The sequence below is a fragment of the Castellaniella sp. genome (assembly GCF_049671645.1).
GTDB lineage: Bacteria > Pseudomonadota > Gammaproteobacteria > Burkholderiales > Burkholderiaceae_B > Castellaniella.
In genome coordinates this window covers 1-57025 of record NZ_JBATVG010000022.1, presented here as the reverse complement: position 1 = coordinate 57025, position 57025 = coordinate 1, and the positions used below count along the sequence as shown (strand labels likewise).

At 64.7% G+C, this 57025-nt stretch carries 52 protein-coding genes and 1 tRNA gene (1 of these 53 cut by a window edge); 15 read left to right on the top strand and 38 right to left on the bottom strand.

Translation table 11 applies throughout. From position 1 onward, the window contains the following. Window positions 1–1442 carry the 3' portion of an LTA synthase family protein gene (locus WBG56_RS10710; protein WP_424268094.1) on the top strand. The gene continues 451 nt to the left of window position 1, outside the view, so only the last 1442 of its 1893 coding nucleotides appear in the window; its start codon lies beyond the left edge, outside the window; it ends in the stop codon at window positions 1440–1442. 66 nt (window positions 1443–1508) lie between these two features. Here WBG56_RS10710 and WBG56_RS10705 read toward each other — a convergent pair whose 3' ends face one another. The 3 genes from WBG56_RS10705 to WBG56_RS10695 form a co-directional block, all read right to left on the bottom strand. Further along, window positions 1509–2171: a hypothetical protein gene (locus WBG56_RS10705; protein WP_424268092.1), complete on the bottom strand. Its 663-nt coding sequence runs from the start codon at window positions 2169–2171 to the stop codon at window positions 1509–1511. Between the two features lie 41 nt (window positions 2172–2212). Beyond that, on the bottom strand, window positions 2213–2584 hold the full coding sequence (locus WBG56_RS10700; RefSeq protein WP_424268090.1) for a hypothetical protein: 372 nt from the start codon (window positions 2582–2584) through the stop codon (window positions 2213–2215). A gap of 270 nt (window positions 2585–2854) precedes the next feature. Then, entirely contained in the window at window positions 2855–3949 is a 1095-nt protein-coding gene (locus tag WBG56_RS10695) for a helix-turn-helix transcriptional regulator (protein ID WP_424268088.1), read from the bottom strand. A gap of 128 nt (window positions 3950–4077) precedes the next feature. Between WBG56_RS10695 and WBG56_RS10690 the strand changes: the two genes are divergently transcribed. After that, a tRNA-Pro gene (locus tag WBG56_RS10690) sits at window positions 4078–4154 on the top strand. Between the two features lie 135 nt (window positions 4155–4289). On the opposite strand, the gene WBG56_RS10685 is transcribed toward WBG56_RS10690, so the two are convergent. Beyond that, window positions 4290–5012: a GntR family transcriptional regulator gene (locus WBG56_RS10685; RefSeq protein ID WP_424268086.1), complete on the bottom strand. Its 723-nt coding sequence runs from the start codon at window positions 5010–5012 to the stop codon at window positions 4290–4292. A gap of 120 nt (window positions 5013–5132) precedes the next feature. Between WBG56_RS10685 and WBG56_RS10680 the strand changes: the two genes are divergently transcribed. The 7 genes from WBG56_RS10680 (at window position 5133) to WBG56_RS10650 (ending at window position 12618) form a co-directional block, all read left to right on the top strand. Beyond that, window positions 5133–6065, top strand: a complete 933-nt coding sequence (locus WBG56_RS10680; protein WP_424268084.1) for a 3-keto-5-aminohexanoate cleavage protein — start codon at window positions 5133–5135, stop codon at window positions 6063–6065. Window positions 6066–6094: 29 nt separating this feature from the next. Continuing rightward, window positions 6095–7438 carry an aspartate aminotransferase family protein gene (locus WBG56_RS10675; protein ID WP_424268082.1) on the top strand — a complete coding sequence of 448 codons (1344 nt, stop codon included), beginning with the start codon at window positions 6095–6097 and terminating at the stop codon, window positions 7436–7438. Window positions 7439–7475: 37 nt separating this feature from the next. Further along, window positions 7476–8699, top strand: coding sequence for an ABC transporter permease (locus WBG56_RS10670; RefSeq protein WP_424268080.1), 1224 nt, complete (start codon window positions 7476–7478; stop codon window positions 8697–8699). A 111-nt stretch (window positions 8700–8810) separates the two neighbouring features. Beyond that, complete coding sequence (locus tag WBG56_RS10665) at window positions 8811–9848, top strand: ABC transporter substrate-binding protein (protein ID WP_424268078.1); 1038 nt, start codon at window positions 8811–8813, stop codon at window positions 9846–9848. A gap of 112 nt (window positions 9849–9960) precedes the next feature. Beyond that, window positions 9961–11136, top strand: a complete 1176-nt coding sequence (locus tag WBG56_RS10660) for an ABC transporter ATP-binding protein (RefSeq protein ID WP_424268076.1) — start codon at window positions 9961–9963, stop codon at window positions 11134–11136. Beyond that, entirely contained in the window at window positions 11133–11951 is an 819-nt protein-coding gene (locus WBG56_RS10655; protein ID WP_424268074.1) for an ABC transporter permease, read from the top strand. Before WBG56_RS10660 ends, WBG56_RS10655 begins: the two co-directional genes overlap by 4 nt. Window positions 11952–12207: 256 nt before the next feature. Then, entirely contained in the window at window positions 12208–12618 is a 411-nt protein-coding gene (locus WBG56_RS10650) for a DoxX family protein (RefSeq protein WP_424268072.1), read from the top strand. Window positions 12619–12685: 67 nt separating this feature from the next. On the opposite strand, the gene WBG56_RS10645 is transcribed toward WBG56_RS10650, so the two are convergent. From WBG56_RS10645 to ppk1, 8 genes are all read right to left on the bottom strand, one after another. Then, window positions 12686–14059, bottom strand: a complete 1374-nt coding sequence (locus WBG56_RS10645) for a sensor histidine kinase (protein ID WP_424268070.1) — start codon at window positions 14057–14059, stop codon at window positions 12686–12688. Then, window positions 14056–14724, bottom strand: coding sequence for a response regulator transcription factor (locus WBG56_RS10640; RefSeq protein WP_424268068.1), 669 nt, complete (start codon window positions 14722–14724; stop codon window positions 14056–14058). The genes WBG56_RS10645 and WBG56_RS10640 overlap by 4 nt, the downstream gene beginning before the upstream one ends. Next, window positions 14721–15092 carry a PepSY domain-containing protein gene (locus tag WBG56_RS10635; RefSeq protein WP_424268066.1) on the bottom strand — a complete coding sequence of 124 codons (372 nt, stop codon included), beginning with the start codon at window positions 15090–15092 and terminating at the stop codon, window positions 14721–14723. Before WBG56_RS10635 ends, WBG56_RS10640 begins: the two co-directional genes overlap by 4 nt. 162 nt (window positions 15093–15254) lie before the next feature. Then, on the bottom strand, window positions 15255–16037 hold the full coding sequence (gene pstB, locus WBG56_RS10630) for a phosphate ABC transporter ATP-binding protein PstB (protein ID WP_424268064.1): 783 nt from the start codon (window positions 16035–16037) through the stop codon (window positions 15255–15257). 16 nt (window positions 16038–16053) lie between these two features. After that, window positions 16054–16914, bottom strand: a complete 861-nt coding sequence (pstA, locus tag WBG56_RS10625; protein WP_424268062.1) for a phosphate ABC transporter permease PstA — start codon at window positions 16912–16914, stop codon at window positions 16054–16056. Between the two features lie 7 nt (window positions 16915–16921). Continuing rightward, window positions 16922–17863 (bottom strand): phosphate ABC transporter permease subunit PstC, encoded by a 942-nt coding sequence (gene pstC, locus WBG56_RS10620; protein ID WP_424268060.1) that lies wholly within the window; start codon window positions 17861–17863, stop codon window positions 16922–16924. A 174-nt stretch (window positions 17864–18037) separates the two neighbouring features. After that, a complete protein-coding gene (pstS, locus tag WBG56_RS10615; protein ID WP_424268058.1) occupies window positions 18038–19081 on the bottom strand; it encodes a phosphate ABC transporter substrate-binding protein PstS in 1044 nt (347 codons plus the stop codon). A gap of 91 nt (window positions 19082–19172) precedes the next feature. Next, window positions 19173–21242, bottom strand: coding sequence for a polyphosphate kinase 1 (gene ppk1, locus WBG56_RS10610; protein ID WP_424268056.1), 2070 nt, complete (start codon window positions 21240–21242; stop codon window positions 19173–19175). A 67-nt stretch (window positions 21243–21309) separates the two neighbouring features. Between ppk1 and WBG56_RS10605 the strand changes: the two genes are divergently transcribed. Continuing rightward, the gene (locus WBG56_RS10605; RefSeq protein ID WP_424268054.1) at window positions 21310–22803 is read left to right on the top strand and encodes an exopolyphosphatase; all 1494 of its coding nucleotides are present in this window, start codon (window positions 21310–21312) and stop codon (window positions 22801–22803) included. 57 nt (window positions 22804–22860) lie between these two features. Here the strand turns inward: WBG56_RS10605 and WBG56_RS10600 are convergent, their stop codons facing one another. The 5 genes from WBG56_RS10600 to WBG56_RS10580 all read right to left on the bottom strand — a co-directional run bounded on the left by WBG56_RS10600 (window position 22861) and on the right by WBG56_RS10580 (window position 28627). Next, window positions 22861–23646 (bottom strand): GNAT family N-acetyltransferase, encoded by a 786-nt coding sequence (locus tag WBG56_RS10600; protein WP_424268052.1) that lies wholly within the window; start codon window positions 23644–23646, stop codon window positions 22861–22863. 73 nt (window positions 23647–23719) lie between these two features. Next, window positions 23720–25060, bottom strand: coding sequence for a phosphoglucosamine mutase (gene glmM, locus WBG56_RS10595; protein ID WP_424268050.1), 1341 nt, complete (start codon window positions 25058–25060; stop codon window positions 23720–23722). After that, the gene (folP, locus tag WBG56_RS10590) at window positions 25057–25911 is read right to left on the bottom strand and encodes a dihydropteroate synthase (RefSeq protein ID WP_424268048.1); all 855 of its coding nucleotides are present in this window, start codon (window positions 25909–25911) and stop codon (window positions 25057–25059) included. Before folP ends, glmM begins: the two co-directional genes overlap by 4 nt. Window positions 25912–25932: 21 nt before the next feature. Next, window positions 25933–27843, bottom strand: coding sequence for an ATP-dependent zinc metalloprotease FtsH (gene ftsH, locus WBG56_RS10585; RefSeq protein ID WP_424268046.1), 1911 nt, complete (start codon window positions 27841–27843; stop codon window positions 25933–25935). A 130-nt stretch (window positions 27844–27973) separates the two neighbouring features. Further along, the gene (locus tag WBG56_RS10580) at window positions 27974–28627 is read right to left on the bottom strand and encodes an RlmE family RNA methyltransferase (RefSeq protein WP_424268044.1); all 654 of its coding nucleotides are present in this window, start codon (window positions 28625–28627) and stop codon (window positions 27974–27976) included. Between the two features lie 17 nt (window positions 28628–28644). On the opposite strand from WBG56_RS10580, the gene WBG56_RS10575 reads away from it, so the two are divergent. Next, window positions 28645–29265: a YhbY family RNA-binding protein gene (locus tag WBG56_RS10575; protein ID WP_424268042.1), complete on the top strand. Its 621-nt coding sequence runs from the start codon at window positions 28645–28647 to the stop codon at window positions 29263–29265. Window positions 29266–29360: 95 nt separating this feature from the next. On the opposite strand, the gene greA is transcribed toward WBG56_RS10575, so the two are convergent. From greA to WBG56_RS10550, 5 genes are all read right to left on the bottom strand, one after another. Beyond that, the gene (gene greA / locus WBG56_RS10570) at window positions 29361–29837 is read right to left on the bottom strand and encodes a transcription elongation factor GreA (protein ID WP_424268040.1); all 477 of its coding nucleotides are present in this window, start codon (window positions 29835–29837) and stop codon (window positions 29361–29363) included. A 327-nt stretch (window positions 29838–30164) separates the two neighbouring features. Further along, window positions 30165–31319, bottom strand: coding sequence for an ABC transporter substrate-binding protein (locus tag WBG56_RS10565; protein WP_424268218.1), 1155 nt, complete (start codon window positions 31317–31319; stop codon window positions 30165–30167). Between the two features lie 50 nt (window positions 31320–31369). Then, window positions 31370–32542, bottom strand: a complete 1173-nt coding sequence (gene pobA / locus WBG56_RS10560; RefSeq protein ID WP_424268038.1) for a 4-hydroxybenzoate 3-monooxygenase — start codon at window positions 32540–32542, stop codon at window positions 31370–31372. Window positions 32543–32571: 29 nt separating this feature from the next. Continuing rightward, window positions 32572–33408, bottom strand: coding sequence for a class III extradiol dioxygenase family protein (locus WBG56_RS10555; protein ID WP_424268036.1), 837 nt, complete (start codon window positions 33406–33408; stop codon window positions 32572–32574). A gap of 2 nt (window positions 33409–33410) precedes the next feature. Then, the gene (locus tag WBG56_RS10550; protein WP_424268034.1) at window positions 33411–33767 is read right to left on the bottom strand and encodes a protocatechuate 3,4-dioxygenase; all 357 of its coding nucleotides are present in this window, start codon (window positions 33765–33767) and stop codon (window positions 33411–33413) included. A 143-nt stretch (window positions 33768–33910) separates the two neighbouring features. On the opposite strand from WBG56_RS10550, the gene WBG56_RS10545 reads away from it, so the two are divergent. Further along, complete coding sequence (locus WBG56_RS10545) at window positions 33911–34798, top strand: helix-turn-helix domain-containing protein (protein ID WP_424268032.1); 888 nt, start codon at window positions 33911–33913, stop codon at window positions 34796–34798. Between the two features lie 232 nt (window positions 34799–35030). On the opposite strand, the gene WBG56_RS10540 is transcribed toward WBG56_RS10545, so the two are convergent. The 10 genes from WBG56_RS10540 to WBG56_RS10495 form a co-directional block, all read right to left on the bottom strand. Beyond that, on the bottom strand, window positions 35031–36347 hold the full coding sequence (locus tag WBG56_RS10540) for a solute carrier family 23 protein (RefSeq protein ID WP_424268030.1): 1317 nt from the start codon (window positions 36345–36347) through the stop codon (window positions 35031–35033). Between the two features lie 125 nt (window positions 36348–36472). Next, window positions 36473–37336 (bottom strand): sugar phosphate isomerase/epimerase family protein, encoded by an 864-nt coding sequence (locus WBG56_RS10535; RefSeq protein WP_424268028.1) that lies wholly within the window; start codon window positions 37334–37336, stop codon window positions 36473–36475. Window positions 37337–37347: 11 nt separating this feature from the next. Continuing rightward, entirely contained in the window at window positions 37348–38538 is a 1191-nt protein-coding gene (locus tag WBG56_RS10530; protein WP_424268026.1) for a dihydrodipicolinate synthase family protein, read from the bottom strand. A 9-nt stretch (window positions 38539–38547) separates the two neighbouring features. Further along, on the bottom strand, window positions 38548–39717 hold the full coding sequence (locus WBG56_RS10525) for a Gfo/Idh/MocA family protein (RefSeq protein WP_424268024.1): 1170 nt from the start codon (window positions 39715–39717) through the stop codon (window positions 38548–38550). Window positions 39718–39741: 24 nt separating this feature from the next. Then, the gene (locus tag WBG56_RS10520) at window positions 39742–41169 is read right to left on the bottom strand and encodes a hypothetical protein (RefSeq protein WP_424268022.1); all 1428 of its coding nucleotides are present in this window, start codon (window positions 41167–41169) and stop codon (window positions 39742–39744) included. A 30-nt stretch (window positions 41170–41199) separates the two neighbouring features. After that, window positions 41200–41979, bottom strand: coding sequence for an ABC transporter ATP-binding protein (locus WBG56_RS10515; protein ID WP_424268020.1), 780 nt, complete (start codon window positions 41977–41979; stop codon window positions 41200–41202). A gap of 20 nt (window positions 41980–41999) precedes the next feature. Further along, window positions 42000–43010 (bottom strand): ABC transporter substrate-binding protein, encoded by a 1011-nt coding sequence (locus WBG56_RS10510; protein ID WP_424268018.1) that lies wholly within the window; start codon window positions 43008–43010, stop codon window positions 42000–42002. A 63-nt stretch (window positions 43011–43073) separates the two neighbouring features. Beyond that, a complete protein-coding gene (locus WBG56_RS10505) occupies window positions 43074–43838 on the bottom strand; it encodes an ABC transporter permease (protein ID WP_424268016.1) in 765 nt (254 codons plus the stop codon). 114 nt (window positions 43839–43952) lie between these two features. Then, a complete protein-coding gene (locus WBG56_RS10500; RefSeq protein WP_424268014.1) occupies window positions 43953–44666 on the bottom strand; it encodes a TetR family transcriptional regulator in 714 nt (237 codons plus the stop codon). Between the two features lie 53 nt (window positions 44667–44719). Continuing rightward, a complete protein-coding gene (locus WBG56_RS10495; RefSeq protein WP_424268012.1) occupies window positions 44720–45646 on the bottom strand; it encodes a LysR family transcriptional regulator in 927 nt (308 codons plus the stop codon). Between the two features lie 139 nt (window positions 45647–45785). On the opposite strand from WBG56_RS10495, the gene WBG56_RS10490 reads away from it, so the two are divergent. Further along, a complete protein-coding gene (locus tag WBG56_RS10490; protein ID WP_424268010.1) occupies window positions 45786–46493 on the top strand; it encodes a pirin family protein in 708 nt (235 codons plus the stop codon). A 105-nt stretch (window positions 46494–46598) separates the two neighbouring features. After that, on the top strand, window positions 46599–46994 hold the full coding sequence (locus WBG56_RS10485; protein ID WP_424268008.1) for a DoxX family protein: 396 nt from the start codon (window positions 46599–46601) through the stop codon (window positions 46992–46994). 125 nt (window positions 46995–47119) lie between these two features. On the opposite strand, the gene WBG56_RS10480 is transcribed toward WBG56_RS10485, so the two are convergent. Genes WBG56_RS10480 through carA form a run of 3 tightly spaced genes read right to left on the bottom strand, consistent with a single transcriptional unit; the run spans window position 47120 to window position 52406 of the window. Next, window positions 47120–47974, bottom strand: a complete 855-nt coding sequence (locus WBG56_RS10480; protein ID WP_424268006.1) for an SDR family oxidoreductase — start codon at window positions 47972–47974, stop codon at window positions 47120–47122. A gap of 6 nt (window positions 47975–47980) precedes the next feature. Then, the gene (gene carB / locus WBG56_RS10475; protein ID WP_424268004.1) at window positions 47981–51220 is read right to left on the bottom strand and encodes a carbamoyl-phosphate synthase large subunit; all 3240 of its coding nucleotides are present in this window, start codon (window positions 51218–51220) and stop codon (window positions 47981–47983) included. A 16-nt stretch (window positions 51221–51236) separates the two neighbouring features. Next, window positions 51237–52406, bottom strand: a complete 1170-nt coding sequence (carA, locus tag WBG56_RS10470; RefSeq protein WP_424268002.1) for a glutamine-hydrolyzing carbamoyl-phosphate synthase small subunit — start codon at window positions 52404–52406, stop codon at window positions 51237–51239. Between the two features lie 146 nt (window positions 52407–52552). Between carA and tal the strand changes: the two genes are divergently transcribed. After that, window positions 52553–53506, top strand: coding sequence for a transaldolase (gene tal / locus WBG56_RS10465; protein WP_424268000.1), 954 nt, complete (start codon window positions 52553–52555; stop codon window positions 53504–53506). Between the two features lie 238 nt (window positions 53507–53744). Here tal and WBG56_RS10460 read toward each other — a convergent pair whose 3' ends face one another. The 3 genes from WBG56_RS10460 to WBG56_RS10450 all read right to left on the bottom strand — a co-directional run bounded on the left by WBG56_RS10460 (window position 53745) and on the right by WBG56_RS10450 (window position 56479). Then, on the bottom strand, window positions 53745–54536 hold the full coding sequence (locus tag WBG56_RS10460; RefSeq protein WP_424267998.1) for an ABC transporter permease: 792 nt from the start codon (window positions 54534–54536) through the stop codon (window positions 53745–53747). Window positions 54537–54597: 61 nt separating this feature from the next. Next, a complete protein-coding gene (locus WBG56_RS10455) occupies window positions 54598–55440 on the bottom strand; it encodes an ABC transporter ATP-binding protein (RefSeq protein WP_424267996.1) in 843 nt (280 codons plus the stop codon). Beyond that, window positions 55433–56479: an ABC transporter substrate-binding protein gene (locus tag WBG56_RS10450; RefSeq protein ID WP_424267994.1), complete on the bottom strand. Its 1047-nt coding sequence runs from the start codon at window positions 56477–56479 to the stop codon at window positions 55433–55435. Before WBG56_RS10450 ends, WBG56_RS10455 begins: the two co-directional genes overlap by 8 nt. Between the last annotated feature and the right edge of the window lie 546 nt (window positions 56480–57025).

The window sequence follows — 57025 nt, the reverse complement described above, 5'->3', positions numbered from 1 at the left end:
AGGCGCAGCCGCATCCTCTGCCCGCCTGGCCCTGGCGCCTGGGCATGACGCTGCTGATCGCCGCAGCCATCGTGCTGGCCATCCGCGGCACCCTGGGACACCGCCCCATCAACCCGGCCTCGGTCGCCTGGTGCGGCGACAGCCTGCTGAACACCCTGCCCCTGAATTCCCTGTACAACGTGCTGTTCGCCCTGTACGCCATCAAGAACGAACGATCCGCCGCCGACGTGTACGGCGACCTGCCGGACCAGGAACTGCAGGCCATCATCCGCGAGCAGGCCGGCATTGCGCCCGGCCCGCCGGACATCCCCACCCTGCACCACCAGCCCGCCAGTCAACGACCGCCGCGCCCGCGCAACCTGGTGCTGATCGTGCAGGAAAGCCTGGGCGCGCAATACGTGGGCAATCTGGGTGGCGCGGGGCTCACCCCCTGCCTGGACGCGCTGGCCGCCACCGGCTGGAATTTCACCCGCGCCTACGCCACCGGGACGCGATCCGTGCGCGGCCTGGAGGCCGTCACCGCCGGATTTCCTCCCACGCTGTCGGACGCCGCCCTGCGCCTGACCGACGCCCAAAGCCGTTTCTTCACGCTGGCACAGTTGCTGCGCCGGCATGGCTACCGTTCGCGTTTCATCTACGGGGGAGAAGCGCACTTCGACAACATGAAGAGCTTCTTCCTGGGCAACGGCTTCGACGAACTGCACGATCTGCCGACCTTCGAATCCCCGGCCTTCGTCGGCACCTGGGGCGCCAGCGACGAGGACATGTTCGACAAGCTGCACACCTTGCTGTCGCAGGACGCGGATCAGCCCACGCTGCACCTGGCCTTTTCCGTGACCAACCACACGCCCTGGGAATACCCGGCCGGCCGCATCGCGGTCGAAGGCAACCCGGCCACGGTGCAGAACACCGTGCGCTATGCCGACTGGGCCATCGGCCAATTCTTCGAGAAGGCGCGCGGCAGCGCCTACTGGGAGAACACCGTATTCCTGATCGTGGCGGATCACGATGCCCGCGTGGGCGGCGCGCAGCGCATTCCGCTGCGCCATTTCCACATCCCCGCGCTGATCGTCGGCGCGGGCGTCGAGCCGCGCCGCGACGAACGCATCATCAGCCAGATCGACCTGCCTCCCACCTTGCTGTCACTGATCGGGATCAGCGATGCCCACCCCATGATCGGCCACGACCTGAACGATCCCGGCACCGGAGGGCGCGCCATGATGCAGTACGAGGACCACTACGGCTACCTGCGCGGCGACATGCTGGCTGTGCTGGAACCGGACCAGGCCCCGCATTTCTTCCGCTATGCCGCCCCGGACGGCTACACGGCGCTGCCCCCCGACCCGGACTTGGCGCGAATCGCCCTGGCACACGCGCTGTGGCCCACCTGGGCCTACCGCCATCGGGCGCACACGCTGCCGGAACTGCGGCTGCCGGGATAGAGCTATCGCCCTATAGGAAGAATGCCCTCGAGGCCGAGAGCCGCACTGTTTTTGCAGTGAGCCGATTCATTCTCTGATGCCACAGTCACCCAGCCCAGGGCAATAAGACCTTCCCCGGGACCGTCGCTGTCCACCACTGGAGGACGCGGCCTGGCGAGCGGATGAACTTCTCTGGTTGGCGGAGTGGGTCTGGATGAGCTGCTGCATCGACTGCATGAGGGCCGAAGCGTCGGGCGGCGGGGGCGCGGCAACCCGGGAATAGTCAGGCTGCAGATTGCCGGACTGCACGGACTCGCTCACCAGCGCATCGATTTGCGCCTGTATCTGCGCCTGCTTGTCTTCCGCCTGACGCGATGCGTCACGGCTTTCGCACACTTTGCAGCTGAAGACTTCCACCTGCTCGGGGCGGATGGCTTTTTTGGCGACGCCCAGCAAGCGGTCTTCAGCGTATTTGCCGTCCGTCAGCAGGGTCATATGCGGCGTGCTGTCGATGTAGTATTCCACTTTCGCGCAATAAGGCGCATTGGCGCGCACACGCAAATCGGCGCCGAACAGCTTGGTGCCGGGCGACTTGGTCGGAATGATTTCCATGGTCGCCTGGCAGCTTGCGACAACTTTTCTGCAATCGCAAGGCCAGTCCTGGGCATAGGCAGCACCGCCCGATCCTGCGGCCAGACCCAGCATCAGCAGGCCTTGGGCCGCTCTGTTCTTGAACATGCGCTTCATCATGATTTCAACGCTCCGAGGATGAGGCTGATAGGTCTATACGGCTAACACTGCTTCAGGTCGCGGATCTTGTTGATGAGATCAGCCCTGTTCTGGTAGGCTTCGCCGTCCACCGCCAGCTTTTCCCGGTCGTGCGAACGGGACTGATCGATCTGATCCTGCTGCTGGACGATATCCGCCCGCCCCATGCCGGCGGCCAGCCCCGATGTCACCGCGCCGAGGAAGTCCATGAAGCCAAACCCCTGCGCATCTTTCGCATGCTCCACCCTGGCATCCAGCGCCGTCTGTTCTTGTTGCAGTTCCTGGCAGTCGAGCTGAGCATAGGTATGGGTCTCTCGCAGTTGCGGCAAATTCGTGCAGGCCGCTACGGCCACCATGCCCATCGCCATGATCGGAAGTCGATAGAGTCCACGCATACCCGGTCTTCCCTGAAAATATTCTGTTCGTTGTGTGAGTGACGCCCACCCGACAGGCGTCGAGGATGGATGGGCCCGGCACACCCCAAGCCGAACCATGGCCCGGGCATGTCCACACGCATGGTAGGGGCGACGACGTTCCGCCGCCTCCCCAAAACAGGGGAGCGCGGGGGTTTTCCCTAGCAATGAAATACGCGCCCGATGGCGGGGCCGGGACCCGGCGCATCCACCAGGGCGCTCACGTCAGAGCGCGCGCATCCCGCGCCGCGCTCAATCCGGCGGCGCGTCCACCAGGGCCAGTTCCGTCAGCAGCCGCGCCAGGTCATGCTGCCTGTGCACGTGCGTCTTGCGAAAAATGGCCTTGATGTGCGTACGCACCGTCGCTTCTCCGACCGACCGCAAGCCGGCGATTTCCTGCGGCGTGCGCCCCTGCGCCATGAGTCCGGCCACCCGCGCCTCGGCCGCGCTCAGGCCGAAGACCTGCCGCAGCAGCGCCTGCGCGGGTGCCCTGGGCCGGGTCGGCCAGATCACCAGCAACGCCGCCCCCGCGCGCACGGCGGGCGGATCATCGCCCTCGCCCACGGGGATCGCCACGCAGGCGGTGCCTGCATGGTCCGCGTCGAACGACAGGCGCACCGACGCGAGCCGCGATGGCGACCCCGGTCCGCCCAGGGCCTGCCGGACGATGCCGAGCAGCGCCTGTCTGTCCCGCCCCGCACCCTCGACAAAGAGCCGGCCCCCGGGGCCGGACAACCAGGCTTCCGCAGCGCGATTGGCCTGCCGCGCGCGTCCCGCCCCGTCGACCAGCATGACGGGGAAATTCAAGGCATCCAGCGCAGTCCGCCTCCAGGCATGCGCCTGCTGCAGACCGCGCAGTTTCTGACGCACCGCCAGAACCCGTCCCACGCTGCCGTGCACGGCCGACACCACAGCGACCGCGCCGGCGTCGAAGGCCGGCTCGCCCACCTGTTTGTGGATGGACAGGTAGTGGGTCGTCCCTTCCTCCGTATCGACCCGGTGCCCCATCATGTGCGCCAGCCCGTGAGGCCGCATGAACTCCTGATAAAAAGGGCTGCGCCTGATGAAACCATGCCCCAGCACGTCCCAATCCAGATAGGTCTCGCCATCGCCGGACAGCACATCTATCTCATTCCAGGGGTTGAGCGCCCGGAAATCGGCTTCATAATCCGCCAGGAGCCGGGGGGACAGTTCGACCGGCTCCGTGACATGGAACTGCCCCGTGCCCTTGTCGCGGCTCATCACGGCCAGATAGGACGCGCCTGCCAGCGCGGCCACCTGCATCAAGGCCGCATTCCAGGCGTTTTCGGACATCACACCCGCCAGCAGGGCTCGTTCAACCGTCAATAACTGCTCCGGCGTCATCGCGTCACCCTCTCTATTTTCAGGTCATGCTCCCCGGTCGGATGCGGCTACTGTACCGCGATCCGACGCCCGGGAGCCGGCGAGGGCCCATGTTAGAATTCGCAGTTCGTCGGGGCGTAGCGCAGCCTGGTAGCGCATCTGCTTTGGGAGCAGAGGGTCGCATGTTCGAATCATGTCGCCCCGACCACATCGACCAGACGCTGCGCCCCTATCGCAGCGCGTGTCGACCCATTCAGCCCGAAGCCCGCGGGAACACACTTCGTCCCGGGGCTGAAAGCCCGCCCCATGCCTCCGGCATCGGGCCGGAGGGCGAAACCGCTTCCTACGGATGTCCCTGCCCGGCCGCCACGGCGGATACGTCCGCCTGCGCGTATCGCCTGGCCATGATGTACTGATAGGCGCTCTGGATGTCCTGCCACAGGGCCTCGCGCGCGCCGACCGCATCTCCGGCCTCCAGGGCGTCGATCATGTGCGTGTGGTGGCCCACCGCAGTGCGGGCGCGGGTCCGCTCCGATCCCTCCCTCAGGTCGTAGTTCAGGATCGGCCCGATGCGCAGCCACAGGATCTCGATGAGCTTGATGAGCATAGGCATGCGCACGGCCTCGTATAGCTGGAAATGCAGGGACTTGTTCAACAGGATGGTCTTGGCCAGGCTATCTCCCCCCTCCTCCATGCACCGCGACAGCGCCTCGTTCAGGTCGCGCAGGCTGCGGATCAGCGCCGGCGCGGCAAGGCCGGTCGCCAGCTCCACCGCATAGCCTTCTATGTGCAGCCGGATCCGCGTGATTTCGTCGAACTGCTCCGCCGTCATGATCGGCACGCGCACCGCCCGGTTCGGCGCCACCTCCAGCGCCTGGTCGGCCACGAGCTGATAGACGGCTTCGCGCACGGGCATCATGCTGACCCCCATGGCCTCGGCCATGGAGCGCAGCGACAAGGACTCCCCCGGCTGCAGCTGACCGCTCAGCAGCAGCTCCTTGATCTGGCTCAGCACATTCGCGCCCAAGGTCTCGGCCCGGTGCGCCGGTTTGAGTGAGATGGTCATTATGTTCTTCTCTTTCGGCATTAGGGTAACCACTATCTGTGATCTGTGATCACAATAATCTACAGTGACGCTTGAGTTCGTACTGTACGTCAACTACTTCTGGTGCAACCAAGGAAAGACATGGCAGGCAAGAGAAAAACTATTATCACCTGTGCGGTCACAGGCGCCATTCACACCCCCAGCATGTCGCCCCACCTGCCGGTGAGCGCCGACGACATCGCCGAGGCAGCCATCGGCGCGGCGCAGGCTGGCGCGGCCATTCTGCACTTGCACGCACGCCACCCCGAGGACGGCAGGCCGTCGCAGGAACCCGAACACTTCCTGCCGTTCCTGCAGAAGATCAAGGCGGCGACCGACGCCGTCATCAACATCACGACCGGCGGCAGCCCTCACATGAGCGTCGCCGACCGCATGCGCCCTGCCCTGCACTTCAAGCCCGAGCTGGCCTCCCTGAACATGGGCTCGATGAACTTCGGCCTGTTCCCCATGCTGGATCGCTTCAAGTCTTTCCAGCACGAATGGGAACGCAAGCACCTCGAGAACAGCCGCAACCTCATTTTCAGGAATACCTACGAGGACATCGAGGCGATCCTGCGCAGCGGGGCCGAGAACGGCACCCGCTTCGAGTTCGAATGCTATGACATCGGCCACCTCTACAACCTGGCGCACTTCATGGATCGCGGCCTCATCCAGGGCCCGCCCTTCATCCAGTCGGTGTTCGGGATCCTCGGCGGCATCGGGCCCGATCCCGAAGACCTGATGCACATGCGCCGGACGGCTGATCGGCTGTTCGGCGATCATTACCAATGGTCGATCCTGGGCGCGGGACGCAACCAGATCTCGTTGGCCACCATCGGGGCGGCCATGGGATCCAACGTGCGGGTGGGTCTCGAAGACTCGCTCTGGATCGGCCCCGGGATTCTGGCCCCGTCCAATGCCGAACAGGTGGCCCGTATGCGCACCATACTCGAGGCACTCAATTTGGAAGTCGCGACACCCGATGAGGCCCGATCGATGCTGCAGCTCAAGGGCGGCAGCCAGATCGGTTTCTGATTCTTTTTCGTGAAAGAGGCGCAAACGCCATGAATACAAGATTGTCCGATGCCGGGGCATCCTCCCGGGTGAACCTGTCGGCGACGCCGAACCTGCCTTATGCGGCGCGGGCCAAAGGGGTCTTCATCTACGACGAGGACGGCAATGATTATCTGGACGGTTCCGCGGGGCCCATGGCCGTGTCGCTGGGCCATGGACTGCCGGACATCCTGGATGTCATGCGGGAACAGGCAAACGAAATATGCTTCGCCTACCGGACGCAGTTCAACAGCCGCAGCAAGGAAGCGCTGATCGAAGCTCTGATCGGCCTTGCGCCCGAGGGCTTCGACTGGGCCTTTCTGGTCAATAGCGGATCCGAGGGCACGGAACTGGCCCTGCGCTCGGCCATTCACTACTGGGCCTTCAAGGGCAAGCCCGCCAAAGTCGACGTGCTGGGACAGAGCATCAGCTATCACGGCATGACCATGGGCTCCCTGTCCATGTCGGGCCACGCCAGCCGCCGCAAGGACTACGGCAGCCTGCTGCATGAATTCGCCCTCGGGGTGACGCCGTATTCCTTCCGCGCCACGCAAAAGACGGATGCCGAGTACCTGCGCGAGGTCCTGTCCAGCTGGGAGCGTGTGCTCGCCGAAAAAGCCGACACCATCGCCGGCATCATCGTCGAGCCCGTCGTGGGCGCGGCCGGCGGCGCGCTGACGCCTCCCGACGGCTATCTGTCGGGGCTGAGGGCGCTCTGCGACAAATACGACGTCCTCCTGATCGCCGACGAGGTCATCACGGGCCTGGGCAGGACGGGCACGTGGTTCGGCTGCGAACACGACGGCGTGACCCCGGACATGATCGTCACAGCAAAGGGGATGAGCTCCGGCTACACGCCGATGGGGGCGGTCCTCTATCACAACCGGGTGTCGGAGACCTTCCGCGACGTGCAGCCCCAGGGCCACACCTTCAGCGGCAATCCGCTCAGCTCCGCCGTCTGCCTGGCCGTCGTGCGCCACATGCAGCGCACCGACATACTGGAGAACGTGCGGGCCAGGGGCGCGCAGCTCAAGGCGGGCCTGGAGCGGCTGTCCCGCGCGTACCCCTGGATGGCCGACGTCCGGGGCCGGGGGCTGCTGTGGGGCTTTGAACTGCTGGCCGATCCCGTGCGACACACGCCGCTGGCGACGGAACTCGACGCCAGCAGGAAATTCGCCGGCCACTGCTTCAATTCGAAGCTCATCGTCTATCCCGCCGGCGTGGCCCCCTACAACAACGCAGCCATCATATCGCCGCCCCTGAACATCACGGAAAAAGAAGTCGACATCCTGCTGGAACGCCTCGAGGCCGGAATGCGCGGCTTCTCGAAAGAACTGGGGCTGCAGAGCCCGTAACTCCGCCCGGTGACGGGCACAGAGACGAACCCAGAGCATGATGAACACGACCGGCAACAGGCAAACCGTCAAGAAAGAGTACAAACGGGACAAGAGGAGAAAGGCCATCGGCGCCGCACTGCTCATGTTGCCGGCCGTCGCCTTCGTCTGCGTCACGTTCCTGTCGGCGATCGCGTTCTTCCTGTTCAAGAGCGTCGATAACAGCGTCGTGCCGGAAACCTTGCCCGGCACGACAGCCGCCATCGGCAGCTGGTCCGGCCACGACACACCCGGCGAGGAAGTCTACGCGGCGCTGTTCGAGGACCTCAGGCAGGCGAAAGGCAGCCAGGACCTGTTCGTCCTCTCCAGGCGCCTGAACTACCAGCATCCGGGGCTGATGTCCCTGATCAACAAGACTGCGCGCAAGCTTCCCAAGGGCGACGTCCAATCCTACAGAGAGACCCTGGTGGGCATCGACGCCCAATGGGGCCGACCGGATGTCTGGAAGCTGATCCGCCGGGAGTCCTCCACACTGACCTCGTTCTTCCTGCGCAGCACGATCGGGATGACCGGGACGAAGTACGGAGATGTCAGCGATTCGGGCGGCAGCGCCTATTCGAGCACACTGCTGCGAACGTTCCTGATCTCCGGCATCGTGACTGCGGTGTGCCTCGCGCTCGGGTATCCGCTGGCGTACCTGCTGGCGAGCGCGAAGGGCGGGATGCTGCGCCTGGTGCTGCTGGGCCTGGTGCTGACGCCCTTCTGGACTTCCCTGCTGGTGCGCACCCTGGCCTGGATCGTCATATTCGCGAAGGACGGGATCGCCAATGCTGTCCTGACCCAGCTCGGCTTCATCACCGAGCCCATCTCGATGTTGTATACCCGGGGCGCGCTGTATGTCGGGATGGTGCAGATCCTCCTGCCGTTCATGGTGCTGTCCATCTATTCGGTCATGCGGGGAATATCGCCCATCTATACGCGAGCGGCGCTGTCCCTGGGCGCGAACCCGTTATATGCGTTCTACACGGTGTACCTGCCGCAAACCATGCCGGGCGTGGGCGCGGGCATTGTCCTGGTCGGGGTGCTGGCCCTCGGGTTCTACATCACGCCGATGTTCCTGGGCGGCCCCCACGACCAGATGGTGAGCTATTACATCGCGTATTTCACGGATCAAAACGCCAACTGGGGGATGGCCGCATCCTTGGGGGTATGGCTGCTTGCATTCACCTTAGTGGCATTCGCACTGGTCAACAAGTTCGTGGGAGTGAACAAGGCCAGATGACAACCCGTCGCACTGTCGGCGAAAGCGCGAGAGGAGGGCTGTAGAAGCATGGCAATGAGAATGTCCTGGCATTGAACCGAATATTGAACGATTACGAATGGGGTAGACATCATGATTGGTACAAAAGCAGCGTTGTCCACTGTGGCGCTGATGGTCGCCGGGCTGTCGATACAGACCCAGGCCGCCGAACTCAATGTTTCATCGTACGGGGGGGCCGACGCGGCCGCCTACCGCGCCGCCTACTGGGTACCGTTCGAAGCGCAGACGGGCACCAAGGTCAACGAGAGCCTGTCCGACGGGTCCATCGGCAAGGTGCGGTCGCAGGTCGCAAGCGGCCACGTGGTCTGGGACGTCGCGCAGACGGACCTCGGCAACATGACGATCGGCTGCAACGAGGGCCTTTTCGAGAAGGTCGATCTCACCGGCCTGCCGGTGAACGATCTGCTGCCCAACGCCGTATCGGAATGCGGCATCGCGTCCGAATTCGCGGGGACCGTGCTGACCTACAACGCGAATGCGGTCAAGGAAGGGCCCAAGTCCTGGAAGGAGTTCTGGGACACCCAGGCGTTCCCCGGCAAACGGTGCCTGCGCAAGCATCCCGAAACGCTGATCTCCGCCTTGCTGGCCGATGGCGCCAGCCGGGACGAGATCTACAAACTGCTGGACACCGACGAGGGGGTGAAGAGGGCCTTCCGCAAGTTGGGCGAGCTCAAGGGCGACATCGTCTGGTGGGAATCCGGCACGCAGCAGATCCAGAATCTGCTGTCGGGCGAATGCGCCATCGGCAGCACCTGGAACGGACGCGCGGCGGACGCCAACGCGGCCGGCAACAACCTCAAACTGGTCTGGGAGGCAGGGTACTACCTGCAATGGGACAGCTGGACCATCCTGAAGAACAGCCCGAACAAGGAAGCTGCCAAGGCGTACCTGAAGTTCGCGCTTGATCCGGCGCGGCAGGCCGAATTCATGAAGCACATCACCTATGGCGTGGCCAATGAAAAGGCGTACGCGCTGGTTCCGACGTCCCTGAGCGACCAGATGCCGACCACGAAGGAACACCTGAAGTACGCCGTGGCGTCGGATGCCGAATTCTGGCTCCGCAACGGGGACGAATTGAATGCGACGTTCCAGGATTGGGTTTCGCATTGAGTCCCGATGTATTCCGTAATTCTCCGATGCACGGGCGGGCCGCCGCGCGGTGGCCCGCCCGGCACGGATCAGCCCCCCTCGGTCGGGCGGCGCAACGATTGAAAGGGCAGTCATGGATGATGGTTTGAATCCGTACGGCAATGGTTCGGCAGCGGCGAAACAAGACATACTGGTCCAGTTCAGGAATGTCTCGAAGACCTATGATGGGAACGATCTGGCCGTCCGCAATCTGGATCTGGATGTCCGCAAGGGGGAATTCCTGACCTTGCTCGGCCCGTCCGGATCCGGAAAAACGACCACGCTGATGATGCTGGCCGGATTCGAGTCGCCCTCCGACGGATCGATCTGGCTGTCGGGCAACCGCATCGACACGCTCCCCCCCCACCGTAGGGGAATCGGGGTCGTCTTCCAGCAGTACGCCTTGTTTCCGCACATGACGGTAGCGGAAAACGTCGCCTATCCGCTGCTGTGCCGCAAGGCGCCCAAACACGAAATCCGCGACAAGGTGCAGAATGCCCTCGAGCTCGTCCAGCTGGCCGATTTCGCCAAGCGCAAGCCCAGCCAGCTCTCGGGCGGCCAGCAGCAGCGCGTCGCCCTGAGCCGGGCGCTGGTGTTCGAGCCTTCCATCGTCCTGATGGACGAGCCCCTCGGGGCCCTGGATCGCAAGCTGCGCGAGACCCTGCAGATCGAGATCCGGCGCATCCACCAGGAATTGAAGGTGACGATCGTGTACGTCACGCACGATCAGAACGAAGCGCTCACGATGTCCGACCGGATCGCCGTGTACCGGAACGGCGAGATCAGCCAGATCGATACGCCTGATGAAATCTACGGCAATCCGCGGGACTCCTACGTGGCGACCTTCGTGGGCGAGAGCAACCTGCTGCCGGGCGTAGTCACGGATACAGGCGGCGACCACACCGTCCAGGTGGCGCTGGATGCCGGCGCCCCTGCGGAAGCCGTCGCATCGGGCGGCGCCGCCTTGCTGGCGGGACAGCGCATCGCGGCGTCCGTGCGGCCGGAAAATGTCCGGGCCTGCGCGTCCCTGGACGATTTGCCGGACACCTGCCCGGCCGGACTCAATCGCCTCGAAGGGACGGTGGCCGACATCATGTTCCTGGGCGAGCAGTACCGCTTGAACGTCTCTCTGTCCGACGGGCAGGCTTTCATCGTCAAGCTGCCGATCAGCGAGGCGTCCAGGTTCGCCGTCGGACACCCGATCGTCGTGTATTGGGACAGGTCCGATCTGAGGATCCTGGAAGTGGTATCGGCCGGGGGCGACACATGAAGCTCGCGCAAAACGATGCCTGGATTTTCGCGTTTCGGGCGCTCTGCGCCCTCATCCTGCTGTTCCTGCTGCTGCCCCTGGTCGTGATCGTCCCGCTATCGTTCAGCCCGGACAAGTTCTTCTCGTTTCCGCCCAGCAGCTTTTCCCTGAAGTGGTACGCGAACATATTCACCAGCGAGCGGTGGCTGCGGGCCGGCCTGAACAGCCTGCTTATCTCGGTGTGCGCCACAGTCATCGCCACCTGCCTGGGCACGCTGGCAAGCGCCGGCCTGGCGAAATACCGGTCGAAGGCGAGCAACCTCGTGCTGGGACTGCTGCTCCTGCCCATGCTGGTGCCGATCGTCATCACCGGGGTGGGCATCTTTTTTCTCGACGCCTATCTCGGGATCGCCGGCACCTACGCGAGCATCATCATCGCCCAGGCGCTGGTCGGACTGCCGTTCGTCGTGCTGACCGTCACCGCAACCCTGCAGGGGTTCGACCACACGCTGATCCGGGCGGCGCTGAGCCTGGGGGCGAGCCCGGCCAAGGCGTTCGTCTCCATTCTCGTTCCCATCATCATGCCCGGCGTGCTCGCCGGCGCCCTCTTCGCATTCGCCATTTCCTTCGATGAAATCGTGATCACGCTGTTCCTGGTCAGCCCGGGCAAGGAAACGATACCGGTGCAGATTTTCTCCGGCATCCGGGACAGCATCAATCCGGAGATCACGGCCATCGCCTCACTACTGCTGCTGATCTCCATCCTGATGATGGCGCTTGCGGGGCTCCTGCTGCGCGGCAGGGGCAAACTGAACTCTCCCGTCCGGGACGCATAGCCGCGCCTTGACGCCTCGGGCGAGCCGACCCGGGCATCCGCATGCGAAGCGACTCCACCCCGGTGGCGCCTTTACCATCTCTTGCAAGATCCCATGCCTCAAAGCGGATTTCCCGGTAAACTGCCCCTCTAACCGCCATGGGCGCCACGTCCGAACGGCAAGGTCAAGCACCCGGCGCCCGTGGAATTTCTGTTTTCGGAGCACAGGGCCGCATGTCCGAATCATGCCGCCCCGATCACCCTGAAAGGATTCCTCAATGTCTTCCTCTTCCACCGACGATCTGGGCAAACTGATCCTGCGCCTGGCGCTGGGCATCCTGGTCCTGCTGCATGGCTTGGCGAAACTGGACGGCGGGGTCGGCTGGATCGTCGGCATGCTGGATGCCCGCGGCATGCCCGGCTTCATCGCCTACGGCGTGTACATCGGCGAGGTCGTCGCCCCTGTGCTGCTGATCCTGGGGCTGTGGACGCGCGTCGGCGGCCTGATCGTCACCCTGAACATGCTGTTCGCCTTCAGCCTGGTCCACATGAACGACTTGTTCGTCATCGGCAAAAGCGGCGGCTGGTCGCTGGAACTGCAGGGCATGTATCTGCTCGGCGGCATCGCCGTGGCGCTGCTGGGCGCCGGGGCCTACAGCCTGGGCGGGCGCAACGGCCGCTGGAACTAAGCCGCCGCCCCGCATGACCGCTGCCCGCTTCGGCGGGCAGTTTCACGTCCGGCGGTCCCGCGCCCCGTCACGCGGCCGGCAGCGTGATCACCACACAGGCGCCGCCCAGTTCCCCTTTCCGGATCAAGGCCCAGCCGCCATACAGATCCGCAAGATCCCGCACGATCCCCAGGCCCAGGCCGGAACCCGGGGTGCGCTCGTCGGCGCGCTTGCCGCGCTCAAACACCGCTTCAGCCCGCTCCGGACTCAGCCCCGGGCCATCGTCCTCCACCAGGATTTCGAGTTCGCCATCCCGGCGATGGGCGCTCACACGCACGCGCCGGCATGCCCATTTGCCCGCGTTATCCAGCACATTTCCCAGCATTTCCTGAAAGTCCTGCGACTCGCCGCGAAAGGCCAGGCTCGCATCGACTCCCTGCAGTTCATAGCTCAGATGACGCTCGGCATGCACACGCTCCATCACCCGCACCAAGCCTTGCAACAAAGGCAAAATGGGACTGCGCAGGCCGGCCATGCGCACAGCGGCCGCCGCCCTCGCATGGGCCAGGTGATAATCGACCTGCCGGCGGGCCGCATCGACCTGCTCGGCAACCAGGCGCGGCAATGCAGGATCCCCCGCAGCAGCCGCATTGGCCATGACCGCCAGCGGCGTCTTCAAGGCATGGGCCAGGTTTCCGGCTTGCTGGCGGGCCCGTTCCAGGCCCTGGGCATTGCGCTGCAGGACCTGATTGAAATCCTTGACCAGGGGCTGGACTTCCGTGGGGAACGCCCCATGGATCTGCGCAGCGCGGCCCTCGCGCACATCCGCCAGGCGGCGACGCAGGCGGGTCAAGGGCCGCAGACCATAAGATACCTGCACCCACGCCGCCACCAGCATGCCCAGCACCAGCACGCCCAGCGCAAGGCCCAGCGTGCGGTTGAAACGGCTGATGGGTTCGGCCCATAGAGCCTGGTCGGCCGCCACGGACAACACCAGATCGTCAAAAGGCCCTTCAGCCGGTTCGACCTCGCGCGCCCTCACGCGCAGCTCGGCGCCTCCGGGGCCCATGGCTGTCGCGGGCAGATCCTGGCCCGCCTGCAGACCGGGGTAGGCGTCCGGCAAGCGGGCGTCCCACAAGGACCGGGAGCGCAGCAACTGGGCGGGCAAGCCATTCTGGGCGGGCACGCTGATCTGCCAATACAGGCCGGAAAACGGATGACTGAAGCGGGGATCGCTGGGAAACGAAGACAGGGATACTTCGCCTTTCGCGCTGACCTGCAGCACCGCCGTCAACTGATCCAGGTGGATGTTCAATTCGGACTGCAGCTGCGCCAGGATATGCTGGCGAAACAACTGCTGGATACCCCACCCGGCCACCGCCACGCTGAGCAGCGCCCAGGCCAGCACCCCCGCCAGCAGGCGCAGGCGCAGCGAGCGGTAGCGCGCCCGCAACCGCCTCATGACGCGGGAGCCGCGTCCAGCCGGTAGCCCAGGCCGCGCACCGTCTGGATCAGTTCGGCGGGAATCTTGCGCCGCAAGCGGGCGATGAAGACTTCGATCGTGTTGGAATCCCGGTCAAAATCCTGGGCATAGATGTGTTCCACCAGTTGACTGCGGGACACGACTTCGCCCTGGTGCATCATCAGATACGCCAGCACCCGGTATTCGTGGCTGGTCAGCTCCAGCGGCGCGTCGTCGAGCAGCAGGCGCGACTGACGCGTGTCGAGCAGCAGCGGCCCGCAGCGGATGTCCGAACTGGCATGGCCGCCCGCCCGGCGCAGCAGCGCCCGCACCCGCGCCTGCAGTTCTTCCAGATGGAATGGCTTGGTCAGGTAGTCATCGGCCCCGGCGTCGATGCCGGCGACCTTGTCGTGCCAGTTGTCGCGAGCGGTCAGGATCAGCACCGGCACCTGTCGGCCGGATTCACGCCAGGTCCGCAGCACCGACAGGCCGTCGCGCCCCGGCAAGCCCAGGTCCAGCACCACCAGATCATAGGGTTCGGCCAGGCCCTGGTGCTGGGCGTCCGGACCATCCGCGGCGACATCCACCACGTAGCCGGCGGATTCCAGAGCGGCTTTCAGCTGCGAGGCCAGCAGCGGTTCGTCTTCGGCCACCAACAGTCTCATCGATGGGTTCCTTGGGCATGCGCGGGACGGCGACCCACCCATAATACCTGCCCGGACCGGGCATCGACTTTGATTTTGACCAAACGTCCTTGATCCTGCAGGATCTTGAGTTCGTAAATCCAGCGCCCCCGGCACGGCGATCCGCCTGCGCAATCGCCCTGGCCGGATTCTTCCTCGAACTCGACCTTCAGGACCTGGCCGGGATAGTCCTTGGCCACGCGGTCCAGCACGTCCTGCAGCGGCAGGACCTGGCCGGCCGCCTGCAGGCGCTCGGCCTTTTCACGATCACGATCATGGTCGTGGGCCTGCGCGCCCGTGGCCCAGATTCCCAGCGCCAGGGCGCCGGCCAACACGCTGCGACGCTGCATGGCGAGACTCCATTTGGATTCGATGCAGGCAGGATAGCCGGGACAGGATGAATGCCGGGTGAATGAGGTCTCAAGCCGTGGCAGCCCTCCACCTCGCGCCTTGCAAGGCGCTCGGATTCGATAGGCTGAGAATGGTCCGCAGGGACCATTCTCAGTCCGATCTCATCCAAATCTACCCGTAATGTAGTCTTCGGTTTCCTTGCGGGCGGGCTTGACGAAGATCTGGTCGGTGGGGCCGAATTCCATCATTTCACCCAGGTACATGTAGGCGGTGTAATCCGAACAGCGGGCGGCCTGCTGCATATTGTGCGTCACGATGACGACGGTGTAGTCGTCCTTCAGTTCGGCGATCAGTTCCTCGATCTTGGCGGTGGAAATGGGGTCCAGGGCCGAGCAGGGTTCGTCCAGCAACAGGACTTCAGGCTTGATGGCCACCCCCCGGGCGATGCACAGGCGCTGCTGCTGACCGCCCGACAGGCCATTGCCGCTTTGGCCCAATTTGTCCTTGACCTCGTTCCACAGGGCCGCCTTGGTCAGGGCCCATTCCACACGCTCGTCCATTTCGCCTTTGCTGAGCCGTTCAAACAGACGCACGCCAAAGGCAATGTTGTCGTAGATACTCATGGGGAAAGGCGTGGGCTTCTGGAACACCATGCCGACCTTGGCGCGGATCAGGGAAATGTCCAGGCGCGAGTTCAGCAGGTCTTCACCGTCCAGTTCGATGGAACCTTCGGCGCGCTGGCCGGGGTAGAGCTCGAACATGCGGTTGAAGGTGCGCAACAGGGTCGACTTGCCGCAGCCCGACGGGCCGATGAACGCCGTCACCTTGTTTTCGGCGATATCCATATTGATGTCGCGCAGGGCGTGGAAATTGCCGTAGTAGAAATTCAGGTGACGCACGGCCAGCTTGGTGCGTTCGTGAGTGACGGTCGAAGACAGGGGCATGGTGGTCGATGGCGAATTATTTACGGAACAGGCTGCGGGCGGCGATGTTGATCCCCAGCACCAACAGGGTGATCAGGGCGGCGCCCGCCCAGGCCAGGCGATTCCAGTCCTCGAAGGGGCTGGCGGCATATTGGAAGATCACGACGGGCAGATTGGCGATGGGCGCATTCATGTTGAAGGACATGAACTGGTTGTTCAGCGCGGTGAACAGCAGCGGCGCCGTTTCACCGGCGATCCGGGCCACCGCCAGCAGGATGCCGGTGATGATGCCCGAACGCGCCGCCCGATAGCAGATGAACACGACCACGCGCCACTGAGGGCACCCCAGCGCGGCGGCGGCTTCGCGCAGGCTGTTGGGCACCAGGCAGAGCATATTGTCGGTGGCCCGCACGACTACCGGAATCACCAGGATCGCCAGGGCGAAGGCGCCCGCCCAGCCGGAATAATGGCCGACCTGCGCCACATACACGGCGTAGATGAACAGGCCGATCACGATGGACGGCGCCGAGAGCAGCACGTCGTTCAGGAAGCGGGTGGCCGGCGCCAGCCAGCCCCGGCGGCCGTATTCGGCCAGATAGGTGCCTGCCAGCACGCCGATGGGCGTGCCGATCAGCGTACCCACCGCCGACATCAGCACGCTGCCGATGATGGCGTTCAGCAGGCCTCCCGCCTCGCCGGGAGGCGGGGTGCTTTCCAGCAACAAGGTCACGGACAGCGCGCTGCCGCCCTTGAGCAGCAGCGTGGCGATGATCCAGGCCAGCCAGAACAGCCCCGACCCCAGGGCCAGGCTCGACAGACCGAGCATGAGACGGTTGAACCGCCGCCGGCGCCGGTAGATCGGATTGGTGAGAACGATGGGGGAATCGGGCACGGGCATGAGCGGGTCAGTGATGCGCGCCTTCTTTGCGCGACAGTTTCAGGAGCATGAACTTCGACAGGGCCAGCACCACCGTGGTGATCAGGAACAGGATCAGGCCCAGTTCCAGCAAGGCGGATTTCTGCAGGCCGCCGGCCTCGTTGAATTCATTGGCCAGGGCCGAGGCGATGGAGTTCGAGGGCGAGAAAATCGAAGCGGGCAGATTGAAGGCATTGCCGATCACGAAAGTGACCGCCATGGTTTCGCCCAAGGCCCGACCCAGCCCCAGCATGATGCCGCCGATGACGCCATGCTTGGTATAGGGCAGGACCACCTTCCAGACGACTTCCCAGGTGGTGCTGCCCAGGCCGTAGGCGGATTCCTTCAGCATGGGCGGCACCTGTTCGAACACATCGCGCATGACGGCGGTGATGAAAGGGATCACCATGATCGACAGGATCAGCCCTGCGGTGAACAGGCCGATCCCCATGGGCGGCCCCGCGAACAGGTCGCCCAGCACGGGCACCCCGTCGAACAGGTCCACCACATGCGGCTGCACGTATTCCTGGAACAGCGGCACGAACACGAACAGGCCCCACATGCCATAGATGATGGATGGAATGGCCGCCAGCATTTCAATGGCGATCCCCAGGGGGCGGCGCACCCAGGCCGGCGCCAGTTCGGTCAGGAACATGGCGATGCCGAAGGACACGGGCACGGCGATCAGCAAGGCCAGCAAAGCGCTGATGACGGTCCCCAGAATGGGCACCAGGGCCCCGTAGTGCTGCTTGACGGGATCCCAGTCATTGGTCCACAGAAAAGCCAGCCCATCCCGGATCAGCGTCTCCCGGCTGCCATAGACCAGCGACACCAGGATGGCGGCCAGCAGAATGAAGACCAGAAACGCGAACGCCCGCGTCAGATGCCGGAAGCCGGCGTCCACCAGCAGACTGCGGTGTTGAATGCTCATGAGGGGACTTTCGGTGATAGGGACCTGCCTGCCAGGAGGCGGATCGATCAGGATTCAAAAACCCGTATTTTCCCACAAACAGGCAGTCATCAGACTGCCCGTTCGCGGGAAGCCCCGGCGCCCGCCCGAATCCCTTGAGAGCCGGTTTGGCGTGCCGGGGCGATCAGCGCCGGATCAGGGCCAGACAGCGGACCCGTCCTCGCCATGGATCTGCTGCGTCCAGAGGCTGCGGATCTGCTGAGTCACCGCATCCGGCAGGGGCACATAGTCCAGCTCGCGCGCCATGTCGGCGCCATCACGCCAGGCCCAGTCGAAGAAGGCCAGGACTTCCTTCGCCTTCTTGGGATCGGCCTGCTTGCCGTGGACCAGGATGAAGGTCGCCGCGGTCACGGGCCAGGAATCCGCGCCCGGCTCGTTGTTCAGCACCAGCCCCATGCCGGGGGCGGAAGACCAGTCGGCGTGAGCGGCCGCGGCGGCAAAGGCCTGCTGGGACGGCTGCACGAACTTGCCTTCGCGGTTCTGCAGCTGGGCCCAGGCCAGGCCGTTCTGGTGGGCGTAGGCATACTCGACGTAGCCGATGGAGTTGGCCAGCTGGCGCACGTAGGCGGCGACGCCTTCATTGCCCTTGCCGCCCTGCCCCGTGGGCCATTTGACGGCCTTGCCCTGCCCGACCTGTTCTTTCCAGGCGGGAGACACCTGGGACAGGTAGTTGGTCCAGCCGAACGTCGTGCCCGACCCGTCGGAACGGTGCACGACGACGATGCCCTTGGCCGGCAGCGTCACGCCCGGATTCAGGTCGGCAATCGCCGGATCGTTCCATTTCTTGACCTTGCCCAGGAAGATGTCGGCCAGCACCGGGCCGGTCAGCTTCAGCTGGCCCGCCTTGATGCCCTGGACATTGATGACCGGGACCGTCCCGCCGACCACGGCCGGGAACTGGACCAGGCCGTTTTCCTGCAGGGCTTCGGGCTTCATCGGATCATCCGAAGCGCCGAAATCCACGGTCTTGGCGATGATCTGCTGCTGGCCGCCGCCCGAACCGATCGACTGATAATTGATGCGGTTGCCGGTGACTTCCTGGTATTTGGCCGCCCATTTGGCGTAGATCGGATAGGGAAAGGAAGCGCCCGCCCCGGTGAGGTCGGCGGCGAACGCGGGCGCGCCAGCAGCCGCCATCAGCGTCAGGCCGGCAGCGCACGTCAGAATTCGTTTAAGCATGTCAAAAACCCTTTGTGGTTTGCAGTGATGACAACTTTCAAGCTGTCAGGCCGCATGTTAGAGGGCCCACGTGACAGTTTGATGACAACGGCTATCCCAACCTGGCCGTCAGGTGCTGGTGCAGGTTGACGGGGGCTCGACGGTTGCGCACGCGCAGATAGCGGCCGTCCGGCTGAGCGGCCCAGGCCAGCTGGTTGTCGCGCCAGGCAAAGGTGAAGGCCTCGTCGATCACGCGGCGGCGCAAGGTCTTGTCCAGCACCGGGAACGCCAGTTCCACGCGCCGCAGGAAATTCCGGTCCATCCAGTCGGCCGAGGACAGGTACAGAGGTTCCGCGCCATCCTGGTAGAAATAGAAGACCCGGGAGTGCTCCAGAAAGCGGCCGATGATGGAGCGCACCCGGATATGTTCGGACAAGCCTGGCACGCCGGCCTGCAAGGCGCAGGCGCCGCGCACGATCAGATCGATGCGCACCCCGGCCTGACTGGCCTCGTAGAGCGCCTGGATGACGGTGGGTTCCAGCAGGGAATTCATCTTGGCGCGAATGCGGGCGCGCTTGCCGGCCCGGGCGAACTCGGTTTCCGAGCGGATCAGGTTCAGCACGGTTTCATGCAGGGTGAAGGGCGATTGCAGCAGCAGCTTCAATTCGCGCCGCGCGCCCAGCCCCGTCAGCAGCGAAAAGACCTGATCCATGTCCTCACAAATGGGCTGATGGGCCGTCAACAGGCCGAAATCGGTGTAGAGCTTTGCCGTGCGAGGGTGGTAGTTGCCCGTGCCCAGGTGGCCGTAGCGGCGGATGCGCCCGTCTTCCCGGCGCAGGACCAGGGCCATCTTGGCGTGAGTCTTGTGACCCACCACCCCGTAGCTGACGTGGGCGCCGACTTCTTCCAGACGCGCCGCCCAGTTGATGTTGGTCTGCTCGTCGAAGCGCGCCATCAATTCGACCACGACGGTGACTTCCTTGCCGGCGCGGGCGGCGGACAGCAGCAAGCCCATGAGCTCGGAGTCTTCACCCGTGCGATAGATGGTCTGTTTGATCGCCACCACCTGCGGGTCGGCCGCGGCCGCCCGCAAGAACATCAGCACCGGCTGAAAGGACTGATAGGGATGATGCAGCAGGTGATCGCGCGCCGCAATGGCGGCAAACAGGGCTTCGGGGCGTTCCAGATCCCCATCGAAGGGGGGCGGGACCCGGGGACGGAATACGGGATATTCCAGATCGGGGCGCCCGACCCGGTTGCACAACTGCATCAACCTGGACAGATTGACCGGCCCATTGACGCGATAGGTATCCGCGGCCCCCAGATCGAATTCCCGCTGCAGGAAGAGTTCCAGGTCCGGCGGCATGGCGTGCGCGATTTCCAGCCGCACGGAGGCCCCGAAATTACGCTGCGACAGCTCGCCCTGCAAGGCCTGGCGCAGATTGGTGATTTCTTCCTCGTCCACGAACAGATCGCTGTTGCGCGTCACCCGCCACTGGTAGCAGCCCTGGACGTCCATGCCGGGAAACAGGTCGCCCACGAAGGCATTGATCAGGGTGGTCAGCAGCATGAAACCATCGGGAATGCCGGAAATCTCGGGCGGCACTTTGATCATGCGCGGCAGCGCCCGGGGCGCCTGCACGATGGCGATGTGGCCTTCGCGCCCGAAGGCATCCTCGCCGGAGAGCGACACCACGAAATTCAGGCTTTTGTTGTAGACCCGGGGAAAGGGATGGGCCGGGTCCAGGCCGATCGGCGTCAACAGCGGCATGACTTCGCGCAGGAACACCCCATAGGCCCATTCGCGCTGCAGATCGGTCCAGCCGGTGGAATAGATCAGCCCGACCCCGCATTCCATCAATTTCGGCATGACCTCGCCCGTCAGCAGGCGATTCTGCCGATCCACCAGGGCATGGGCGGCCCGCTGCACGCGGTCGAAGGCCTCGCCCGGGCTCATGCCGTCGACCCCCAGCAGTTCCGGCGTCTGGCGCTGCTGTTCTTTCAGGCTGGCCATGCGGATTTCAAAGAATTCATCCAGATTGGACCCGACAATGCACAGGTAACGCAGCCGTTCAAGCGGCGGCACGTCCAGGCGTTCGGCCATGGACAATACCCGTTCGTTGAACTTCAGCACTGAAAGTTCGCGATTCAGCAAAGGTGGCGATACGTCAACGCCGTGCATGGAGGTCCTCAATCCTGTCATGTTCCGGCCACTATAATCGCACAGTGTGACATTCTCAGGTATCCCCATGGACGACCGGCTGGCCTCGATTGACCTCGGCTCGAACACATTCCGGCTTTCCATCGGGCGCATCGTGCGCCATGGCGACGCCGTCCAGATCTACACGGAAGACAAGCTGCGCGAGCTGGTCGCCCTGGCCAATGGGCTGGACGAATACCAGCGCATCGACGCGGCGACCGTCGCCCAGGCGATCGCCGCCCTGCGGCGTTTCGGCGAGCGGCTGAAAGGCTTTCCCCCGGCCAACGTGCGGGCCGTGGCCACCAATACCTTCCGGGTGGCCCGCAACGCCGCCGACATCCTGCCGGAAGCCGAGCGGGCCCTGGGCTTTCCCATCGAAATCATTTCCGGCCAGGAGGAAGCCCGCCTGATCTACCTGGGCGTCATCCAGGACCTGCCGCCGACGAACGACCGCCGCCTGGTCATCGACATCGGCGGGGGATCCACGGAATTCATCATCGGCCAGGGCAAACAACCGCTGCAGCTGGCTTCGCTGCAGCTGGGCTGCACGACCTGGACGCGCCGTTTCTTTCCCAATGGCCTGATCACCAGGGCGCGGATGCATCGGGCCATCCTGGCCGCCCGCAGCACCCTAGAATCCATCACCCACCGCTACCGCCGCATCGGCTGGCAGGACGCCTATGGTTCGTCGGGCACCGCCAAAGGGCTGCTGGCCGTCCTCGTGGAAAACGGTCTCAGCGAACGGGATATCACCCTGGACGGCATGGACCGTCTGGCCACCGCGCTGATCAAGGCCGGGCAAGTGCACCTGCAGGACTGGGCCGGCCTGAAGGCCGAACGCGCGCCGGTGCTGGCGGGCGGCCTGTCCATCATGATGGCGGCCTTTCAGGAACTGGGCATCACGCACATGAGCGCGGGCGATGGCGCCCTGCGCATCGGCGTGCTGCACGACCTGCTGGGCCGGGACTCTCATCACGACCAGCGCGACGAAACCGTGCGCCAGATCAGCAGCCGCTACCAGCTGGACACGGCCCAGGCCGACCGGGTCCGGCAGACCACCCTGGCGCTGTTCGACCAACTGGGCCTGGACGACCGCGAACTGCCGATGGCGGAACTGCGCAAGGCGCTGGGCTGGACCGCTCAACTGCACGAAATCGGCCTGGTGATCGCCCGCAACGACTATCACAAGCACGGCGCCTACATCCTGGAACACGCCGACATGCCGGGGTTTTCACACGACGACCAGGAATTGCTGGCTTTTCTGGCCCTGGGCCATCAAGGCAAACTGGCCAAGGTCCGCCCCTACGCGCCCAGCCGTGAACAATGGCTGGCCCTGTGCTGCCTGCGTCTGGCCGTCCTGCTGCTGCGCCGCCGGGAAGCCCGCGACACGCTGCCCATCAAGCTGGTCGCTCAAGCCCAGCACATCACCTTATCGACGCCCGCGGGCTGGCTGGCCGCCCATCCGCTCAGTGGCTTTCTCTTGAAAGGGGAAACCGAGGTCTGGCGCAAGGCGGGGTTCGTGCTGGACGTCGCGGAACACTGAAGACGCGCCGGAGCACCGGCCGACAGACCCTCTGCAGCGCCAGGCGCCGGGGGCGGTTCACACCATGCCGAAATGCCGGCGATAGCGGGCGTCCAGCCATTCCAGATCCAGCAGGATGGGGAAATCGGCGGTATGGAAATCCGGATCCCAGGCCGGCGCCCCGCAGATGGTCGCGCCCAGCTTCAGATAGCCCTTGATCAAGGGCGGCACCCGCGCCGGCAGCGTGCTGTCGAGGCGGTCCACCGGATAGGGATGCAGGGCCTGGATGCGCGGCACCTCGGGGCGGCGGTCCATCAGCGCCTGAGCCCGACGCCAGACCTCGGACGCGGTGGCCCCGCCATCGCGCAGGCTGACGCTGGCGCAGCCCAGCATGTAGCGGTAGCCGCCCTGCATCATGACCTGGCTCAGGGCCGACCACAGCAACATGATGGCCGTGCCGTGGCGGAATTCCGCGTCGATGCAGGACCGCCCGACCTCCACCAGCCAGGGGCGCAAAGCCCGCAGCGGTTCCAGGTCGAATTCGGATTCGGAATAATAGCTGCCCGCCCGCGCGGCCGCTTCCGGCGTCAGCAGGCGATAGGTGCCCACGACCCTCCGGGTCCGGATGTCCCGCACCATGAAATGCACGCACCAGGGATCGAAATGGTCCACGTCCCGGTCGCCTTCGGCCTGGGGAAAATGGGCGCCCATGTCTTCGGTGAACACCCGGAAGCGCAAGCGCTGCAGCGCTTCCAGTTCGGACGGCGTGCGGGCGATGCTCAGGGTCAGGCCGCCGGCCTCGACCCCCGGCCAATCTATCTGTTCCATGGGCACCGCTTGCGGCAAGGGATGGCAGGCCAGCATGAAGATCTCCAGGGTTCCGTAAGGTGGAGACGATTGTGCCCGAACAATATGTCACCCATGAGACAGGATGCGATCAGGTCAATTTGACGGCCACGAGCTGACGCACGCCTTCATCGGCAAGCAGGGCATCATCGGCCTCGACCATCAGACGCAGCTTGGGTTCGGTGCCGGAAGCGCGGATCAGCACCCGCCCCCGCTCGCCCAGCGTCTCGCGCACCGCCTGCGAGGCAGCCTGCAAGCCGGCATGCGATTTCCAGTCCAGGCCCGGCGCCAGCGGCACATTGACCATCTTTTGCGCATACATCTTCAAGTCGGCCACCAAGGCCGCCAGCGGCATCTGCGCATGACGCACCGCAGCCAGCACCTGCAAGGCCGCGACGATGCCGTCGCCCGTGGTGTGCTTGTCCAGGCACAAGAGATGGCCGGAACTTTCGCCGCCATACAGCCAGCCATGCTGGCGCAGCAGTTCCAGCACGTAGCGGTCGCCGACCTGGGCGCGTTCGAAGGGAATGCGCAACTCCTTCAAGCGTCGTTCCAGACCGAAATTCGTCATCAGCGTACCGACCACGCCGTCGATGGGATGAGATTTCGCCCGATCCCTGACGATGGCATACAACAGTTCGTCGCCGTTATACAGACGCCCGGCGGCATCCACCATCTGCAAGCGATCGGCATCGCCATCCAGCGCAACGCCGAAATCGGCCCCCTGGGCCGCGACGGCCGCCGCCAGAGTCTCGGGATGAGTGGCCCCGACCTTCTCATTGATGTTGAAACCGTCCGGTTCGCAGCCGATGGCGCTGACATCGGCCCCCAATTCGCGAAAGACGTGGGGCGCGATGTGATAGGCCGCCCCATGGGCGGCATCGACCACGATCTTCAGGCCTTGCAGGTCCAGTTCGTTGGGAAAGGTGCTCTTGCAGAATTCGATGTAACGCCCGGCGGCGTCATTGATGCGCCGCGCCCGCCCCAGTCCGGCGGAATCCGCGCAGCCCACGGGCTGCTCCAGCATGGCCTCGATGGCGGCTTCGGTATCGTCGGGCAGCTTGGTGCCGCCCGAGGAAAAGAACTTGATGCCGTTGTCATAGTGCGGATTGTGCGACGCGCTGATGACGATGCCGGCGGCCAGACGCCAGGCCCGGGTCAGATAGGCCACGGCGGGCGTCGGAATCGGCCCCGCCAGCAACACGTCGACCCCGGCCGCCGAAAGCCCGGCCTCCAGGGCGGATTCCAGCATATAGCCGGAAATCCGCGTGTCCTTTCCGATGACGACGGTCGGGCGACCCGCCGTGACTGCTCCCTGGGCCAACACACGGCCGGCCGCGTAGCCCAGGCGCAGGGCGAATTCCGCATTGATGCGCTCGCCACCCACTACGCCGCGGACCCCGTCGGTCCCAAAATATTTGCGCGCACTCATGCACGGACTCCTTGTTCAACATGCGGCTGTTCCACCGCCGCCCAGACCCGCAGGGCATCCACGGTATCCGCCACATCATGGACCCGCAGAATATGGGCCCCCCGCGCCGCACCCGCCAGCGCCGCCGCGACACTGCCGCCCAGGCGCTGGGCGGCGGGCCGCCCGGTCACGGCGCCGATCATCGACTTGCGCGACACCCCCACCAGACTGGGATAATCGCCCCCCATGACCTGCGGCAAATGACGCAGCAAGGCGTAATTGTGCGCCACCGTCTTGCCAAAGCCAAACCCCGGGTCCAGGACGATGCGCTCGGCGGCGATGCCGGCATCGCGCAGGCGCCGCGCCCCGGCCGCCAGATAGTCGCGGACCTCGGCCACCACGTCGTCATAGACGGGTTCCTGCTGCATGGTGCGGGGCTCGCCGCGCATGTGCATCAAGCACAGGGCGCAACCGGCATCCCGCACCGCATCCACGGCGTCCGGCGCCGCGAATCCGCTGATGTCGTTGATCATGTCCGCCCCCGCCTGCACGGCGCGACGCATCACGTCCGCCTTGCAGGTATCGACCGACAGCGGGACGCCGCCATCGCGCAAGCCCTGGATCACCGGCAGGATGCGGCGCCATTCCTCGTTCGCCGGGACGGCCTGCGCCCCCGGTCGCGTGGATTCCCCGCCGATGTCCAGCAGGTCGGCGCCTTCCCGGATCAGACGCAGGCCATGGGCGATCGCCTGATCCGCCCGGAAGTGGGCATTGCCATCGGAAAAGGAATCGGGCGTGACATTGACGATCCCCATGACCAACGGGCGTTCCAGAGACAGCTGGAAACGCCCGCATTGAAGAGTTGAGAACATATGGATCCGAAAGCGGCCCGATCAGACGGGCGTGGCGGCGGGGCCTTTGTCCGGATTGGCGGCCGCCTGGCCGGCCGACGGCGGCGTATGCGGCGTATTGTCGCCATTGCCCGACGAAGACGAGCGCGGGGGGCGCGGAGGCCGGCCTGCCATGATGTCGTCGATCTGCTCCGCATCGATGGTTTCCCATTCGAGCAGGGCATTGGCCATGGCATGCATCTTGTCCTGATTGGATTCGATCAGGTTGCGGGCCACGCTGTACTGTTCATCGATGATGCTGCGGATTTCCGCATCGACCTTCTGCATGGTGGCTTCGGACACGTGCGTGGTCTTGGTCACGCTGCGTCCGAGGAAGACCTCGCCCTCGTTTTCGGCATAGACGACCGGCCCCAGGGAATCGGTCATGCCGTAGCGCGTGACGATATCGCGGGCGATGGCGGTGGCGCGCTCGAAGTCGTTGGATGCCCCCGTGGTCATCTGGTGCATGAAGACTTCTTCGGCGATGCGCCCGCCAAACAGCACGGCGATGGTGTTCAGCAGGCGGTCCTTATCCATGCTGTAACGGTCGTTTTCCGGCAACTGCATGGTCACGCCCAGGGCGCGGCCGCGCGGAATGATGGTGACCTTGTGCACCGGATCGGTCTTCGGCAGCATGCGGGCCACCAGCGCGTGGCCGGATTCGTGGTAAGCGGTGTTGCGGCGTTCTTCCTCGGGCATGATCAGGGAACGGCGCTCGGCGCCCATGATGATCTTGTCCTTGGCCTTTTCCAGGTCGTTCATGTCGACCGTGCGGCCGTTGCGCCGGGCGGCGAACAGGGCCGCCTCGTTGATCAGGTTGGCCAGATCGGCCCCCGAGAAACCGGGCGTGCCCCGCGCCAGGACATTGGCATCCACGTCCTGGGCGATGGGGACCTTGCGCATGTGGACTTTCAGGATCTGTTCGCGGCCGCGGATGTCGGGCAACGACACCACCACCTGGCGATCGAAACGCCCCGGACGCAGCAAGGCCGGGTCCAGCACATCGGGCCGGTTCGTGGCCGCGACCACCAGCACCCCCTGGCCGGTTTCGAAACCGTCCATCTCGACCAGCAACTGGTTCAGGGTCTGTTCGCGTTCATCGTTGCCCCCGCCCAGGCCGGCGCCGCGCTGGCGGCCCACAGCGTCGATTTCATCGATGAAGATGATGCAGGGGGATTGTTTCTTGGCATTTTCGAACATGTCGCGCACGCGCGCCGCGCCCACGCCCACGAACATTTCGACGAAGTCGGAGCCGGAAATGCTGAAGAAAGGCACTTTGGCTTCGCCCGCGATGGCCTTGGCCAGCAGCGTCTTGCCGGTCCCCGGAGGGCCGACCATCAGCACGCCGCGAGGAATGCGGCCGCCCAGGCGCTGGAACTTGGTCGGATCGCGCAGGAAATCGACCAGTTCCTGGACGTCTTCCTTGGCCTCGTCGCACCCGGCGACGTCGGCAAAAGTGATGTTGTTGTTGTTTTCATCCAGCATGCGGGCGCGGGACTTGCCGAAGCTGAACGCCCCGCCCTTGCCGCCGCCCTGCATCTGGCGCATGAAGAAGACCCACACCCCGATCAGCAGCAGCATCGGGAACCAGGAAATGAACAGGCTGGTCAGGAAGGACGGTTCTTCGCGGGCCTTGCCCGACACCTGCACGCCGTCTTTCACCAGTTCGGGCACCATCCACAGATCGCCCGGCGAAGTCAGGCTGTAGGCACGGCCGGATTCCGGCGTGACGTAGATGGTGTCGCCCTGGATGTCGACCTTGTTGATCCGGCCGGCACGCGCATCGTTCATGAACTGCGTGTAGGTCACGGCGTCGCTGCCGGAGACCGGGCGTCCGTCGAACTGTTTGAACACCGTAAAGAGCACGAGCGCGATCACCAGCCAGACCGCGATCTTGGAAAACGAGTTGTTCAAAGCAAATCTCCTGGGTTTTGCTGATGTCCGCCTGCCAGCGCGGGAATGCGCGATTACAGCAAGCTGACAAATCCGTCAATATTTCATTCTACCTGAATCCACTACCCCGCCACAGCCCGCTCGCGCTGCCTCACGCGCCCGGTTCCCGTAGGGCTTTCAGCCCCTGGCCGACCAGGAAGGTTTCCGAGGATTCACCCCGCGAAGCCTTGGGCTTGCGTTCGACGACCCGCGTGAAATGCTGCTTGAAGGTCTGCACGATCTGGGAAAACCCGCTGCCATGGAAGGCCTTGACGATCAAGGCTCCGTCCGGTTTCAGGTGGCCGCAGGCAAACTCCAGCGCCAATTCGCACACATGCGCGATCCGGGCGGAATCGGCCGAGGCCACACCGGATAAGTTGGGGGCCATATCGGAAATCACAAGATCCACCGCCTGGCCCTGCAGGCAATCGTGCAACTGCTGCAGCACCGCGTCCTCGCGGAAATCGCCCTGGATGAATTCCACGCCGGCAATGGGCTCCATGGGCAGGATATCCAGGGCGATGATGCGCCCGTCGATCACGCCGCCCGCCGCCAGCAGCCGTTCGCGCGCGATCTGCGACCAGCTGCCCGGGGTCGCGCCCAGATCGACCACGACGTCGCCCCGGCGCAGCAGTTTTTCGGTATCCAGGATCTCCGTCAGCTTGAAGGCCGCGCGGGCGCGATAGCCCTTTTGTTGCGCCATTTTGACGTAAGGGTCCTGAATGTGACGCTGCACCCAGGCTTTGGAGAATTTTTTCTTGGCCATTCCCGTACAATTCCAGTATGCCGAAACTTGAACTAAGCTCCCAGCAGCGCCGCGACTTGCGAGCCGCTGCCCACCCTCTGCACCCTGTCGTCCTGATCGGCGACAAAGGCCTGACCGACGCCGTGCTGGGTGAAATCGACCGCAGTCTGACATCCCACGAACTGATCAAAGTCCGTGTGGCGGGCGCCGAACGCCCGGACCGCGAAATCATGCTGGAAACCATCTGCGACGCGCTGTCGTGCGCTGCAGTGCATCATCTAGGCAAAACGCTGATTATCTACCGGCCCGACGTGCTTGCGCAACAGGCGGCGGCTGCGGCGGCCAACATCACCCGCGCGGTGCGTAAGAAATCCGACCCCTACGTGCCCAAGAAACAGGCGGCGCACCCGGGGGCGGACAAGCCCGCCAGCCGCAAGCCGCACAAGGCACGGGACGACCATTCCGGCAAGACCGGTTTCGGACCGGCCGAGACGCGTCCAGGCAACCGCCAGGAAGAACCTCTGGGCCGGCCGTCCACCCGCCGCGCCCGGCCCGCCGGGGGCAGCCGCTCGACGGACTCCGTCCACGGCATCCCGCGCCGCAGCGGCAGCGCCCTGTCGCTGCGCGCCGGCGCCCGGCGCAGCCGCAACCCGCGCTAGCGCAAAGCCCGCCCGGCCTGCACAAAAGCCCAGCCCCGGCATCAGGACAGACCTGATGCCGGGGCTGGGCCTTTTACGGTCCCTGTCGGCCCGCCTTATTGGTAGCTGACGGAACAGACCTCGTATTCGCGCACGCCGGCGGGCGCGCGGACTTCGACCACGTCGCCCTGGCTCTTGCCGATCAAGGCGCGCGCAACCGGGCTGGACACCGAGATCATGTTGGCGCGAATGTCGGCTTCGAGGTCACCCACGATCTGGTAGGTCAGGCGCTCGCCCGATTCCAGGTCTTCAATCTCGACGGTTGCGCCAAAGACGGCCTGGCCTTCGACGTCCAGATCGGCGGGATTGATGATCTGGGCATTGGACAAGGAGCCTTCCAGTTCCTGGATGCGGCCCTCGATGAAGCCCTGACGTTCGCGGGCCGCATCGTATTCGGCATTTTCAGACAAATCGCCCTGCGCGCGCGCCTCGGCGATGGCATTGATGACGTCGGGGCGTTCCACCGTCTTCAGACGTTGCAGTTCGGCTTGTAAACGCTCGGCCCCACGAGCTGTCAAAGGGATCGCAGCCATAATTTCCTGACTCAAAGTAAAAAGACGCCCCATGCGCAGGGGCGCCCGACAACAAGAAAAAGTAAAGACAGGGGTAATCCCCGTCGCCATACCCCGGCAGATTCGAAACGTGATTCCAGCCCGGGATACTGAGCGCGAGTGGCCTACGCGGTGGACTGATCACAGCCGCCGGCGGCGGGATTGAGTTCCCTGCGCGAAGCCGGAAGAAGCAGTAGGCTCACTCGTGAAAAACCCCGGCCGAAACCGGGGTGCTGAGGCTATTGTGGTCAATCTGGCGGGAAAAAGCAAGCCCTACCGCTCCTGAAAGCCAGGGGCTTTCTTCCGGCATTATTTCCCGGGGTCCTTGACGTGCTCCAGTTTGTCGAATTCGACGTTCTGCAGGACCGCGCCCACCCGCTCGACCTTGCGGATGTAGACATCCTGGATAATGTCGCGGGTGTCCGGATCGATCGAGACCGGGCCTCTCGGACTCATCCAGTTCATGCCCTTCACGGCCGCCATGAATGCATCCCCGCCGGCATCGCCGTGAGTCTTGCGCAGCGCCTCGTAGATGACGTGCATGCCGTCATAGCCGCCGACGGTCCAGAAGTTCGGCCTGTGCCCCGGATACGCCTGGGCGTAGCCCTGCACGTAAGCCTTGTTCTCGGGCGAATCGTGGGCCTGGGAATAATGAAAGGATGTGATCATGCCCAGGGCCGCGTCGCCCATCGCGTCGATCACGCCCTCGTCCGTCAGGTCCCCGGTCGTCACCAGGCGGATGCCGGCGGTATCCAGGCCGCGCTCTTTATAGCCTTTCACAAATGCCACGCCCTGTTCGCCCGCCGGCAGCATGACGAAGATCGCATCGGGCTTCGCATCCTTGGCCTTTTGCAGGAAGGGCGCGAAATCGGGCGTATTGACCGGCGTGCGGACCTGGCCGATGATCTTCCCCCCGCCCGCGGTGAAGGTCTTGGTGAATTCCGCCTCGGCATCATGGCCGGGGCCATAGTCGGCAACGATGGTATAGACCGTCTTGATCCCGTTCTTGAGCGACCAGGCCGCAATCGGCGTCGTGACCTGAGGCAGGGTGAACGAGGTCCGGACGATATAGTCCGATTTCGTGGTGATGGACGAGGTGGCCGCATTCATGACCACCATGGGGGTCTTGGCCTCCTGCGCCAGGGGGGCGACGGAAAACGCCGAGGGCGTCATGCCGAAGCCGGCCAGCAGATCGACCTTGTCCCGGACCAGAAGCTCCTGGGCCTGGCGCTTGCTGACCGCGGGCGCGATGCCAGTGTCGTCCTTGATGATCAGCCGGATCTTGCGCCCGGCCACGGTGTCGCCATGCTGCTGCATGTACAGGCGAATGCTGTTTTCCAACTGTTGGCCATGGGCCGCGAAAGGCCCTGTCAACGGCAGGATCACGCCGATCTTCAGATCCTGGGCCTGCGCGTTGGCGGCGGCGGCCAGAACGGCGGCAAAAGCGATTTTCTTCAGCAACATCATGTCTTCCTCCTTTGGCATTGAAACCGGAAACGGTCTGTTTCCAGTGCTTAATCCAGTCCGCAGAAATTTTCCGCAATGGCGATCTGTGCCGCCTCGGAGCCGCGCGTGTACTCGAATTCCGCCAGCTGCATCTGCCGCGCGAACGGGTTGTCCGTCATTTTGTGAGTCAGGTTGGTCATCCACCACGAAAACCGCACAGCCTTCCAGATCCGCGCCAGCGCCCTATCGCAGTACCCATCCAGATCCGCGGTATCGCGGTCCCGATAGTGCCGCAGCAGGCCATCGGCCAGCTCCTTTGCGTCCCCGACGGCCAGGTTCAGGCCTTTGGCCCCCGTCGGAGGCACAATGTGCGCGGCATCCCCGACCAGGAACAGCCGTCCATGCCGCATCGTCGTGCAGACATAGCTGCGCAGGGGCGCGATGCTCATCTCGAGCGCCGGGCCTGTCACCAGCTTCTCAGCCAGGTCCCGGGGCAGGCGGCTGCGGTACAGCGCCCAGAACCGGTCGGCATCCCATTGGCGGATGTCTTCCGTGGATGGAACCTGCACGTAGTAGCGGCTGCGCGTCTTGGACCGCAGACTGCACATCAGAAAACCTTCGGCGTGGTTGATCCAGGCGACTTCCTCGGAGACCGGCGGGACATCGGCCAGTAAAGCCAGCCATCCGAAAGGAAAAGTCAGCGCATATTCCCGCAGCACGTTCTTGGGTATGGACTGGCGCGACACCCCGTGAAAGCCGTCGCACCCCGCGATGAAATCGCAGTCCAGCCGACATTCCCGCCCCTCGTGGCGATAGGTGACGTAGGGGCGCTGGCTCTCGATATCGTGGGGCCGCACATCGCCCGCCTCATAGAGCGTGATGCCGCCGCAGGCCCTGCGCGCATCCATCAGGTCGCGCGTGACGCGCGTCTGCCCATAGACTGTCGCGTGCTTGCCGATCCGGCCGAAATCGATATGGCAGGACTCCTCGTCCCAACGCAGATCAAAGCCGTTCATGCGCAGGCCTTCCCGCTCCGCGCGGTCTCCGACGCCCGCCTCGCGCAAGGCGGCGATCGTGGGCTGTTCCAGCACGCCTGCGCGGACGCGGCCAAGCACATAATCGGCGCTGCGGCTCTCCAGAATGACATGATCGATCCCGTGCTTGTGCAGCAATTGGCCCAGCAGCAGGCCCGAAGGCCCCGCGCCGATGATGGCGACCTGGGTGCGACGTGTTTCTTCCATGAATTGTGTCTCCTATTGGTAATTCCGGATCAGGGCTCTTCGAAGGTGACGAGCCCCATGCCCGTCGTCATGGGGGCGTAGTAGTGCCGATGCACGCGGCGAGCCTGGCCTGAAAGCGCCCCTCGCATCACCAGCCACATGATCAGTTCGATGCCCTCGGCGCCCGCCTGCTCCATCAGTTCCTGGTGCGTCATCCGGGCCAGGCTCTCGGGATCGTGCTCGATCCGGTCCAGGAAATCCTGATCGAATGCCGGATTCATCGCGCCGAAATGCTTGCCCTGCAACTGGTGGGACATGCCGCCGGTGCCCAGGATGACGACCCGCAAGTCGCGCGGATCGGATTCGACCGCCCGGCGGATCGCCTGGCCCAGCCTGAAGCAGCGCCGGGCTGTCGGCAGCGGATGCAGCAGCACGTTCACGGCCAAGGGCACGGCGGCGACCTGCCAGTCCGGAACAGGGTCGAAACACAGGTGCATCGGCACCAGAAAGCCATGCTCCACCGCCATTTCCTGGCACAGGGTCAGGTCGAACTCGTCGTAGACCAGCGACTCGCACAAATGGCGCGAGAACTCGAAGTCGCCTTTGATGGGCGGCAGGGGCCGCACGCCCATGCCCTCGTCGGCAATCGCATACTGATCCGCGCAGCCGACCGCGAACGTGGGATATTTATTGAAGAAGAACTCCGCGCCATGATCGTTGTAGACCATGATGACCACATCGGGCCGCAGCTCCGTCAGCCATTCGCGCACCGGCACGTAGGCGTCGAACAGGGGCTTCCAGTCGGGATCGTTCTGAGCCCCGCGATCATAGGCCCCGCCGATCGAGGGGACGTGAGAAGTGCCGATGCCGGCGATGATTTTCCCCATGATCAGCGCGCTCCCTTGGCATTGCGGGACCCGAGGAAGGCGTCGAAGCTCTCGCCGCGCATCTGGGCGCCCATCCGGTACAGGCCGTGCCCTGTCACGAAGCCCAGTTTGAGCAGGTAATAGATGTTGCCGCCCGCCGCATTGAGCCCCGCCCAATCGCGCGCGCGGACCAGGTCCTTTTCGGCCTCGGTCAGGCCATGCGCAGCCAGGTAGGCCGACTCGTCTGCCTGAAACGCCTGGCGGTTGGCTTCAGAGGTCAGTGAGTCGCACAGCTTATTGATGCGATAGCCCTTGTGTGATTCCCGCAAATTGAATATCAGGACACCGGGGATGGGTCGACTGGGATCCAGTTGTGTCATGTCGCGCTCCGATCATGTGACGGCTTGTGCTTTTCAGCCCACAAGCCTTAAGCTTCAATCATTCCAAGAATGAGCCTTCATGATCGCGTCCCGTCCGCCCGCTGCGAATGGACGAACGGGACCAATAATGGTGTTTTTCGGACATGGGCGCTTCGATACCGCTGTATTCCCTGTATGGCCAGATCGACACGGCGGCCGAGTTGCGCTTTCTGCACCTGGAATCCCTGGAATCACGCAATCGCGTGTACGGATGGGACATCCGGCCGCATCGGCATCACGACCTGTATCAATTGATCTGGGTTGATGAGGGCGAAGGAACCGTCATGCTGGATGAACAGACCCTGTCGCTCCGGGCGCCGGTCCTGATCAGCATCCCGCCCCCGATCGTCCACGGCTTTCGCTGGCGCCCGGACACCAAGGGGCTGATCCTGACGATCGCCGACGGGTTCGTGGCGGACCTGGCGAAGCAATCGGGCGACGCGGCGGTCCACTCCGCGCTGGGGCGGCTGCTGACCATCACCGGAGAAGTCGATCCGGGCAGCATCGGACGGCTCAGGGGCCTGTTTGAAACCATCCTGGACGAATACATCCACGACCGGGTCTGCCGCGGCACGGCGATTTCCGGAAACGTCCTGATGCTGTTTGCGGAAGTGGCCAGGCTGCGCCACCTGAGCCTGCAGAAGGACGCCCACGAAGACTCGGGAAGGCTGGCGCTCTACAGGCGCTTCAAGGAACTGGTCGAGACGCACTACCGGGACTCGTGGCGGGTGGCGGACTACGCCCTGGCCCTGGCGACCACCGAACGCAACCTGCGGCGCGTATCTTTCGACCTGGTGGGCCAGCCGCCGGTCCGGATCCTGCACCAGCGCATCCTGCTCGAGGCCAAGCGCAATCTGCTGTACACCGAGAAAACGGTGGCCGAGATCGGCTACGACCTCGGCTTCGAAGATCCCGCGTATTTCACCCGTTTCTTCGCCCGCAACGAAGACCTCACCCCCGCCGCGTTCCGGCGATGCAGCCGGCGCGCCTGATCAGGCGCACTCGGACTCGCCAGGCGTAGAACAGTCCTCAACCCGGCAGCAGGCATCATTCCAAAAGAGGGACAGCTCTCCACCTCGCCGCCTGCAGGCGGCTCGGACTCGCCAGGCGTAGAACAGTCCTCCGCCCGGCAGCAGGCATCATTCCAAAAGAGGGGTAGCTCTCCACCTCGCCGCCTGCAGGCGGCTCGGACTCGCCAGGCGTAGAACAGTCCTCAGGACTGTTCTACGTCCGGGCTCGTCCACGCAGCAAGGCGTACAGGATGATCGCGCCGAACGTGGCGGTGCCGATCCCATCCAGCTTGAAGCCGCCCAGTTCGATGGAGAAATTGCCGGCCCCCAGGATCAGGGTGACCGCCGCCACGATCAGATTGCGGTTATCGCTGAAATCGACCTGGTTGACCACCCAGATGCGGGCGCCGGCAATGGTGATCAGGCCGAACACGACCACGGCCATGCCGCCCAGCACCGGAGCCGGAATGGCCTGGATGACCGCGCCGAACTTAGGCGAGAAGCCCAGCAGCAGCGCCACCAGCGCCGCCACGACGAACACCAGGGTGGAATAGATCTTGGTGACGGTCATGACGCCGATATTCTCGGCGTAGGTGGTCACCCCCGTGCCGCCCATGGAGCCGGAAATCATGGTGGCGACGCCATCGCCCAGGAACGCCCGGCCCAGGTAGCGGTCCAGATTCTGGCCCGTCATGGCGCTGACGGCCTTGATGTGGCCCAGGTTTTCCGCGACCAGGATGATGGCGACCGGCGCGATGACGCTGATGGCATGCCCCTCGAACACCGGCGCCGTCATTTTGGGCAAACCCAGCCAGGGCGCGGCCACGATGGCGGAAAAATCGATGGGCGCGCCCAGCCCCAGGCCATTGGTCAGCACCACATACAGAACGCAGGCCAGGAACAGGCCGACCAGGATCAGCAGACGCTGCACCAGGCCGCGCGTGTAGACCGCGACACCGCCCACGCACAGGATTGTCAGCAGCGCCATGACCGAATCGAACAGCGAGCCGCCCATGGCGCCCTTGGCGGCTATCGGCGCCAGGTTCAGCCCGATGACGGCGACCACGGCCCCCGTCACCACCGGCGGCATCCAGCGATCGATCCAGTCGGCGGCCCCGCCCTGGCGGGCATTGACGAACATGGTCAGCAGGCCGATGCCCGCATAAATCAGGCCGCAGACGATGATGGCGCCCAATGCGACCCCGATATTGGGGTTCGGGCCGCTGCCGGCGTAGCCCGTGACGGCCACCACGCCGCCGATGAAAGCGAAGCTGGAACCCAGGTAACTGGGGACCCGGCCGCCGACGAAGAGGAAAAACACCAGCGTGCCGACCCCCGACATCAGGATGGCCATATTGGGGTCGAAGCCCATGATCAGCGGCGCCAGGATGGTCGAGCCGAACATGGCGACGACGTGCTGCGCGCCCATTGCCACGGTCTGGGGCAAGGGCATGGTTTCATCGGGCTGCACGACGGCGCCGTCGGCGGTGCCGGAGACGCGGCGCCAACGGGGGAAGTAGGTATTGGACATGGATCGGACTCTTGTTATTGGCTGCCGGAAATCGGCATGCGAAAGTGTAGGGTCTGACGCTCGGGTGACGCAAGCATCAAAACGGTTCATGAACGTCCGACGGTCCCCGCGGCGATCCAGCCGGTCTAGACGACGGACGAGTGCCTTTGGATGCAGGTATCCAGCACCTCGCCACCCGCGCGGGCCCACCATGCGTCCGAAAAGATCTCGACCTCGCAGTACCCCGCATAACCGGCGCTTTCCATCTCGCGCCGGATGGCCCGGAGCTCGATCACCCCGTCGCCCATCATGCCGCGGTCATTCAGCAGATCTTTCGTGGGGGCCAGCCAGTCGCAGACGTGATAGGCCAGCAGCCGGTCCCGGCCGGCCCGGCGAATCTGGGCATGCAGCTTGGGATCCCACCAGACGTGGTACACGTCGACCGCGACGCCCAGCATGCCGGTGCGCCCAGGATCGAGTTCGTCGCACAGGTCCAGCGCCTGCTCCAGCGTATTGACGCAGGCCCGCTCGGCGGCCTGCATCGGATGCAAGGGTTCGATCGCCAGCGGCATGCCGACGGCACGGGCGTATTCCAGCGTGGCCGCAATCCCATCGCGCACCTCCGCGCGCGCCCTCGCCATCCCGGTATAGGCGGGCGCTCCCTGCAATGCGCCCGGCAGGGAGCCGACCACCAGGACGAGACAGGGCGCGTCCAGCGTCCGGGCTTCGTCCACGGCGCGGCGATTGTCTTCCAGCGCGGCCCGCAGCCCGGCCGCATCGGCGGCCGGGAAGAACCCGCCCCGGCAATAGCCCGAGAGCGCCATGTCATGGTCGCGCAGGCGGCGCGCAACCGCCTCCAGGCCGATCTCGGCGACCTGATCCCGCCACGGCGAGATGGCCCGAATGCCCCGCCGCGCGCACTCGTCGATGATGGTGTCCAGCCGCCATTGTTTGCGCACGGTCGCCGTATTGATCGACAGCAGGCCGTGGTCCTTGGACAAGTCACGCATGACGCGCCTCCTCAGGATTGATGAACACCGTGCACGGCCAGCCACTGCGCCATGCGCTCGATCGCCAGCCCGGGGTGCTCCAGCACCCCCGCCTGGTCCGCCAGGCGGAACAGCTGGGCGACGTGCAACACCGAACGCGCGCTTTGCTGCCCGCCCACCATCGAGAAATGATCCTGGTGACCATTCAGCCAGGCCATGCACACCACACCCGTCTTGTAGAACCGGGTGGGGGCCGCGAAGATGTGCCGGGACAAGGGCACGGTGGGCGCGAGGATCTCATGGAAGCGCGCAGTGTCGCCCTGGGCCAGCGCCGCCAGGGCCGCGCTGGCTGCCGGCGCGATCGCATCGAAAATACCCAGCAAGGCGTCGCTGTGGGCATGCGTGGGCAGAGTCCCGACGCCATCGCCGGCAATCAGTTCGGCATAGTTGAAGTCATCGCCCGTATACATGCGGACCCCTTGGGGCAGGCGCCGGCGCATCTCGACTTCGCGATCCTTGTCCAGCAGAGAAATCTTGATCCCGTCGATCTTGCCGGCATGGGCGGCAATGACTTCCAGCGCCGTGTCCATCGCCCGCGAGATATCGTCGCTGCCCCAGTAACCCTTCAGCTGCGGATCGAACATGTCGCCCAACCAGTGCAGGATGACCGGTTCACGCACCTGTTCAAGTATGCGGCCATAGACCCGCGCATAATCCTCCGGGCCGCGCGCGACCCGTACCAGGGCGCGGCTTGCCATCAGGATCAGACGTCCTCCCAGGGACTCGATGGCCTGCGCCTGGGTCTCGTAGGCGGCAATCACGTCTTCGACCGTGCGGGCCGCATCGGGGGCAAGATGGTCCGTGCCGCAGCCCGATGCCACCCGCGCCCCGGCGAAGTCCCGCGCCGCGTCCAGGGAGCGGCGTATCAATTCAAGCGAGGTCGGCCAGTCCAGGCCCATGCCGCGCTGCGCCGTATCCATGGCCTCGGCAACCCCCAGGCCCAAGGACCACAGGTGCCGGCGGTACCCGATCGTCGCATCCCAATCGATGGCGCAATCGACCCACGGGTCCGCTGCCGCCAGGGGATCCGAGACGACGTGGGCCGCCGAATACGCCACGCGGTTGAACGCCGCGCCGGCCGCGGGCCGCGCGGGAACCGATCCCCGCAAGGTATAGGTTTCCAGCCCACCCGCTGCGGTGGGAAGCAAAAGACTTCGACTCATGACCTGCCCTCAGTTCGCGGAAAACAGGGCCGGCACATCGACCCAGCGTCGTTCTTTCCAGCTCTGGAGCGCCGTCTCGACGAGCTGCACCCCCTTGGCCCCTTCTTCCAGCGTCCAGCGGAAAGGTTCGTCCGCCACGATATGGCGAATGAAATGTTCCCACTGGACCTTGAAACCGTTGTCGTAGACTTCGGTATCCGGGACTTCCTGCCACTGTTCCAGGAACGGCATCTTCTGCTTCTCGTCCGGATTCCAGACGGGACGCGGCGTGGCGACACGCGCCTGGCTGACGCAATTCGTGAGGCCCGCGACCGCCGAACCGTGGGTCCCATCCACATGGAAGGTCACCAGGTCGTCGCGGCGCACCCGCGTCGTCCATGAGCTGTTGACCTGCGCGATGACGGGCTCACCGCCATGCCCCTTCAATTCGAAGGTGGCATAGGCGGCGTCGTCGGCCGTCACCTCGTAGGGGCGGCCCTGCTCGTCCCAGCGCCGGGGCACATGGATGGCTCCCAGGCAGGACACGGACTGCACCTCGCCGAACAGATTGTCCAGCACATAGCGCCAGTGGCAGACCATGTCCAGGATCATGCCGCCGCCGTCTTCCTTGCGATAATTCCAGGATGGCCGCTGGATCGGCTGCAGATCGCCTTCGAACACCCAGTACCCGAATTCGATGCGAACCGACAGCATGCGCCCGAAAAATCCGGAACGCCGCAGCATATCCAGCTTGCGCAGGCCCGGCAGGAACAGCTTGTCCTGGACCACGCCGTGCTTGATCCCGGCATCCTGCGCCAGGCGGCAGACCTTCAACGCTTCATCCAGCCCGGTGGCGATGGGCTTCTCGCAATAGACGTGCTTGCCCGCCTGGATCGCCCGGGTCAGCAGCCCGGGGCGCATCTGGGTGGACCCGGCATCGAAAAACACCGTGTCGTGCGGATTGGCCAGGGCAGCATCCAGATCGTCCCCGTAGCGCTCGATCCCGTGGGCCTGGGCCAGCGCCCGGACCTTGTCCAGATTGCGGCCGACCAGGATCGGATCGGGCATGACCCGGTCTCCGTTGGCCAGCGCCACCCCGCCCTGGCGGCGGATCGCCACGATCGAGCGGATCAGATGCTGATTCATCCCCATGCGTCCCGTGACGCCATGCATGATGATTCCAAGACGTTGCGTGCTCATGGACATCCCTTTCATCAAATAAAGTCAATCGGCGGGACGCATCGCATCCCAGGAAACATGACCTGCGGCGGCCCCGGTGGCAAAGCCGGGGCAGTCGAGGTCTGACAGATCGATCTCGCCATCCGAGATGGACAGGCGCACGGCGCCGTCGGAGCGCTCGTAGAGTTGCGGAAATCCCTGCAGGAAGGCCGCCTGTTCAGGCTCCGGCGAGGCGGCCATGCCGTTGACGTAGTGGTGCCCATTACGCTCCACGTGCCGCAAGCCCAGCCATCCGACCAGTGCCAGATCCTGCTGGATGCCCAGGCCGGCCTGCATCGTCAGGTCCTCGCCGGACAGGAAATAGGCGCGGCCGGTCTCGCGCGACCACAGGGCGCAGCGGGCCGCGTTCAGGACGGACTTGTAAAAGCCCTTGCAGCTCTTGCTGGACACGCCGGTGTAGCCCATCGCCCGCGCACGGGGAAAGGCGTCCAGCGTCGCATCCGACTCGTCGATCAGCAAGGGAATCCGGCGCCCGAGCGCGCCGACGTCCGAGTCCAGGGTCCGGGCGCGGGCCATGGGCTGCTCGATGAACGCCAGACGCGATCTCAGGGACGCCAGGCCCGCATGGCGTTCGAAGGCCTCGAAAAACTCCGTCAGGTGATCCGCATCGCGATACTGCTCGTTGCCGTCCAGCGTCACCAGATGCATGGCGTCGCCGAGCACCCCGGCGATATCCGCCAGGCGTGCGACATCCGCCGCCGCATCACCCGCCAGCTTGAGCTTGAAATACCGGTGACCGTAACGCGCAAGGGTTTGCGTCAGCGTGCACGGCAGGCCGTCTTGCGGCGCAGCGGCAGGCCGCTCGACCAGCGCATCGGCCAGGCCCACCGTATGGCGCGCGGCAATCCGCCGGCCCGACAAGGAAGACGGATGGGCCGCCAGGAACGCCGCAAGATCGAATTCCCGCAGGTCATCCGCCAGGCCGGTGCCTTCCGTGCGCATACCTGCCGCATTGGCGGACATGGCCTGCGCGAAACCCAGGCGCAGGCCGTGGCACACGGCATCGAACAGGGCCCGGTCCAGCACCGCAGGACCATAGGCCGCCGCGAGCGGCGGCAAGCCGCGTGATTGCGCCGTCGCGAGAATCCCGCTGTAATGCCTGGCGAAATGCCCCCACGCGGTATCGGGGGCGGGGTCCGACAGATAGGCATCGCGGGCCATGGCGAGCGCTTCGCGCAGTTGTTCGATATTCTGATCCTGCGTCAGCCGCGGGTCCTTGTCGAACCACTTGGGGATCATCATCTCGGCCGCGCACCCATGCGCCGTCGCGCCGTTTTCCAGGCGGATACGCACCCTGGCATAGGCCTGCGGGCAGGCCTGCACAGTCGTGCTGCCGAAGCGAAAGGGCAGCCTCAGGGTGACGTCGCGCTCGGCGAAGCGGACGTCCTCAATGACGAAACGGATGGCTTGCATGTCTTGAACCCGGCCGTTCAGGCGCGGGCCTCATTGATCCAATATGCCTTCGGAATAGAAATGCGAACGGACCTGCTTGGCATACACCGCGAATTCAGGGGTGCCCATGACGTCGAGCGAGCGCATGCGCGGCAGGTCGATGTCGTAGATGGCCGCGATCGACCCGGGACGTTCGCTCATCACAACCACCCGATCGGACAGGAAAATGGCCTCGGGGATGCTGTGCGTGATCAGCAGCACGGTCTTGCGCGACTCGGCCCAGATTCGCTGCAATTCGAGATTCATTTTCTCCCGGGTCATGGCATCGAGCGCGCCGAAGGGCTCGTCCATCAGGAGCAGCGCCGGATCATGCAGCAGCGCCCGACAGATCGAGGCCCTCTGCTGCATGCCGCCGGAAAGCTGCCATGGATACTTCTTTTCGAAGCCGGACAAGCCCGCCATCTGCATCAGTTCGAGGGCGCGCTGGCGCGCCGGATCCCTGGGCATGTGACGCACTTCGGCCTGCAGCAGGATATTGTCCAGCACACTGCGCCAGGCCAACAGCACCGCGCTCTGGAACACGATCCCCACATCCTTGCGCGGCCCGGTGACGGGCTGCCCGGACAACATCAGCGAGCCATCGGTGACCGGCAGCAGGCCGGCCACCATTTTCAGCAGGGTGCTTTTGCCGCAGCCCGACGGCCCGACCACGGATACGAACTCGCCCTTGCGAATATTGAAGCTCAGCGGCTTGAGGGATTCGACGGCGCCATCGCGGGTCTGATAGACCTTCGTGACGCCGGCGGCTTCGATCAAAATATCGTCAGGCATGTGCTGCACCCCGTGCTACGTCAGTTCTTCGGCAGGTAATCCAGCGTCACATAATCGGACGCCTTGCCACGATGCGCGGCATCGATTCCGCCATACTCGACCAGCAGGTCCAGGGATTTATCGACGTTGTCCGTCGCCACGCGGAACGGCGGCTGCCCTTGGGTTTCCTTCGTGTGATAGAGCTCGATGCTGCGCTTCAGGCCGATCAGCAGGGTCTCGTTCACGCCCGCCTTGGGCTTGGCTTCCAGCATGGCATTGACGGCGGCCTCCGGATCCTTGACCGCGGCCTCGACGGCGCGCGTGGAAGCGCGCATGAAGCGGCGCGCCAGATCCTGATGCTCGGCCAGCCAGTCCTTGTTGACGATGATGCCGGAACTGATCTGATTGACCCCGGAATCCGCGAACCGGATCGGGTAGACCTTCCTGCCGGTCGCATCCTGCAGCTTGATCGCCTGATCCATGACGTACCCCAGCAGCATGTCGGCGCGCCCGGTCATGACGGCATTGAGCTTGGTCTGGGCATCCCCCGAGACCGTCTTGATCTGGCTGGGGTCGATGTGATTGGCCTTGAGAAAGATCGGCCACATCTGCGACATCGAATCGCCGGGCGTGATGGCCACGGTCTTGCCGATGATCTGCTGCGGAGTGCGAATGTCCTTGTCCTCGAATGCCATGACCGACATGGGGCTGACCTGGAACAGCACGCCCGTCGAAATCAGGGGCGCCCCCTTGGCCGCCGCCTTCATCATCGTGGTCACGTCGATATAGCCGAAGTTCACGGACTTCGCGGCCACGGCCTGCGCCGTCACCGCCGAGCCCCGGCCTTCCTGGATATCGAGATTGATGCCTTCATCCGCATAGTAGCCAAGCTTCTTTCCGAGAAAGAACGGCGCATGCTCGCTGTACAGATACCAGTTCAGCATGAGCGTCACATCGTCTTTCGGTTTGTCCTGAGCCTGGGCCGGAGATGCGCCGATCAGCATGGCGCTCAGGGCTACGCTCAGTCCGGTTTTGAGCAAATTGCGAATCATCCAAGTCTCCTTCGGGCGCTCCACCCATATTGTTGGAACCGCTGACTGCGGCCCTTCATTGCCCTAGCGCTGCGAGGCGTGCCAGGGAATCATGACGCGTTCGATCAGATCCACGACGGCGAACAGCAAAACCCCGATGATCGAAAGCAATACCAAGCCTGCAAACATCAATGGCAAGTCGAAGTTGCCGTTGGCCACCTGCAGGACGTAGCCGATGCCGGAATTCGAACCGACGAATTCGCCCACCACCGCGCCGACGACCGCCAGCGTCACCGAGACCTTCAGGCCGCTGAACAGCGCCGGCAAGGCCGCCGGCAGGCTGATCTTGAAAAACGTCTGCAACCGGCTGGCGCCCATGGAGCGGGCCAGGTCGATCATGTCGGACTCGACCGACTTGAACCCCATCACCGTGGATACGACGATGGGGAAGAACCCCAGCAGAAAGGCCGTGATGACTTTGGGCAGGATGCCGAAACCGAACCACACCACGAACAGCGGCGCAATCGCGACCTTGGGAACGCTCTGCGAAAAAACCAGCAGCGGATAGACATAGGATTCCACCACCCGCGAATACGCGATCACCATGGCGATCGGAACGCCGACCACGATCGACAGCAGGAACCCCCAGATGGTGGCCTCGGTGGTGAACCAGCTTTGGGACAGCAGCATCGGCCACTGTTCGACCAATTGGGCCAGGACCTTGATGGGCGGAGGAATGAGATAGGCGGGGATGCCGAAGATCCGGATCACAAGATCCCAGAACACCAGCAGGAACACAACCAGCAGCAAGGGCCTGGTGGCTGGAAACATCATCAACTTTCGCAACATCCAAGGCTCCCGTTTGGCACTCGATGCAACTAATTCACTGATTGGTGAATTATCAATTGCGCTCAACGGGGTGTCAATGACACCCATACCTATGGATTACCCTGAACAGGGATGTTATGGACGCTCCGCGCGCGGGTTCCGGGCAGTGACGGGCCGCAGGGCGGCGAGATCCAGACGATTCGTCGCGTAGCTGACGACCAGGTCCGTCATGTGATCCAGGCGTTCTTCCAGCGCATCGGGGGCGCGAAGATCCCGCCCGAAAATGACGGACAGCGTATGGTTGTTGGCCAGGTAAAAGAAGCCCAGGGAGGCGATCGAAATGTACAGTTGCACCGGGTCGACGCCATCGCGGAAAATGCCCTGCGCGCGGCCGCGCGCCAGCAGCGTATCCAGCATCTGCACCAGGGGTGAATGCATTTCCCGGATCCGGAGGGATTTGCTGAGGTTCCTGGCTCGCATCAGATTCTCGCTGTTCAGCAGCGAGAGGAATTCGGGATGGGCCAGGAAATAGCGCCAGGTAAAGGTGATCAGCCTGCGCAGCGCCTCGACTGGTTCGAGCAGATCCAGGTGCAGGCCCTGCTCCGCCGCGCGGATATCCGCATAGGTGCTTTCCAGGACAGCCAGGAACAGCGCGTCCTTGTTGCCGAAATAATAGTAGATCAGGCGCTTGTTGACGCCCGCGCGCTCCGCGATCCGGTCCACGCGTCCGCCGGCGAAGCCATATTCGCTGAATTCATCGCAGGCGGCCCCGAGGATCGCCGCCTTGGAGCGATCCGTATCGCGGGATGGCGGAGCGGCAGTCCGGCTGGCGGGGGCGATCGGTTCCATCCGGCGATTCTACCGGATGCGCCGGCAATGGGGATAACGATCCCGCACCCCGGTCATTGGCGCCCCGCGTCCCGCGCCCAGGGTTCCTCCACCAGAGCATCCCGCAGATAATCGATCAGGGCCTGGACGCGGAGAGGACGGTTGCGCCCCGGCGGCGTGATGGCATGCAGCGCCAGGGGTTCGAGTTCCCACGGCGCCATCACGGTTTCCAGGACACCGGATTGCAGGTCCGGCCATACCAGGAATTCCGGCTGCAGGGCCAGCCCCAGGCCCGCACGCAGGGCGGGCATCAAGGCATCGGCATTATTCACCTGCAGACGCGTCGGCATGAACTGGGAAAATTCGCCCTGGCTGGGATGGCGGAAATGCCACGTCGCCCCATGACGCGCGTAGGAATAATGCAAGGCCTGATGCGTCTGCAGGTCCCGCGGATGGCGCGGTCGCCCATGCCGATCGAAGTACGCAGGCGCCCCCACCAACACGATGCGCACGCCGCACAGGCGCCGGGCCAGGAGGCTGGAATCCGCCAGCCGGGCGATCCGCAGGGCCAGGTCAAAGCCCTCGGCCACCAGGTCCACCTGGGCATCGTTGAACTGCACATCCAACTGCACCTCCGGGTGCATCGTCATGAACCCCGGCAACAGCGGGGCCAGGCGCGCCAAACCGAAGGACATGGGCGCGGACACGCGGACCCGCCCCCGCAGCGCCTGCGACTGCTCCGTGACTTCCGCTTCGACCGCCTCGCCCTCTTCCAGGATGCGCGTGGCGCGATCCAGGGCGGAGCGGCCGCTGTCGGTCAGCGTCAGGCGACGCGACGTGCGATGGATCAGCGTCGTCTTCATGCGAGCTTCCAGGCGGCTGATGGCCTTGGACACGGTCGCCTGGGACAGCTGGCAGGCCGCCGCCGTCCGGGCGAACGACCCGGTTTCGGCGACCTTGGCGAACAAGGCCCAGGCCTCAAGATCGGGGAGTCCCTTCACGGCATTTCCTTTCCACGAGGTCGGATGAATTCCATCAATCATATCAAAATTGGAAACGATGAAATTCTATTGTTTATCTTCTCAACATGATCCATCACCCGTAGACTACTCGCATTGTTCAAGCCTCAAGGAGCCCATCATGATTGAACGCCGTCCCTACGCCTCGCTGGGTGCAGCCGACCACGGCTGGCTCAATGCCCGGCACCACTTTTCCTTTGCCGAATACCACGACGCCCGACGCGTCAACTGGGGCGCCCTGCGCGTCTGGAACGACGACACGATCCAGCCCGACAGCGGCTTCCCGCCACACCCGCACGCGGACATGGAAATCATCACCTACGTGCGGGAAGGCGCCATCACGCACCAGGACAATCTGGGCAACCAGGGCCGCACGCCGGCGGGCGACGTCCAGGTCATGAGCGCGGGCAAGGGCATCGTCCATTCCGAATACAACCTGGAGCCCGGCATCACCCGGATCTTCCAGATCTGGATCTTCCCGGACCAGAAAGGCGGCGAGCCCTGCTGGGGCGCGCAACCCTTTCCCAAGGCCGACCGCTCGGGCCGTTTCGTCACCCTGGCCAGCGGCCTTGCGGGCGACGAGGACGCGCTGCCCATCCGGGCGCAGGCCCGTGTTTCCGGGGCCACGCTGAAGGCGGGCGACACGCTGGAATACGCATTCCAGGATACCCGCCGCCTGGGCTACCTGGTGCCGGCAGTCGGCCGGATCGAGGTCAACGGCGTCGTGCTGGAAGCCCGCGATGGCGCCGCCATCCGGGACGAGGCCGCGCTGCGGATCACCGCGCTGGAAGACGCCGAACTGGTGCTGGTGGACAGCGCCCCGCTGTAACGCGCCCCCGCCATTGATCCACACACGCATCCCGCCCTCCGGGACGGGATGTCTTTTTCCACCCCTTGTCTCACCTCTTTCTCAATCACTTCTCTATCCAACACCATGAACACTCGCAACCTAGACTCTCTGTCCCTGATCGGCCGCATCCTGATCGCCATCCTGTTCTGGATCGGCGTCTCCGGCAAAATCGCCAACCCCGCCGGCACCATCGGCTACATCGCATCCGCAGGCCTGCCGCTGCCGAGCCTGGCCTATGCCGTCTCGGTCTTCGTCGAACTGGTCCTGCCGATCCTGCTGGTGCTGGGCTACCGGACGCGCTCGAGCGCCCTGATCCTGGCCGTCTTCACCGTCGTGGCCGCCCCGTTCTTCCATGCCCAGTTCGGCGATATGAATCAATCCACGCATTTCTTCAAGAACCTGGCCATTGCCGGCGGCCTGCTGCAACTGACGGCCTTCGGCGGCGGTTCACTGAGCCTGGACGCACGCAGCCGGCGCTGAGGCGCGCGGCCTGAACATGCCGCTGTCCCGTGCGGTTGACGCTCCGGCGCACGGGATAGCGGATTTTCCGGATCCTCGACAGGCATCCGGCCCCGGGACCGGGCGCTGCGCAAGCGCCCGGTTCTTCATTCGGGATCGTGAGGGATTCGCGGTTTGCGCTTGCGGCCGGCCGCCACCGCGTCATACAGGGCATCCGGCACCAGGCGCAACAGGCGTCCGACCCAGGCCATGGGCCAGGGAATGACCCGATAGCGGTCGCCCGCCTCGATGGCGCGCACCGCCCGCTCCGCGAAACGCTCCACCGGCATCAGAAAAGGCATGCGGTACGGATTGCGCGCCGTCATGGGCGTGGCGATGAAGCCCGGCGCCAGGGTCACGACCTGTACGCCCGAGCCGCGGAGCTCCACCCGCAGGCTTTCGCAGTACGCCCGCACGGCGGCCTTGGATGCGCTGTAGGCGCCGGCCCCCGGCAATCCGCGCACTCCCGCCACGCTGCCGATGCCCACCAGCACGCCCCGGCGCCGGGCCCGCATCGCTGCGATGAACGGCTCGAACGTCGCCACCATCGCGAGGACGTTGGTATCGAAGATGGCCTGGAACACCGCAAAGTCTTCGGGCGCATCGGTCAAAGTGCCGGCGCTGATGCCGGCGCAGGCAATGACCCGATCCACCGGGCCGCCCGCCAGGAAATCCACGGCGGCCGCCCTCAAGGCGGGCCGATCCCGGACATCCAGGGGGTACACCCGGTGCCCCTGACCCGGCAAGGCATCCGCCAGCGCGAGCAAGGCGTCCTGGCGACGCCCCACCAGACCCAGGACGGCCCCCTGACCGGCATACCGGCGCGCCAGCGCCGCGCCGATGCCGCTGCTGGCGCCGGTAATGAAAACCCGTCCGGGCGCTTCCGCCAGGACGGGTTGGGAAGACGCCCCCGGCACTGCGGAGGCATCGGGGCCTGCGGACGCCATCGCTTCGCCCGCCATGGCGCGTCAGCCTAGAGTGGCCGCGTGCATGGCCTGCAGGCCGTAGACCTTCAGGCCCCCGCCATGACGCAGGTACTGCAGCCCTTCGACGGCGGCGCGCGCGCCCGCGATGGTCGTGAAGAACGTGACGCGGTTGGCCAGCGATTGCGTGCGGATGATGCGCGAATCGGCAATGGCGTTGCGGCGTTCTTCCACCGTGTTGATGACCATGGCGATTTCGCCGTTCTTGAGCATGTCCACGATGTTGGGACGGCCTTCGGTGACCTTGTTGACGGTTTCCACCGACAGGCCCGCCGCCTCGATGACGGACGCCGTGCCGCGCGTCGCGATCAACTGGAAACCCATGGCCGCCAAGCCCCGGGCGACTTCGACTGCGCGCGGTTTATCCTGGGCGCGCACGCTGATGAAGACCTTGCCCGATTCCGGCAGCCAGGCGCCCGCCGCGATCTGGGATTTGACGAAGGCTTCGCCGAAGGTCTCGCCCACTCCCATGACTTCGCCGGTGGATTTCATCTCCGGGCCGAGGATGGTATCCACCCCCGGGAACTTCACGAAGGGGAAGACGGCTTCCTTGACGCAGTAATGAATCGGCGAAGGAATCGAGGCGATGCCCTGCTGGGCCAGGGTGCGGCCGGCCATGACGCGGGCGGCGATCTTGGCCAGTTGGCGGCCCGTGGCCTTGGACACATAGGGCACCGTGCGCGAGGCGCGCGGATTGACTTCCAGCACGTAGACATCGCCATCCTGGATGGCGAACTGCACATTCATCAATCCCTTGACGTTCAAGGCGCGGGCCATGAGCGCGGTCTGGCGCTTGATTTCGTCGACGATCTCGGCGGACAAGGAATACGGCGGCAGGCTGCAGGCCGAATCGCCCGAATGCACGCCAGCCTGTTCGATGTGCTCCATGACGCCGCCCACGACGACCTGATCGCCGTCGGCCAGGCAGTCCACGTCGACTTCGGTGGCGTTGTTCAGGAAATGGTCCAGCAGCACCGGGGAATCGTTGCTGACCTTGACGGCCTCGCGCATATAGCGCTCCAGATCCTGGGGCTCGTGCACGATTTCCATGGCGCGGCCACCCAGCACGTAGCTGGGGCGCACCACCAGGGGATAGCCGATTTCGCCGGCCAGGGCCAGGGCCTCGCTTTCGGTGCGGGCCGTGCGGTTGGCCGGCTGGCGCAGGCCCAGCTTGGTCAGCAGCTTCTGGAAGCGTTCGCGGTCTTCGGCGACGTCGATGGAATCCGGGCTGGTGCCGATGATGGGCACGCCGTTGGCTTCCAGGGCGCGGGCCAGCTTCAGCGGCGTCTGTCCGCCATACTGCACGATGACGCCCACCGGATTTTCCTTGTGGACGATTTCCAGCACGTCTTCCAGGGTCAGCGGTTCGAAATACAGGCGATCGGACGTGTCATAGTCCGTGGAGACGGTTTCGGGGTTGCAGTTGACCATGATGGTCTCGAAACCGTCTTCGCGCAGGGCCAGCGCGGCGTGCACGCAGCAGTAATCGAATTCGATGCCCTGGCCGATGCGGTTGGGACCGCCGCCCAGCACGATGATCTTCTTGCGGTCGGTGGGCGCGGCCTCGTCCTCTTCCTCGTAGGTCGAATACATGTAGGCCGTGGTCGTGGCGAATTCCGCCGCGCAGGTATCCACGCGCTTGTACACCGGACGCACGTTCATCTGATGACGCAGCTTGCGCACTTCGGCTTCGGCCGCATCCAGCAGGAAGGCCAGACGGCGGTCGGAAAAGCCCCGGCGCTTCAAGCGGCGCATGGTGTCGTCGTCCAGTTCGGACAAGGTGCGCTGTTCCAGAGCCAGCTCGATATCGACGATTTCCTTGATCTGCGCCAGGAACCAGGGGTCGATCTTGGTCAGCTGATGGACTTCGTCCAGGCTGAAGCCCTGGGCGAAAGCATCGCCCACGTACCAGATGCGTTCCGGGCCCGGCTCGCCCAACTCGATCTGCAGGCGTTCGCGGTCGGTGGTTTTCTGGTTCAGGCCGTCCACGCCGACTTCCAGGCCGCGCAGGGCTTTCTGGAAGGCCTCCTGGAAGGTGCGGCCGATGGCCATGACCTCGCCCACCGCCTTCATCTGGGTGGTCAGGCGGGAATCGGCCTGGGGGAATTTTTCAAAGGCGAAGCGGGGGACCTTGACGACGACGTAGTCCAGGGTGGGCTCGAAGGACGCGGGTGTCGCGCCGCCGGTGATTTCGTTGCGCAGTTCGTCCAGCGTGTAGCCCACAGCCAGGCGGGCGGCGACTTTCGCGATGGGGAAACCCGTGGCCTTGGAGGCCAGCGCGGAAGACCGCGACACGCGCGGATTCATTTCGATGACGATCATGCGGCCGTTGGCCGGGTTGACCGCGAACTGCACGTTCGAGCCGCCCGTGTCCACGCCGATCTCGCGCAGCACCGCAATGGATGCGTTGCGCATGATCTGGTATTCCTTGTCGGTCAGCGTCTGCGCCGGGGCCACCGTGATGGAATCGCCGGTGTGCACGCCCATGGGGTCCAGGTTTTCGATGGCGCACACGATGATGCAGTTGTCGGCGCTGTCGCGCACGACTTCCATCTCGAATTCCTTCCAGCCCAGCAGCGATTCCTCGATCAGCAATTCACGCGTGGGCGAGGCTTCCAGACCGCGCCGGCAGATGGTTTCGAATTCTTCCGCGTTATAGGCGATACCGCCGCCCGTGCCACCCAGCGTGAAGCTGGGGCGAATCACGGCGGGGAAGCCGGAATTGCCCAGATCCGCGGCGATGCTCTTTTGCACGGCCCAGGCTTCATCCATGCTGTGGGCCACACCCGATTTCGCGGATTCCAGACCGATGGAGGTCATGGCGTCCTTGAATTTCAGGCGGTCTTCGGCTTTTTCGATGGCGGCCGCATTGGCGCCGATCAGTTCGACCCCGTGCTTTTGCAGCACGCCATGGCGATCCAGGTCCAGCGCGCAATTGAGCGCTGTCTGGCCGCCCATGGTGGGCAGGACGGCATCGGGTTTTTCGATCTCGATGATCTTTTCCAGGGCCTGCCAGGTAATGGGCTCGATGTAGGTGACGTCGGCCGTTTCCGGGTCCGTCATGATGGTGGCGGGATTGCTGTTGACCAGGATGGTGCGAAAGCCGTCGGCCTTGAGGGCCTTGCAGGCCTGGGCACCGGAATAGTCGAATTCGCAGGCCTGGCCGATGATGATGGGGCCTGCCCCGATGATGAGGATGCTTTTGATGTCTGAACGCTTGGGCATGAGAAGACGGTACCGGTTATTTGGACGACTGGGCTTTGTGCTGCGCCATCAGGTCGATGAATTTGTCGAACAGCACCAGGATGTCGTGCGGGCCGGGGCTGGCTTCGGGGTGACCCTGGAAGCAGAACACGGGCTTATCGGTCAGTTCGAACCCCTGCAGCGTGCCATCGAACAGCGACACGTGCGTCACGCGGGCATTGGCCGGCAGGCTGTCGCCATCGACGGTGAAGCCATGGTTCTGGCTGGTGATGAAGACCCGGCCGCTGGCCAGGTCCTGCACCGGGTGGTTGGCGCCATGGTGGCCGGTTTTCATTTTCACCGTGCGCCCGCCCAGGGTCAGGCCCAGCACCTGCTGGCCCAGGCAGATGCCGAACAGCGGGATGCCGCGTTCCAGCACGGCCCGGCAGGTGTCGACGGCGTACTGGCAGGCGGCGGGGTCGCCGGGCCCGTTGGACAGGAACACGCCGTCCGGATTCTGCGCCAGGATGTCGGCCACCGGCGTGGTGGCCGGCACCAGCGTGATGCGACAGCCGCGATCCGCCAGCAAGCGCAGGATATTGGTCTTGATACCGTAGTCGTAGGCCACGACATGGTAGTCGGCGACTTCCTGGCGGCGAAAGCCGCGCCCCAGTTGCCAGGTGCCCTGCATCCAGGCGCCGGTCTTGGGCGTGGTGACTTTCAGCGCGAGGTCCTGGCCTTCCATCCCGCCGAAACCACGGGCCAGTTCGACCGCGCGGGCCACATCGTCGCCCACCAGGATGCAGGCGCCCTGCGCCCCGCGTTCACGCAGAATGCGGGTCAGCTTACGGGTATCCACGTCCGCGATAGCCACGATGCCCTGAGACTTCAGGTAGTCGGGCAGAGACTGCGTCGCGCGGAAATTGGAGACGCGGGCGGGGCAATCGCGCACCACCAGCCCGGCGGCATGGATCTGGCTGGATTCGACGTCTTCGGCATTGACGCCGGTATTGCCGATGTGGGGGTAAGTCAGAGTGACGATCTGACCGCTGTAGCTGGGGTCGGTCAGGATTTCCTGATAGCCGGTCATGGCCGTATTGAACACGATCTCGGCCACGGTGAATCCGTCGGCGCCTATGGAAACGCCCCGAAATACAGTACCGTCAGCCAAGGCAAGAATTGCTGGAACGAGCCCTGTCGGCCCCTCGGGAAAGATTGACGGCAGCAAAGTGGTACCCCGGTTGTAAAGTCGATATATAAACCTTCCTATTATACAGTCCGATAGGGGTTTATCCCCATGAGTCTGCAGTCCGGCTTGCTGAAAATGATCTAAAGTAAGAACTTTTCACTGCTTCACCAGAGGGTTTTTTCTTCATGAGTCACCAACTTGACGCCCTGCGCGCGCTGACGACGGTTGTGGCGGATACGGGGGATTTCGAAACGATGCGGGCCTACCAGCCCACGGACGCCACCACCAATCCGTCGCTGATACTCAAGGCCGTCCAGCAGGACGCCTATCGTCCGCTGCTGGATCAGGTGCTGCGCGATCATCCTTCGGCATCGCTGGCCGAGCAGGTGGATCGGCTGCTGGTGGCTTTCGGGCGGGAAATCCTGGCCATCGTGCCGGGCCGGGTGTCCACCGAAGTCGATGCCCGCCTGTCTTTCGACACGCAGGCCAGCATCGAGCGGGCGCGGCAGATCATCGCGCTGTACGAATCCCACGGCGTCCCCCGCGAACGGATCCTGATCAAGCTGGCCTCGACCTGGGAGGGCATCCAGGCGGCGCGCGTACTGGAAACCGAGGGCATCCGCTGCAATCTGACGCTGCTGTTTTCCCTGACACAGGCCATCGCCTGCGCCCAGGCGCGAGTGACGCTGATTTCCCCCTTTGTGGGCCGCATCTACGATTGGTACAAAAAGGCGGCCGGCGCGGATTGGGACGAGGCCGCGAACGCGGGTTCCCGGGATCCGGGGGTGCGGTCGGTGACCCGCATCTACGAGTATTTCAAGGCCTACGATCTTCCCACGCAGGTGATGGGGGCCAGTTTCCGCAACATCGGGCAGATCCGGGCGTTGGCGGGCTGCGATCTGCTGACGATCAGCCCGGCCCTGCTGGGCGAGCTGGCGGCATCCCGCGATCCGCTGCCCGCCGCGTTGACGGTGGCGGATGCAAAGGCGAATGCGCCGGAATGGCTGGCCAGCAACGAGGTGGCTTTCCGCACGCACCTGAATCAGGACGCGATGGCGACGGAAAAGCTGGCCGAAGGCATCCGGATCTTCACGGCGGACGCGGTGAAGCTGGATGCGTTGGTGGGGAAGCCTGGCTGAACTTCTTGCCGGCACGCTTGGTGAGGGCAGGCAGACCCTGGAGCGCCCCAACCAGCGGCCCTCCCTGCGGTCGGGCTGCCCGGGTCTGCCTCGTCCAGCCGGGCGGCGGGCGAACTCGGCCTTCGGCCTCAGACACGCCCGCCGAAACCTCCCGGCTTCCCTTCGTCAGCACCCGGCGCTGGTCGACCGGGCGCTCCAGGGTCTGCCTGCCCTCGCCAAGCTTATCTTCGATCGCTGATCAGGTCTTGTCGGTAGCGCCCGGCCCGGGCTGCCAGACCAGCAGGCGGCGTTCGGCCAGGGACACCGCGCCGTCCAGCAGCAGGGCGAACACGGTCAGGACGACGATGCCGGCGAAGACCGTGTTCACGTCCAGCGTGCCTTCGGCCTGCAGGATCAGGTAGCCGACACCGGCGGCAGACCCCAGGTATTCGCCGACGACCGCGCCTACGAAGGCCAGGCCTACCGATGTGTGCAGGCTGGAAAAGACCCAGCTGGTGGCCGAGGGAATGTACACGTGGCGCAGCAGCTGGCGGCGGGTGGCGCCCAGCATGCGGGCGTTGTCCAGCAAGGTGGGAGACACTTCCCGCACGCCCCGGTAGACGTTGAAGAACACGATGAAGAACACCAGGGTGACCGCCAGGGCGACTTTGGACCAGATGCCCAGGCCGAACCACATGCCGAAGATGGGCGCCAGGATGACGCGCGGCATGGAGTTGGCCGCGGTCACGTAGGGTTCCAGCAAGGCACTGGCGCTGCGCGACAGACCCAGCCACAGGCCAAAGCCCAGGCCGCCGACCGTGCCGATGAAAAAGGCCAGCACGGTTTCGGACAGGGTGATCCACAGGTGGCGGTAGACGTTGGCATCGGTGACGAACCAGGCCCAGATGACCTGGGCGACTTCCAGGGGCCGGCCAAAGAAAAAGGCGATGTTCCGGTTCAGCGAAGCCCAGTACCAGATCAGCAGGATGGCGGCCAGCAGGGCCACTTGCAGCGCCCGCAGCGCAGGCCGGGACAGTTCGTCGGATTTCATGATGGATACAGCTCCGGTTCAAACCCCGGCGCCTATGGCAGGCCGGGAAGTCAGCCAGCGGTCAGGCCTGTTTCTGGCGTTCGTAGCCTTTCAGGACCTCGTCGCGCAACACGGCCCAGATGCCCTGGTGCAGTTCGATGAAGCGAGGGTGCATTCGGACTTCGGCCACATCGCGCGGACGCGGGATGTCGATGATGAATTCGCCGATCGGATGGGTATCGGGTCCGGCCGACAGCACCACGACGCGGTCGCTCATGGCGATGGCTTCGTCCAGGTCGTGGGTGATGAAGAGCACGGCCTTGCGGCGTGCCATCCAGAGGTCGAGGACCTCGTTTTCCATCAGCTGGCGGGTCTGGATGTCCAAGGCCGAAAAGGGCTCATCCATCAAGATGATGTCGGGATCGCGGATCAGGGTCTGGGCCAGCATGGCGCGTTTGCGCATGCCGCCCGACATTTGATGCGGATAGCGGTTCTCGAAACCGCCCAGCCCGACCCTGCGCAGCCAGTCGCGCCCCTGGACCACGGCGTCCGCCGCCGCCACGCCGGCAAACTCCAGGCCGGCGGTGACATTGGCCAGCGCATTGCGCCAGGGCATCAGGGCGTCGCCCTGGAACATGTAGCCCGCCCGGTGGTTGATGCCATGCAGGGCTTCCCCAAAGACGTTGACCTGGCCCGACGAAGGGTGCAGCAGGCCGGCGGCCATGTTCAACAGCGTGGATTTACCGCAACCGGTGGGGCCGACGACCGACACGAATTCGCCGGGCGCCACGGCCAGGGTGGCGTCCCGCATGGCCGTGTAGGATGATCCGTCGGGCGACGCGAAGGTGCACGTGACCCGGTCGAGCAGCAAGGCGGGCGTCTGCCCGGCCGAGCCGGGCGCCGAGGCGGTCTGCGGATCAGCCATGCGGATATTTCTGGCCGGCCTTGATCGCGAACTGGTTGGTCCAGATGCGCGAGATATCGATCTTGGTGCGGTCGAAATGCGGCACGAATTCGGCCAGGGCGTTCAAGGCCGTCTGCGGACCGTCCTCGGGCACCAGGCCATCGGGCGACAGGGCTTCGCGATTGCCTTTCAGGGCCAGCTTGTAGAGTTCCGGGTCGCCCAGCAGGTAGGATTCCGGCACCAGCTTGGCGATGTCGTCGGGCGTGACGGCCTGGATCCATTTGTCGGCCCGCACGATGGCGTTGGCCAGGGCCTGGGTGGTGTTGGGATTGGCATCGATGAAGGCCTGCGAGGTATACAGGCAACCCGAGGGCATGTTGCCGCCGAAGATCTGGCGGGCATCTTTCAGGGTGCGCGTATCGGCGATGACCTGGATGGCGTCTTCCTTGACCAGGGTGCTGATGACGGGGTCCAGGTTCGCGATGGCGTCGATCTGCCCCGAACGCAGCGCCGTCACGGCCCCCGCCCCGGCCCCCACCCCGATGTAGGACACATCGGAAGGCTTGAGGCCATGTTGGGCCAGGAAGAAGCTGGCCATCATGTTGGTCGAGGATCCCGGCGCCGTCACGCCGATTTTCTTGCCTTTCAGGTCGGCCGGCGTCTTGTAGCCGGCCAGCGTCTTTTTGGACACACCCAGCACGATCATCGGCGCCTGTCCCTGGAGCACGAAGCAACGGTAGAACTGGCCCTTGGCCTGCAGATTGATGGTGTGTTCAAAAGCGCCGGACACGATATCGGCGCTGCCGCCCACCACCGCCTGCAAGGCCTTGGAGCCGCCCGCGAAATCGGCGATGGTGGTATCCAGGCCCTCGTCCTTGAAATAGCCTTTCAGGTGGGCGACGGACAAGGGCAGGTAATAGATCAGGGGTTGGCCGCCGACCGCGATGGTCAGGGATTTCTTTTCCAGGGCGACCATCTGGGCGCGGACCACACCAGGCAATGCGCCCAGCACGCCCGCCGCACCGGCGGTCTTCAGCAATTCACGGCGAGAAATCGGCATGGTGTTGTCTCCTTGTGATTTGGATACCGAGCCAGCATGATAACGCGTCTTAAAAAGGGCCCCCACGCCGCGCAGGCTACGCCTGCTTGCTGCCCCCCGAGGGGGCGTGTTTTACCTTGGGGCGGCCCGGCGGTAAAACTGCCCCCACGCCGCGCAGGCTACGCCTGCTTGCTGCCCCCCCGAGGGGGCGTGTTTTACCTTGGGGCGGCCCGGCGGTAAAACTGCCCCCACGCCGCGCAGGCTACGCCTGCTTGCTGCCCCCCCGAGGGGGCGTGTTTTACCTTGGAGCGGCCCGGCGGTAAAACTGCCCCCACGCCGCGCAGGCTGCGCCTGCTTGCTGCCCCCCGAGGGGGCGTGTTTTACCTTGGGGCGGCCCGGCGGTAAAACTGCCCCCACGCCGCGCAGGCTACGCCTGCTTGCTGCCTCCCGAGGGGGCGTGTTTTACCTTGGGGCGGCCCGGCGGTAAAACTGCCCCCACGCCGCGCAGGCTGCGCCTGCTTGCTGCCCCCCGAGGGGGCGTGTTTTACCTTGGGACGGCCCGGCGGT

What these genes read in the sequence shown, in the direction of transcription:
- WBG56_RS10705 (WP_424268092.1), bottom strand. Translation starts at nt 2,171, where the DNA reads ATGATGAAGCGCATGTTCAAGAACAGAGCGGCCCAAGGCCTGCTGATG.
- WBG56_RS10700 (WP_424268090.1), bottom strand. Translation starts at nt 2,584, where the DNA reads ATGCGTGGACTCTATCGACTTCCGATCATGGCGATGGGCATGGTGGCC.
- WBG56_RS10685 (WP_424268086.1), bottom strand. Translation starts at nt 5,012, where the DNA reads ATGACCATCTCACTCAAACCGGCGCACCGGGCCGAGACCTTGGGCGCG.
- WBG56_RS10680 (WP_424268084.1), top strand. Translation starts at nt 5,133, where the DNA reads ATGGCAGGCAAGAGAAAAACTATTATCACCTGTGCGGTCACAGGCGCC.
- WBG56_RS10675 (WP_424268082.1), top strand. Translation starts at nt 6,095, where the DNA reads ATGAATACAAGATTGTCCGATGCCGGGGCATCCTCCCGGGTGAACCTG.
- WBG56_RS10670 (WP_424268080.1), top strand. Translation starts at nt 7,476, where the DNA reads ATGATGAACACGACCGGCAACAGGCAAACCGTCAAGAAAGAGTACAAA.
- WBG56_RS10665 (WP_424268078.1), top strand. Translation starts at nt 8,811, where the DNA reads ATGATTGGTACAAAAGCAGCGTTGTCCACTGTGGCGCTGATGGTCGCC.
- WBG56_RS10660 (WP_424268076.1), top strand. Translation starts at nt 9,961, where the DNA reads ATGGATGATGGTTTGAATCCGTACGGCAATGGTTCGGCAGCGGCGAAA.
- WBG56_RS10655 (WP_424268074.1), top strand. Translation starts at nt 11,133, where the DNA reads ATGAAGCTCGCGCAAAACGATGCCTGGATTTTCGCGTTTCGGGCGCTC.
- WBG56_RS10650 (WP_424268072.1), top strand. Translation starts at nt 12,208, where the DNA reads ATGTCTTCCTCTTCCACCGACGATCTGGGCAAACTGATCCTGCGCCTG.
- WBG56_RS10645 (WP_424268070.1), bottom strand. Translation starts at nt 14,059, where the DNA reads ATGAGGCGGTTGCGGGCGCGCTACCGCTCGCTGCGCCTGCGCCTGCTG.
- WBG56_RS10640 (WP_424268068.1), bottom strand. Translation starts at nt 14,724, where the DNA reads ATGAGACTGTTGGTGGCCGAAGACGAACCGCTGCTGGCCTCGCAGCTG.
- WBG56_RS10635 (WP_424268066.1), bottom strand. Translation starts at nt 15,092, where the DNA reads ATGCAGCGTCGCAGCGTGTTGGCCGGCGCCCTGGCGCTGGGAATCTGG.
- pstB (WP_424268064.1), bottom strand. Translation starts at nt 16,037, where the DNA reads ATGCCCCTGTCTTCGACCGTCACTCACGAACGCACCAAGCTGGCCGTG.
- pstA (WP_424268062.1), bottom strand. Translation starts at nt 16,914, where the DNA reads ATGCCCGTGCCCGATTCCCCCATCGTTCTCACCAATCCGATCTACCGG.
- pstC (WP_424268060.1), bottom strand. Translation starts at nt 17,863, where the DNA reads ATGAGCATTCAACACCGCAGTCTGCTGGTGGACGCCGGCTTCCGGCAT.
- pstS (WP_424268058.1), bottom strand. Translation starts at nt 19,081, where the DNA reads ATGCTTAAACGAATTCTGACGTGCGCTGCCGGCCTGACGCTGATGGCG.
- ppk1 (WP_424268056.1), bottom strand. Translation starts at nt 21,242, where the DNA reads ATGCACGGCGTTGACGTATCGCCACCTTTGCTGAATCGCGAACTTTCA.
- WBG56_RS10605 (WP_424268054.1), top strand. Translation starts at nt 21,310, where the DNA reads ATGGACGACCGGCTGGCCTCGATTGACCTCGGCTCGAACACATTCCGG.
- WBG56_RS10600 (WP_424268052.1), bottom strand. Translation starts at nt 23,646, where the DNA reads ATGCTGGCCTGCCATCCCTTGCCGCAAGCGGTGCCCATGGAACAGATA.
- glmM (WP_424268050.1), bottom strand. Translation starts at nt 25,060, where the DNA reads ATGAGTGCGCGCAAATATTTTGGGACCGACGGGGTCCGCGGCGTAGTG.
- folP (WP_424268048.1), bottom strand. Translation starts at nt 25,911, where the DNA reads ATGTTCTCAACTCTTCAATGCGGGCGTTTCCAGCTGTCTCTGGAACGC.
- WBG56_RS10580 (WP_424268044.1), bottom strand. Translation starts at nt 28,627, where the DNA reads ATGGCCAAGAAAAAATTCTCCAAAGCCTGGGTGCAGCGTCACATTCAG.
- WBG56_RS10575 (WP_424268042.1), top strand. Translation starts at nt 28,645, where the DNA reads ATGCCGAAACTTGAACTAAGCTCCCAGCAGCGCCGCGACTTGCGAGCC.
- greA (WP_424268040.1), bottom strand. Translation starts at nt 29,837, where the DNA reads ATGGCTGCGATCCCTTTGACAGCTCGTGGGGCCGAGCGTTTACAAGCC.
- WBG56_RS10565 (WP_424268218.1), bottom strand. Translation starts at nt 31,319, where the DNA reads ATGTTGCTGAAGAAAATCGCTTTTGCCGCCGTTCTGGCCGCCGCCGCC.
- pobA (WP_424268038.1), bottom strand. Translation starts at nt 32,542, where the DNA reads ATGGAAGAAACACGTCGCACCCAGGTCGCCATCATCGGCGCGGGGCCT.
- WBG56_RS10555 (WP_424268036.1), bottom strand. Translation starts at nt 33,408, where the DNA reads ATGGGGAAAATCATCGCCGGCATCGGCACTTCTCACGTCCCCTCGATC.
- WBG56_RS10550 (WP_424268034.1), bottom strand. Translation starts at nt 33,767, where the DNA reads ATGACACAACTGGATCCCAGTCGACCCATCCCCGGTGTCCTGATATTC.
- WBG56_RS10545 (WP_424268032.1), top strand. Translation starts at nt 33,911, where the DNA reads ATGGGCGCTTCGATACCGCTGTATTCCCTGTATGGCCAGATCGACACG.
- WBG56_RS10540 (WP_424268030.1), bottom strand. Translation starts at nt 36,347, where the DNA reads ATGTCCAATACCTACTTCCCCCGTTGGCGCCGCGTCTCCGGCACCGCC.
- WBG56_RS10535 (WP_424268028.1), bottom strand. Translation starts at nt 37,336, where the DNA reads ATGCGTGACTTGTCCAAGGACCACGGCCTGCTGTCGATCAATACGGCG.
- WBG56_RS10530 (WP_424268026.1), bottom strand. Translation starts at nt 38,538, where the DNA reads ATGAGTCGAAGTCTTTTGCTTCCCACCGCAGCGGGTGGGCTGGAAACC.
- WBG56_RS10525 (WP_424268024.1), bottom strand. Translation starts at nt 39,717, where the DNA reads ATGAGCACGCAACGTCTTGGAATCATCATGCATGGCGTCACGGGACGC.
- WBG56_RS10520 (WP_424268022.1), bottom strand. Translation starts at nt 41,169, where the DNA reads ATGCAAGCCATCCGTTTCGTCATTGAGGACGTCCGCTTCGCCGAGCGC.
- WBG56_RS10515 (WP_424268020.1), bottom strand. Translation starts at nt 41,979, where the DNA reads ATGCCTGACGATATTTTGATCGAAGCCGCCGGCGTCACGAAGGTCTAT.
- WBG56_RS10510 (WP_424268018.1), bottom strand. Translation starts at nt 43,010, where the DNA reads ATGATTCGCAATTTGCTCAAAACCGGACTGAGCGTAGCCCTGAGCGCC.
- WBG56_RS10505 (WP_424268016.1), bottom strand. Translation starts at nt 43,838, where the DNA reads ATGTTGCGAAAGTTGATGATGTTTCCAGCCACCAGGCCCTTGCTGCTG.
- WBG56_RS10500 (WP_424268014.1), bottom strand. Translation starts at nt 44,666, where the DNA reads ATGGAACCGATCGCCCCCGCCAGCCGGACTGCCGCTCCGCCATCCCGC.
- WBG56_RS10490 (WP_424268010.1), top strand. Translation starts at nt 45,786, where the DNA reads ATGATTGAACGCCGTCCCTACGCCTCGCTGGGTGCAGCCGACCACGGC.
- WBG56_RS10485 (WP_424268008.1), top strand. Translation starts at nt 46,599, where the DNA reads ATGAACACTCGCAACCTAGACTCTCTGTCCCTGATCGGCCGCATCCTG.
- WBG56_RS10480 (WP_424268006.1), bottom strand. Translation starts at nt 47,974, where the DNA reads ATGGCGGGCGAAGCGATGGCGTCCGCAGGCCCCGATGCCTCCGCAGTG.
- carB (WP_424268004.1), bottom strand. Translation starts at nt 51,220, where the DNA reads ATGCCCAAGCGTTCAGACATCAAAAGCATCCTCATCATCGGGGCAGGC.
- tal (WP_424268000.1), top strand. Translation starts at nt 52,553, where the DNA reads ATGAGTCACCAACTTGACGCCCTGCGCGCGCTGACGACGGTTGTGGCG.
- WBG56_RS10460 (WP_424267998.1), bottom strand. Translation starts at nt 54,536, where the DNA reads ATGAAATCCGACGAACTGTCCCGGCCTGCGCTGCGGGCGCTGCAAGTG.
- WBG56_RS10455 (WP_424267996.1), bottom strand. Translation starts at nt 55,440, where the DNA reads ATGGCTGATCCGCAGACCGCCTCGGCGCCCGGCTCGGCCGGGCAGACG.
- WBG56_RS10450 (WP_424267994.1), bottom strand. Translation starts at nt 56,479, where the DNA reads ATGCCGATTTCTCGCCGTGAATTGCTGAAGACCGCCGGTGCGGCGGGC.